50 protein-coding genes, 3 tRNA genes, 2 pseudogenes and 1 riboswitch (2 of these 56 running past the window's edge) are annotated in these 56,618 nt (G+C 66.5%); of the genes and pseudogenes, 14 read left to right on the forward strand and 41 right to left on the reverse strand.

All coding sequences use genetic code 11. The features are described from left to right. The 3 genes in view from ITX31_RS01955 to ITX31_RS01965 are tightly spaced (at most 6 nt apart) and all read left to right on the forward strand, a layout consistent with a single transcriptional unit that may run on beyond the window. On the forward strand, window positions 1-518 hold the 3' portion of the coding sequence (locus ITX31_RS01955) for a LytR/AlgR family response regulator transcription factor (RefSeq protein WP_194781816.1). It extends 232 nt beyond the left edge of the window; only the last 518 of its 750 coding nucleotides appear in the window; the start codon falls outside the window, past its left edge; its stop codon occupies window positions 516-518. Then, window positions 515-892: a hypothetical protein gene (locus ITX31_RS01960; RefSeq protein ID WP_194781817.1), complete on the forward strand. Its 378-nt coding sequence runs from the start codon at window positions 515-517 to the stop codon at window positions 890-892. Before ITX31_RS01955 ends, ITX31_RS01960 begins: the two co-directional genes overlap by 4 nt. Before the next feature lie 6 nt (window positions 893-898). Further along, window positions 899-2,386, forward strand: coding sequence for a cation acetate symporter (locus tag ITX31_RS01965; RefSeq protein ID WP_194781818.1), 1,488 nt, complete (start codon window positions 899-901; stop codon window positions 2,384-2,386). Between the two features lie 92 nt (window positions 2,387-2,478). On the opposite strand, the gene ITX31_RS01970 is transcribed toward ITX31_RS01965, so the two are convergent. The 6 genes from ITX31_RS01970 to rpsB form a co-directional block, all read right to left on the reverse strand. Then, window positions 2,479-3,057 carry a DivIVA domain-containing protein gene (locus ITX31_RS01970; RefSeq protein ID WP_194781819.1) on the reverse strand — a complete coding sequence of 193 codons (579 nt, stop codon included), beginning with the start codon at window positions 3,055-3,057 and terminating at the stop codon, window positions 2,479-2,481. Window positions 3,058-3,168: 111 nt separating this feature from the next. Then, entirely contained in the window at window positions 3,169-4,047 is an 879-nt protein-coding gene (locus tag ITX31_RS01975; protein WP_416354781.1) for a phosphatidate cytidylyltransferase, read from the reverse strand. 77 nt (window positions 4,048-4,124) lie between these two features. After that, on the reverse strand, window positions 4,125-4,682 hold the full coding sequence (frr, locus tag ITX31_RS01980) for a ribosome recycling factor (RefSeq protein WP_194781821.1): 558 nt from the start codon (window positions 4,680-4,682) through the stop codon (window positions 4,125-4,127). Window positions 4,683-4,859: 177 nt separating this feature from the next. Further along, window positions 4,860-5,591, reverse strand: coding sequence for a UMP kinase (gene pyrH, locus ITX31_RS01985; RefSeq protein WP_152228541.1), 732 nt, complete (start codon window positions 5,589-5,591; stop codon window positions 4,860-4,862). A gap of 155 nt (window positions 5,592-5,746) precedes the next feature. Next, window positions 5,747-6,586: a translation elongation factor Ts gene (gene tsf / locus ITX31_RS01990; protein ID WP_194781822.1), complete on the reverse strand. Its 840-nt coding sequence runs from the start codon at window positions 6,584-6,586 to the stop codon at window positions 5,747-5,749. A gap of 145 nt (window positions 6,587-6,731) precedes the next feature. Then, entirely contained in the window at window positions 6,732-7,607 is an 876-nt protein-coding gene (rpsB, locus tag ITX31_RS01995) for a 30S ribosomal protein S2 (protein ID WP_194781823.1), read from the reverse strand. A gap of 486 nt (window positions 7,608-8,093) precedes the next feature. Between rpsB and ITX31_RS02000 the strand changes: the two are divergent. Continuing rightward, a pseudogene (locus tag ITX31_RS02000) lies at window positions 8,094-8,603 on the forward strand (murein hydrolase activator EnvC family protein); the annotation flags it as partial. Between the two features lie 126 nt (window positions 8,604-8,729). Here the strand turns inward: ITX31_RS02000 and ITX31_RS02005 are convergent. The 14 genes and pseudogenes from ITX31_RS02005 to ITX31_RS02070 all read right to left on the reverse strand — a co-directional run bounded on the left by ITX31_RS02005 (window position 8,730) and on the right by ITX31_RS02070 (window position 23,026). After that, window positions 8,730-9,914 carry an acyl-CoA dehydrogenase family protein gene (locus ITX31_RS02005; protein WP_194781824.1) on the reverse strand — a complete coding sequence of 395 codons (1,185 nt, stop codon included), beginning with the start codon at window positions 9,912-9,914 and terminating at the stop codon, window positions 8,730-8,732. Between the two features lie 212 nt (window positions 9,915-10,126). Continuing rightward, window positions 10,127-10,200, reverse strand: a tRNA-Ile gene (locus ITX31_RS02010). Window positions 10,201-10,295: 95 nt separating this feature from the next. Continuing rightward, a complete protein-coding gene (locus tag ITX31_RS02015) occupies window positions 10,296-11,480 on the reverse strand; it encodes a glycosyltransferase (RefSeq protein ID WP_194781825.1) in 1,185 nt (394 codons plus the stop codon). Between the two features lie 45 nt (window positions 11,481-11,525). Continuing rightward, window positions 11,526-12,458 (reverse strand): DMT family transporter, encoded by a 933-nt coding sequence (locus ITX31_RS02020; RefSeq protein ID WP_194781826.1) that lies wholly within the window; start codon window positions 12,456-12,458, stop codon window positions 11,526-11,528. A 24-nt stretch (window positions 12,459-12,482) separates the two neighbouring features. Further along, on the reverse strand, window positions 12,483-13,112 hold the full coding sequence (locus ITX31_RS02025) for a CDP-alcohol phosphatidyltransferase family protein (protein ID WP_323745548.1): 630 nt from the start codon (window positions 13,110-13,112) through the stop codon (window positions 12,483-12,485). Between the two features lie 33 nt (window positions 13,113-13,145). Next, complete coding sequence (locus ITX31_RS02030) at window positions 13,146-13,985, reverse strand: phage holin family protein (protein ID WP_228528907.1); 840 nt, start codon at window positions 13,983-13,985, stop codon at window positions 13,146-13,148. A gap of 64 nt (window positions 13,986-14,049) precedes the next feature. Beyond that, on the reverse strand, window positions 14,050-15,483 hold the full coding sequence (locus ITX31_RS02035; RefSeq protein WP_194781827.1) for a sugar porter family MFS transporter: 1,434 nt from the start codon (window positions 15,481-15,483) through the stop codon (window positions 14,050-14,052). A gap of 126 nt (window positions 15,484-15,609) precedes the next feature. Continuing rightward, a pseudogene (locus ITX31_RS02040) lies at window positions 15,610-16,697 on the reverse strand (NAD(P)-dependent malic enzyme). Window positions 16,698-16,750: 53 nt separating this feature from the next. After that, a tRNA-Asn gene (locus tag ITX31_RS02045) sits at window positions 16,751-16,823 on the reverse strand. Between the two features lie 127 nt (window positions 16,824-16,950). Beyond that, window positions 16,951-17,023 (reverse strand) — tRNA-Asn (locus tag ITX31_RS02050). A gap of 51 nt (window positions 17,024-17,074) precedes the next feature. Next, window positions 17,075-19,027 carry a DNA primase gene (gene dnaG / locus ITX31_RS02055; RefSeq protein WP_194781828.1) on the reverse strand — a complete coding sequence of 651 codons (1,953 nt, stop codon included), beginning with the start codon at window positions 19,025-19,027 and terminating at the stop codon, window positions 17,075-17,077. A 36-nt stretch (window positions 19,028-19,063) separates the two neighbouring features. Beyond that, window positions 19,064-20,347 carry a deoxyguanosinetriphosphate triphosphohydrolase gene (locus ITX31_RS02060; protein ID WP_194781829.1) on the reverse strand — a complete coding sequence of 428 codons (1,284 nt, stop codon included), beginning with the start codon at window positions 20,345-20,347 and terminating at the stop codon, window positions 19,064-19,066. A gap of 6 nt (window positions 20,348-20,353) precedes the next feature. Next, the gene (dusB, locus tag ITX31_RS02065; RefSeq protein ID WP_194781830.1) at window positions 20,354-21,526 is read right to left on the reverse strand and encodes a tRNA dihydrouridine synthase DusB; all 1,173 of its coding nucleotides are present in this window, start codon (window positions 21,524-21,526) and stop codon (window positions 20,354-20,356) included. Window positions 21,527-21,601: 75 nt separating this feature from the next. Further along, window positions 21,602-23,026: a YibE/F family protein gene (locus ITX31_RS02070; RefSeq protein WP_194781831.1), complete on the reverse strand. Its 1,425-nt coding sequence runs from the start codon at window positions 23,024-23,026 to the stop codon at window positions 21,602-21,604. A 150-nt stretch (window positions 23,027-23,176) separates the two neighbouring features. Here ITX31_RS02070 and ITX31_RS02075 point away from each other — a divergent pair, with 150 nt between their 5' ends. The 4 genes from ITX31_RS02075 (at window position 23,177) to ITX31_RS02090 (ending at window position 27,724) form a co-directional block, all read left to right on the forward strand. After that, window positions 23,177-23,854 (forward strand): ATP-binding cassette domain-containing protein, encoded by a 678-nt coding sequence (locus ITX31_RS02075; protein WP_194781832.1) that lies wholly within the window; start codon window positions 23,177-23,179, stop codon window positions 23,852-23,854. Next, the gene (locus tag ITX31_RS02080) at window positions 23,854-25,977 is read left to right on the forward strand and encodes a YhgE/Pip domain-containing protein (protein ID WP_228528908.1); all 2,124 of its coding nucleotides are present in this window, start codon (window positions 23,854-23,856) and stop codon (window positions 25,975-25,977) included. Before ITX31_RS02075 ends, ITX31_RS02080 begins: the two co-directional genes overlap by 1 nt. A 40-nt stretch (window positions 25,978-26,017) precedes the next feature. Next, on the forward strand, window positions 26,018-26,581 hold the full coding sequence (locus ITX31_RS02085) for a TetR/AcrR family transcriptional regulator (RefSeq protein WP_194781833.1): 564 nt from the start codon (window positions 26,018-26,020) through the stop codon (window positions 26,579-26,581). Between the two features lie 180 nt (window positions 26,582-26,761). Next, a complete protein-coding gene (locus ITX31_RS02090; protein ID WP_194781813.1) occupies window positions 26,762-27,724 on the forward strand; it encodes an IS481 family transposase in 963 nt (320 codons plus the stop codon). Between the two features lie 18 nt (window positions 27,725-27,742). Here ITX31_RS02090 and ITX31_RS02095 read toward each other — a convergent pair whose 3' ends face one another. From ITX31_RS02095 to ITX31_RS02105, 3 genes are all read right to left on the reverse strand, one after another. Then, on the reverse strand, window positions 27,743-28,648 hold the full coding sequence (locus ITX31_RS02095; RefSeq protein WP_194781834.1) for a GNAT family N-acetyltransferase: 906 nt from the start codon (window positions 28,646-28,648) through the stop codon (window positions 27,743-27,745). Continuing rightward, window positions 28,648-30,036, reverse strand: a complete 1,389-nt coding sequence (locus tag ITX31_RS02100; RefSeq protein ID WP_194781835.1) for a glycine--tRNA ligase — start codon at window positions 30,034-30,036, stop codon at window positions 28,648-28,650. Before ITX31_RS02100 ends, ITX31_RS02095 begins: the two co-directional genes overlap by 1 nt. A gap of 157 nt (window positions 30,037-30,193) precedes the next feature. Next, entirely contained in the window at window positions 30,194-31,180 is a 987-nt protein-coding gene (locus tag ITX31_RS02105) for a DMT family transporter (RefSeq protein ID WP_194781836.1), read from the reverse strand. A gap of 113 nt (window positions 31,181-31,293) precedes the next feature. Here ITX31_RS02105 and ITX31_RS02110 point away from each other — a divergent pair, with 113 nt between their 5' ends. After that, on the forward strand, window positions 31,294-31,524 hold the full coding sequence (locus ITX31_RS02110; protein WP_194781837.1) for an RNA-binding S4 domain-containing protein: 231 nt from the start codon (window positions 31,294-31,296) through the stop codon (window positions 31,522-31,524). Window positions 31,525-31,537: 13 nt separating this feature from the next. Here ITX31_RS02110 and ITX31_RS02115 read toward each other — a convergent pair whose 3' ends face one another. Further along, window positions 31,538-32,191 (reverse strand): alpha/beta hydrolase, encoded by a 654-nt coding sequence (locus ITX31_RS02115; protein WP_194781838.1) that lies wholly within the window; start codon window positions 32,189-32,191, stop codon window positions 31,538-31,540. A 73-nt stretch (window positions 32,192-32,264) separates the two neighbouring features. Here ITX31_RS02115 and ITX31_RS02120 point away from each other — a divergent pair, with 73 nt between their 5' ends. Next, a complete protein-coding gene (locus tag ITX31_RS02120; RefSeq protein WP_416354770.1) occupies window positions 32,265-33,188 on the forward strand; it encodes an SGNH/GDSL hydrolase family protein in 924 nt (307 codons plus the stop codon). A 22-nt stretch (window positions 33,189-33,210) separates the two neighbouring features. Here ITX31_RS02120 and metX read toward each other — a convergent pair whose 3' ends face one another. After that, on the reverse strand, window positions 33,211-34,347 hold the full coding sequence (gene metX / locus ITX31_RS02125; RefSeq protein WP_194781840.1) for a homoserine O-acetyltransferase MetX: 1,137 nt from the start codon (window positions 34,345-34,347) through the stop codon (window positions 33,211-33,213). Then, a complete protein-coding gene (locus tag ITX31_RS02130; RefSeq protein WP_194781841.1) occupies window positions 34,344-35,660 on the reverse strand; it encodes a bifunctional o-acetylhomoserine/o-acetylserine sulfhydrylase in 1,317 nt (438 codons plus the stop codon). The genes metX and ITX31_RS02130 overlap by 4 nt, the downstream gene beginning before the upstream one ends. A 66-nt stretch (window positions 35,661-35,726) precedes the next feature. Further along, window positions 35,727-35,843: riboswitch (SAM riboswitch) on the reverse strand. A 124-nt stretch (window positions 35,844-35,967) separates the two neighbouring features. On the opposite strand from ITX31_RS02130, the gene ITX31_RS02135 reads away from it, so the two are divergent. After that, entirely contained in the window at window positions 35,968-36,609 is a 642-nt protein-coding gene (locus ITX31_RS02135; protein WP_194781842.1) for a VOC family protein, read from the forward strand. A gap of 142 nt (window positions 36,610-36,751) precedes the next feature. Beyond that, window positions 36,752-37,708, forward strand: a complete 957-nt coding sequence (locus ITX31_RS02140; RefSeq protein ID WP_194781843.1) for a hypothetical protein — start codon at window positions 36,752-36,754, stop codon at window positions 37,706-37,708. Between the two features lie 87 nt (window positions 37,709-37,795). Here the strand turns inward: ITX31_RS02140 and ITX31_RS02145 are convergent, their stop codons facing one another. Both ITX31_RS02145 and ITX31_RS02150 read right to left on the reverse strand, forming a co-directional pair. Continuing rightward, window positions 37,796-39,598 carry a glycoside hydrolase family 2 protein gene (locus tag ITX31_RS02145; RefSeq protein ID WP_194781844.1) on the reverse strand — a complete coding sequence of 601 codons (1,803 nt, stop codon included), beginning with the start codon at window positions 39,596-39,598 and terminating at the stop codon, window positions 37,796-37,798. Window positions 39,599-39,605: 7 nt separating this feature from the next. Beyond that, window positions 39,606-40,385: a CPBP family intramembrane glutamic endopeptidase gene (locus tag ITX31_RS02150; protein ID WP_194781845.1), complete on the reverse strand. Its 780-nt coding sequence runs from the start codon at window positions 40,383-40,385 to the stop codon at window positions 39,606-39,608. 152 nt (window positions 40,386-40,537) lie between these two features. Here ITX31_RS02150 and hutH point away from each other — a divergent pair, with 152 nt between their 5' ends. Then, on the forward strand, window positions 40,538-42,127 hold the full coding sequence (gene hutH / locus ITX31_RS02155) for a histidine ammonia-lyase (protein ID WP_228528909.1): 1,590 nt from the start codon (window positions 40,538-40,540) through the stop codon (window positions 42,125-42,127). Between the two features lie 4 nt (window positions 42,128-42,131). Next, on the forward strand, window positions 42,132-42,428 hold the full coding sequence (locus ITX31_RS02160) for an acylphosphatase (protein ID WP_194781847.1): 297 nt from the start codon (window positions 42,132-42,134) through the stop codon (window positions 42,426-42,428). Between the two features lie 46 nt (window positions 42,429-42,474). Here the strand turns inward: ITX31_RS02160 and ITX31_RS02165 are convergent, their stop codons facing one another. The 13 genes from ITX31_RS02165 to gatB form a co-directional block, all read right to left on the reverse strand. Next, a complete protein-coding gene (locus ITX31_RS02165; protein WP_194781848.1) occupies window positions 42,475-43,368 on the reverse strand; it encodes a MurR/RpiR family transcriptional regulator in 894 nt (297 codons plus the stop codon). Then, entirely contained in the window at window positions 43,368-44,315 is a 948-nt protein-coding gene (murQ, locus tag ITX31_RS02170; RefSeq protein WP_323745549.1) for an N-acetylmuramic acid 6-phosphate etherase, read from the reverse strand. The genes ITX31_RS02165 and murQ overlap by 1 nt, the downstream gene beginning before the upstream one ends. Then, window positions 44,308-45,213, reverse strand: coding sequence for an N-acetylglucosamine kinase (locus tag ITX31_RS02175; protein ID WP_194781850.1), 906 nt, complete (start codon window positions 45,211-45,213; stop codon window positions 44,308-44,310). Before ITX31_RS02175 ends, murQ begins: the two co-directional genes overlap by 8 nt. Continuing rightward, entirely contained in the window at window positions 45,203-46,408 is a 1,206-nt protein-coding gene (locus tag ITX31_RS02180) for an anhydro-N-acetylmuramic acid kinase (protein WP_194781851.1), read from the reverse strand. The genes ITX31_RS02175 and ITX31_RS02180 overlap by 11 nt, the downstream gene beginning before the upstream one ends. Next, window positions 46,405-47,919 (reverse strand): glycoside hydrolase family 3 N-terminal domain-containing protein, encoded by a 1,515-nt coding sequence (locus tag ITX31_RS02185; RefSeq protein WP_194781852.1) that lies wholly within the window; start codon window positions 47,917-47,919, stop codon window positions 46,405-46,407. The genes ITX31_RS02180 and ITX31_RS02185 overlap by 4 nt, the downstream gene beginning before the upstream one ends. Then, the gene (locus ITX31_RS02190) at window positions 47,916-48,758 is read right to left on the reverse strand and encodes a carbohydrate ABC transporter permease (RefSeq protein ID WP_323745550.1); all 843 of its coding nucleotides are present in this window, start codon (window positions 48,756-48,758) and stop codon (window positions 47,916-47,918) included. The genes ITX31_RS02185 and ITX31_RS02190 overlap by 4 nt, the downstream gene beginning before the upstream one ends. Beyond that, the gene (locus ITX31_RS02195) at window positions 48,755-49,729 is read right to left on the reverse strand and encodes a carbohydrate ABC transporter permease (RefSeq protein ID WP_194781853.1); all 975 of its coding nucleotides are present in this window, start codon (window positions 49,727-49,729) and stop codon (window positions 48,755-48,757) included. Before ITX31_RS02195 ends, ITX31_RS02190 begins: the two co-directional genes overlap by 4 nt. Window positions 49,730-49,741: 12 nt before the next feature. Next, window positions 49,742-51,019, reverse strand: coding sequence for a sugar ABC transporter substrate-binding protein (locus ITX31_RS02200; RefSeq protein WP_194781854.1), 1,278 nt, complete (start codon window positions 51,017-51,019; stop codon window positions 49,742-49,744). Between the two features lie 287 nt (window positions 51,020-51,306). After that, window positions 51,307-52,065 (reverse strand): hypothetical protein, encoded by a 759-nt coding sequence (locus tag ITX31_RS02205; RefSeq protein ID WP_194781855.1) that lies wholly within the window; start codon window positions 52,063-52,065, stop codon window positions 51,307-51,309. Window positions 52,066-52,230: 165 nt separating this feature from the next. Beyond that, complete coding sequence (locus ITX31_RS02210; RefSeq protein ID WP_194781856.1) at window positions 52,231-53,307, reverse strand: NAD(P)/FAD-dependent oxidoreductase; 1,077 nt, start codon at window positions 53,305-53,307, stop codon at window positions 52,231-52,233. Further along, entirely contained in the window at window positions 53,300-54,097 is a 798-nt protein-coding gene (locus ITX31_RS02215) for a protein phosphatase 2C domain-containing protein (RefSeq protein ID WP_194781857.1), read from the reverse strand. Before ITX31_RS02215 ends, ITX31_RS02210 begins: the two co-directional genes overlap by 8 nt. A gap of 20 nt (window positions 54,098-54,117) precedes the next feature. After that, entirely contained in the window at window positions 54,118-55,008 is an 891-nt protein-coding gene (locus ITX31_RS02220) for an aminoglycoside phosphotransferase family protein (protein WP_194781858.1), read from the reverse strand. Between the two features lie 126 nt (window positions 55,009-55,134). Then, window positions 55,135-56,618 carry the 3' portion of an Asp-tRNA(Asn)/Glu-tRNA(Gln) amidotransferase subunit GatB gene (gatB, locus tag ITX31_RS02225; RefSeq protein WP_194781859.1) on the reverse strand. 34 nt of this gene lie beyond the right edge of the window, so only the last 1,484 of its 1,518 coding nucleotides appear in the window; the start codon falls outside the window, past its right edge; it ends in the stop codon at window positions 55,135-55,137.

Below are 56,618 nucleotides of genomic sequence, written 5' to 3' on the forward strand. Positions count from 1 at the left end.
AGGAACGCCCGCCCGCAGTCGTCTTCGTGACCGCTGACGAGGACCATGCCCTTGCGGCGTTCGATCTTGCCGCCCTGGATTACCTGCTGAAGCCGGTGCGGCAGGAACGGCTTACCGAATCGATCCGGCGGATCAGCGAAGCCCTTGCCGGCGCCGGAACTGACAATACGGAGACCGGGGACGTGGTCACCGTGGTGCAGGGCGCCACCACGCGCATGATCCGCCGCGAGGACATCCGGTACGTCCAGGCCCAGGGCGACTATGCCCGGCTGCACACCGCGGAGACCAGCTACCTTGTCCGAATCCCGCTGGCGGAGCTTGAAGCACAGTGGGCCGATGCCGGGTTCCTGCGAATCCACCGTTCCTACCTGGTGGCCCGCAGCCAGATAACCCAGGTCCGGCTGAGCGCGGGCCGGGCCAGCATCCGGATTGGCTCCGAGGAGCTGCCGGTCAGCCGCAGGCACCTGCCAACCGTGCGCAGCACGCTGGCTTCCGGACGGGTGCGGCCCACGGTATGAACAGCGAGAACCGCCCGCAGCGGGTCCGGGTCACCGCTCCCCCGCGTCCCGGCGCCGTGCCGAAGGCGTTTCCGGTAGCCCGGGAACTCGATGAACAGTCGGAAGTGGGAGAGGTGTTTCTCTCCTCGCTGATCCGCTCCCAGCTGCGCCTTGCCCTGGTAGTGGCGGGCGGGTTCGGACTCATCCTGCTCGGCGTTCCGCTGCTGCTGGCGTTCTACCCGCACCTCGGCACACTGGAGCTGTTCGGGATTCCCGTGCCCTGGGTCCTGCTGGGTTTCGGTGTCTATCCGCTGGTGATTATCAGCGGGGCGCTCTACGTGCGCAGCGCCAACCGGAACGAGAAACGCTTCCAGGACCTGCTGGATGAGGGGTAGGAAGCCGTGACCTGGGAAGTAAGCCCCGGCGTCGGCTACGCCGCGCTGGCTGCCGTGACCGCAGCAACGCTGCTCATCGGCGCCTACGGACTGCGGATCTCGCGGACCACCGGAGACTTTTACGTCGCGTCCCGCACGGTAAAGCCGTGGTGGAACGCGTCGGCCATTGGCGGGGAGTACCTGTCCGCCGCGAGTTTCCTCGGCGTGGCCGGGCTGGTGCTGGTTTCCGGTGCGGATGCCCTCTGGTTTCCCATCGGCTATACCGCCGGTTACCTGATGCTGCTGCTGTTCGTTGCCGCACCCCTTCGCCGCTCGGGCGCCTACACAGTGCCGGACTTCGCCCGCGCCAGGCTTGATTCCCTCCCGGCACGCCGGGTAACGAGCCTGCTGGTGGTGGCAGTCGGCTGGCTCTACATTGTTCCGCAGCTGCACGGAGCCGCGCTGACCGTCGGCCTGACCACGGGGCTGCCGGGCTGGGCCGGATCTGCCGCCGTCGTCGTCATTGTGTGCCTGAGCGTGCTCAGCGGCGGAATGCGGTCCATTACCTTCGTGCAGGCGTTCCAGTACTGGCTCAAGCTGGTGGCGCTGGCTGTGCCGGTGCTGTTTATTCTCTTCCGCCTGGGCGCCGAGGGCGTGTCCTGGACCAGCGGTGGAGCAGCCTTCGACTTTGGCGGCCAGTCCCCGGGCGCTGATTCCGTTTACCGGAACATCTCGCTGAGCATCGCGCTGCTGTGCGGGACCCTGGGCCTGCCGCACGTACTAGTTCGCTTCTATACGAATCCTGACGGGGTTTCCGCCCGGCGCACCACGCTGATCGTGCTGGGGCTGCTCTCGGTGTTCTACGTCTTCCCCACGCTCTACGGCATCCTGGGCCGTACCTACCTGCCGGCGCTGGCAGCCGAGGGCAACGCGGACGCGACCGTGCTGCTGCTGCCTGCCCAGGTGTTCGACGGCCTGCTTGGTGACCTCCTGGCAGCCTTTGTCACTGCCGGAGCCTTCGCCGCGTTCCTGTCCACCTCCAGCGGCCTCATTGTGTCGCTGGCCGGGGTGATCAGCCAGGAGTTCTTCCGGGGCAGCATCAGCGGATTCCGCGCCGCGACGCTGCTGGCTGCCGCGGTCCCGCTGGGCCTGGCGCTGCTCACCAACACGCAGGCACTGGCCGGAAGCGTGGGAATGGTCTTCGCGTTCACGGCCTCAACACTGTGCCCGTTGCTTCTCCTGGGGATCTGGTGGCGCCGGCTGACGGCTGCCGGTGCGGTGTCCGGGATGCTCGCCGGAGCCCTCCTCTGCGGCGGGGCCATCATCGCCGGAGGCGTGCTGTCAGTCTCCGGCAGCGCCACCCCCGTCTGGCTGGAGCAGCCTGCGGCGTGGACGGTGCCTGCGGCCTTCGCCGTCACGGTGCTGGTCTCGCTGCGTGGCCCGGGGGCCGTTCCGGCCGGGACGGGCCGTTTCCTTGCCCGCCTGCACACCCCCGAACGCGCCATGCGTCCCTGATCTCTTCCCGCCCACACGCCGAGAGGCCAGCTACGGCTCGTTTCAGTGCTGATATGAGCCGTAGCTGGCCTCTCGAAAGGCTTGGGACGGCGTTAGTCGATCGCGGCCATCAGCTCAACTACCCGGTCAAGGAACGCATCAACCTGGGTCTCTTCGTAGCCGGCATCGCCCTTGGCCTCGCGGAAGACCGCACGGCGCACGACGTCGACGCTCAGCGGACGGTCATGCTCGAAGTAGCCCAGCAGCTCGTTGCAGAGCGCATCGACGTCACGCACGTTGTAGCTGTGGGCGCGCTTCCTGGTGGGGCGCCGGAAGCGCTCCCCCGGCTTACGGTGCAGCCGGGCGCGCAGCACGGCCGAGGTGCGGCCAATCTGCAGCAGCCAGGCTTCTTCGCCCTTTTCCTGGATCAGCCGGTCGCGCTCGCGCTGGGCGAAGACGTCTTCAAGCCGGTCCAGGGCGGCGTCGACCGCCTGTGCTTCGTAGCCCCCCTTGGCGGGATCGAAGGCCATGGAACGGACGTGGCGGCTGGTAATGACTTTGGCTCCCGGTGTCTCTGAGTTGTAGTAGTTCCGGGCCCGGGTGAGGAAATCATCCACCTGGCGGACGTTGTAGCCGTACTCCCTGCGGCCCACACGCTCAAAGGGGGCACTGGCCTGCCTCGCATCGTTCATGTTCAGCTAATCCTTAGGTGTCAAGTCTGTTTCCGCCACGGGATGCGGGACCGTCGAAAATATCTTACGTGTTCCCCGCCCGAGACCCGGGCAGGACTCCCCGGAAGGGCGCTACATTGCGCCCGGAACAAGCAGTACGGAGAGCAGGAACACCACCGGTGAGGCAAAGACCACGGAGTCCAGCCGGTCCATTGCCCCGCCGTGGCCGGGGAGCAGGTTGGACATGTCCTTGACGCCAAGTTCACGCTTGACCATGGACTCGGAGAAGTCCCCCGCCGTTGCCGCAGCGACGGTAGCTACCGCCAGCACCAGGCCGAACCACCACGGCTGGTCCAGGAACAGGACGGCGGCGAGGACACCCACCACGGTTGCCCCGGCAACGGAGCCGCCGAAACCCTCCCACGATTTCTTGGGGCTGATCTTCGGTGCCATGGGATGCTTTCCGAAAATCGCGCCCACCAGGTAGCCGAAGGTGTCATTGGCAACCACCAGCAGCAGCAGCACTGCCACCCGGGTCTGCCCTTCGGGCTCCCTCAGCAGCAGGAGCGCGAAGCTCAGCAGGAACGGAATCCACAGGATCACGAACACGCCGGCAAGGATGCTGCGCAGGGCGTCCTGCGCCGTGTCGATGGTCCGCCACAGCAAGACCGCAATGCCCGTTCCGGCAAGGGCCATCGCCAGCGCCTCCGTGCCGCCGAAGTAGGCGGCCAGCGGCACTGCTACGGAGCCGACCAGCACCGGAACATGCGGAACCTTGATCCCGCGTATTTCCAATGCGCGGGACACTTCCCAGACGCCGACGGCGGAGAACGCCGCGGCGATCACGGCGATTGCCACCGGGGAAAACAGCAGGCCCACCAGCAGCCCGCCAAGCAGGACGACGCCGACGGCGATGGCCGCGGGCAGGTTGCGTCCGGCTTTGGACGGCTTGCGCTGCTTTGTGGTTCGGGCAGCCGCAGTGCGGGCCCTACGGCCACCGGGAACACTCATGTCCGTGCCCTTCGCTGCCGGGTCTGCCTCAGGAGACGGGGAACCGCCAGCCTGGGTTGAAGGCTGGGATCGGTTCATCAGACCTCTAGCAGCTCGGCTTCTTTGCGCTTGAGCAGCTCATCAATGGATTCAGTGTGAGCCTTGGTCAGTGCGTCCAGGTCCTTTTCGGCACGGTTGCCGTCGTCTTCGCCGATTTCCCCGTCCTTGACGAGCCGGTCCAGGGAATCCTTGGCCTTGCGGCGGATGTTGCGCACCGAAACCTTGGCGTCTTCGCCCTTGCCGCGCACGATCTTCACGTACTCCTTGCGGCGGTCCTGCGTCAGTTCGGGCATGACGACCCGGATGACCTTGCCGTCATTGGACGGGTTGGCACCTACCTCGGAGTCGCTCAGTGCCCTCTCGATGGCGCGCAGGGCGGTGACGTCGTAAGGCGTGATCAGCAGGGTGCGCGCGTCCGGGGTGGCGAAGGACGCCAGCTGCTGCAGCTGCGTCGGGGAACCGTAGTAGTCCACCAGGACTCTGGAGAAGAGTGCGGGGTTGGCACGGCCGGTGCGGATGGTCGAGAAGTCCTCCTTGGCAACCTCCACAGCCTTGTCCATCTTGTCGGCTGCCTCTTTCAAGGTCTCTTCGATCACGGTGTCTCCTCGTTGGAAGGGAATTGCCAGTGCCGGACAGTACCGTGCAGTGGCTTTAGGGACGGGCTATATTGGGGCGGAATTGGACTCTTCTACCATCCTAACCCGCGCGGCTCCCGCGCCGGCACCTGCGGCAATGCTGCCGCGGGTGCCGGCGGGTGAGCTGCGGCGGGAGGCTTAGTTCGAGACGACGGTGCCAATCTTCTCGCCGCGGATGGCACGGGTCACGTTGCCTTCGCCCTCCATGCCGAACACGACCATGGAGAGGTCATTGTCCTTGCACATGGTCATGGCGGTCTGGTCCATGACCCTGATGTCCTGCCGGAGGGCGTCGTCGTACGTCAGGGTCTCAAGGCGCTGGGCGCTGGGGTCCTTGTTCGGGTCGGCAGTGTAGACGCCGTCCACGCCGGACTTGGCCATCAGCACCTCGTCTGCGTGGACTTCGAGTGCACGCTGGGCGGCCACGGTGTCCGTGGAGAAGTAGGGCAGGCCGGCGCCGGCACCGAAGATGACAACCCTTCCCTTTTCAAGGTGGCGGATCGCCCGCCGCGGAATGTACGCCTCCGCGACCTGGCCCATGGTGATGGCGCTCTGGACGCGGGTTTCAACGCCTGCCTGCTCCAGGAAGTCCTGCAGCGCCAGGCAGTTCATGACCGTACCCAGCATGCCCATGTAATCAGCGCGGGAGCGGTCCATACCGCTCTGGGACAGCTCGGCACCGCGGAAGAAATTGCCGCCGCCCACCACGATCGCGGTCTCCACCTCGCCAACCGTTGCGGCGATCTGCTTGGCCACGGAGCGGACGGTTTCCGGATCCACACCCAGCTTCCCTCCGCCGAACACCTCGCCGGAGAGCTTGAGCAGCACGCGGCGGCGCGGAGTGTCGGTTTCTTTCAGGGCGTGGTCCATGATGCCTCCCGGGGCAGTGCTGGTGAATAAACGTGTCAGCTGGTTCAAGGGTAGTAAGGGGATTTGGACAGGCAAAAGGGGTGGCCACCTTTCGGTGGCCACCCCCTCTATGCCATCATTTCGCGTTCGCTGTGCGTCCGCGCCGTCTCGGTGCCTTAGGCTCCGACGCGGAACCGTGCGAAGGCGGTCGGCTGAACGCCGGCTTCCTTCAGGACGGTGGCAACAGTCTTCTTGGCGTCCTTGGCGAACGGCTGGTCAAGCAGCACGATCTCCTTGAAGAATCCGGTCAGGCGGCCTTCGACGATCTTCGGCAGTGCAGCTTCCGGCTTGCCTTCGGCGCGCGCTGACTCGTCAGCGATGCGGCGCTCGTTCTCAACCAGGTCCGACGGAACTTCGTCGCGGGTCAGGTAGGTCGGAGCATAAGCAGCGGTGTGCACGGCGATGTCGTGTGCTGCGGTAAAGGCTGCGTCGCCTTCGCCGTCAACGGCGAACAGAACGCCAACCTGTGCAGGCAGGTCCTTGGAGGTCTTGTGCAGGTAGGCGTCGACGGTCTTGCCTTCGACACGTGCCACCCGGCGGACAACAACCTTCTCGCCCAGGATCGCGCCTTCTTCGACGACAACCTCGGACAGCGGCTTTCCGTCAACCTCGTAGGCCAGGAGGGTCTCAGCGTCAGCGGCGCCGGACTCCACGGCTGCGGCCAGGACGCGGTCTGCGAGTTCGATGAACTTGGCGGACTTGGCAACAAAGTCAGTCTCGCAGTTAAGTTCAATCATCACGCCGACGGTGCCGTCGATGACCTTGGCAGCAACCAGGCCCTCGGCGGTGGAACGGCCTTCGCGCTTGGTTGCGCCCTTCAGGCCCTTGATGCGGATGAGCTCCATGGCCTTGTCGGCGTCGCCGTTGGCCTCATCGAGAGCCTTCTTCACATCCATCATGCCGGCGCCGGTGCGCTCGCGCAGGGCCTTGATATCAGCAGCGGTGTAGTTCGCCATTTGGACTCCAGTCCTCCCGTAATAAAAGTATTGGTGCAGTTCCGCCAGTGCGGCGGGCCGGGTTTCCGGCCCGCCGCACAGGCGAAGGTTCCGCGACGGCAGCTGCTATTGCTATAACGCAGCGGCCGTCACAGTGGAAATCGAATTACTTTGCTTCTTCAGCGGGAGCTTCGGCGGCGGGAGCCTCCGTAGCAGCCTCAGCGGCCGGAGCCTCTTCAGCGGTTTCAGCAGCCGGAGCCTCTTCAGCTGCCGGAGCCGCTGCGCCTTCGAGCAGTTCGCGCTCCCACTCAGCCAGCGGCTCAGCCGGGGCTTCGGTGTTGCCGGACTTGTTGTGGCGGGCGATGAGGCCCTCGGCAACGGCGTCGGCGATGACGCGGGTCAGCAGGTTGACGGAGCGGATGGCGTCGTCGTTGCCCGGGATCGGGAAGTCGACGTCGTCCGGGTCGCAGTTGCTGTCAAGGATGGCAACAACGGGGATGTTCAGCTTCTTGGCCTCGTCAACTGCGAGGTGTTCCTTCTGGGTGTCCACGATCCAAACCACAGACGGAGCCTTGGTCAGGTTGCGGATGCCGCCCAGGTTGGATTCCAGCTTGGTCAGCTCACGCTTGAGGAGCAGGAGCTCCTTCTTGGTGTGGCCGGAGGAAGCCACGTCGTCGAAGTTGATCTCTTCAAGTTCCTTCATGCGCTGGATAGGCTTTGCAACGGTCTGGAAGTTGGTCAGCATGCCGCCGAGCCAGCGCTGGTTGACGTAGGGCTGGCCAACTCGGGTGGCCTGCTCTGCGATTGCTTCCTGCGCCTGCTTCTTGGTGCCGACGAACAGCACGGTTCCGCCGTGGGCAACGGTGGCCTTGACGAACTCGTATGCACGGTCGATGTAGGACAGCGACTGCTGCAGGTCAATGATGTAGATGCCGTTGCGCTCGGTGAAGATGAAGCGCTTCATCTTCGGGTTCCAACGGCGGGTCTGGTGACCAAAGTGGACGCCGCTGTCGAGCAGCTGGCGCATGGTAACGACGGGCATGTCGTCACTCCTTCCGGCAGCAGCGCGGCGCTGTGCGCACGCTGTAGGCTGCCAATTGACGGTTATCATCAGCACCCGGCGGGTGCCGCTCCTGGTGCCCATCAGCTGCCTGCCTCGAGGAGGCCGGCGGCATGCGTCCCTATCCCGGTGTACACCGGACCGCAGGAACGCACCCAGTTTTCCCTTGCGGAAAGCGTGGATAGTTGGGGCACGCGTAGTCAGCCTGCAGTGCGCACATTCCGTCCTGCTTTCCGGGGCGGCCCTCCGGAGCGCCAGTGGCGGCAGAAGGGACTTTTCCCGGTTGGGCAGGGAGGATCAGCGCGCAGCAAACTGCTTCGTCAAGTGTACTACAGCGTCGGAGCACTTCTGCCCGCCGCCAAGCGTCCCCTCCTGCACAGCCGCGGATCATGCCGGCGACTGAGGATCCCCTCCCCTGCTTCGGCTACGGCCGCGCCGCACCAGCCTCCGCTGGACTTGACTCGGCCCATGACTTGTCCCGCTCCGGCCAGCACGCCGATCCCTCGCCTGCCTGCGGCCGCGCGCCTCAGCGGCACAGCGCAGGTAAAACCCCGGCGGCTCACACCGGGCGCGGGTGCGGCGTCAATACTAATCCTGGTGCTGGCCTGCCTCCTGACCGCCGGACCCGGCCGGGCGGAGCCGGCACCAGCCGGGCCGGGGTGGCGCTGGCCCCTTGAACCTGAGCCGCACGTTCTGCGGACGTTTGACAAACCCGCGCAGCGCTGGCTGCCCGGCCACCGCGGAGTGGACCTTGCTGCCGCGCCGGGGGACGCAGTGCTGGCTCCCGCCGGTGGTACGGTCCGCTTTTCAGGGCGCGTAGTGGACCGCGGGGTCGTGACTGTGGACCACGGCGGCGGCTTGCTCAGCAGCTTCGAACCCGTGACGGGCGACCTCTCCCCCGGCGACCCGGTCCTGCCGGGCCAGCGGCTTGGCGAGGTTGAGCAGCGCGGCGGTCCCGGCCCGGAAACCGGTCAGCCGCACTGCCCCGGCAGTTGCCTGCATTGGGGAGTGCGGCTGGACGGGGACTACGTGGATCCGCTGGCCTTCATCGTGGACCGGCGCCCGAGCGTACTGCTCCCTCTCGGCATCGGCCCTCCGGAAGGCTTAGACGAAAGCGGCAATTCCAGTGATGGCCCGGCCGGTCACCAGGGTATTGATCTCGTAGGTTCCCTCGTAGGAGTAAATCGCCTCGGCGTCTGCGAAAACCTTGGCCATGCCGTAGTCGGTGACAATTCCGTTGCCGCCCAGGATGCTGCGTCCCAGCGCGACCGATTCGCGCATCCGGGCGGTGGTGAAGGCCTTCGCCAGGGCTGACTGCTCGTCCTTTGCGCGGCCTTCGTCCTCGAGCTGCGCCAGCCGGACCATCATGCCCATCGAGCTGACGGTGTTTCCGAGGATCTGCACCAGCTGTTCCTGCACCAGCTGGAAGGATGCCAGCGGCTTGCCGAACTGCCGGCGTTCGACGGCGTACCGGCGGGCGACGTCGAACGCTGCCATCTGCTGGCCCACAGCCTGCCATGCGACAGCCAGGCGCGTGACCTTCAGGACCTTGTTGGTGTCCCGGAAGCTGTTGGCACCCTTGAGGTGGTAGTCGTCGCTGACCACAACGTTGTCCAGCACAATGTCCGCGTTCTGCACGGTGCGCAGGGCGATCTTGTTCTCGATCTTGGTGGCCGTGTAACCCTGGCTCTTAGTGTCCACGAGGAACCCCTTGACCTGGTTATCCGCTTCGTCGCGGGCGTAGATGACAACCCAGTCGGAGAAGGTGGCGTTGCCGATCCAGCGCTTGGCGCCGTTCAGGATCCAGTTGTCCCCCTCGCGGCGGGCGGTGGTGCGGGTTCCGCCGGCCACGTCGGAACCGCCGAGCGGTTCGGTCAGGCCAAAGGCACCAATCTTCTTCAGGGAGTAAATGTCCGGCAGCCAGGCTTCCTTCTGCTCATCGGAGGCCAGCGCTTCAATAGATCCGGTGAACAGGCCGTCATGCACGCCCATGAAGGTTGCAAAGGAAGTGTCGGCGCGGGTGAATTCAGCGTGGCAGAGGCCGGCGAAAAGGTTGGAGTAGCCCTGCCGGTAGACCGGGGACACTACATCCAGCTCGGCGAGCTTGGGAATCATGTGGGTGGGGAAGGTTCCGGCGTTCCACCAGTCATTGGCGTACGGCTTCACCTCGGCCGTCAGCCAGGACCGGATCTCGTGAAGGCGGTCGCGCTCCTTGTCGCTGAGCAGGTCTTCGAATGCGTAGAAGTCGCCGTCCGCGTAGGGGAGGTTGTCGACGTCGCTAGTTGCCATGGAATGTCCTTCGCTGATCCAGTTCGATCCGGGCCGAGAAGCCGGCTGCCCCTTATGTTACCCGCGAGTAACATCGGGCACAATCCCTTCACGAACCGGTTTTCCCGACCTGGAGGCCCGCTCCCGCGGGAAACAAAAACACCCCGGTCCGAAGACCGGGGTGCTGGACGGCGATGCTTCCGCCGGGAATGGCCGGAGGTGCGCCATACGGGTAGGGCTGGTGGGGCTTGAACCCACGACCCACGGATTATGAGTCCGCTGCTCTGACCGGCTGAGCTACAGCCCCGCGTCCTGCCGCAGTTTCCTGCAGGCAGTACGAATATCCTAATCGGGTGCAGCCCCGGAGACCGAATCCAGCAGTCCCCGGTGTCGCGGCGCGCACTAGGCAGGGCTGTCCGCCCGGTAAAGGTCCTCGAACGTGGCAAGCGTGCCCTCGAGGCTGTGCGAGTCAACCATGGTGCGGCTGTACCGGCCCATTTCCAGCCGCTCGTCTTCCGGCAGCTCCAGAATTTCGGTGATCCGGCGGGCCACTTCGGTGCTGTCGCCCGGTTCGAACAGGAACCCGTTCCGGCCCTGTTCCACCAGGTGCGGCAGCGCCATGGCGTTGGCGAGCAGCACCGGCGTGGAGGCGGACATCGCCTCGAGGGTTACCAGCGACTGCAGCTCGGCGGTGCCGGGCATGCAGAAGATGTCCGCGCGCAGGTAGGCCTGGCGCAGTTCCTCGTCACTGACCAGTCCGCGGAAGTCAACGCGGTCCGCAATGCCCAGCCGCTTGGCCAGCGCGACGAGGGCTGGCTTAACCTCTCCGCCGCCGACGATCTCCGCATGCACGTTCAGCTCCAGCGGCGTTTTCGCGACGGCGTTGATCAGCACGTCAACGTGCTTCTCCTCTGCCAGCCGTCCCACGAACAGCACCGTGGGGTGGTCCGGACGGTCAACCGACTCGCCGGCACGGAGTTCATAGGTTGATGCATCGATTCCGTTGGAAAGCGGCAGAACGTCCGGAAGCCGGGCGTACTCCACCATGGCCTTGGCAGCCAGCGGGGTTGGCGTCGTCACGACGGCAGCCCTGCCCATGACCTTGCCCATATCCCGCCAGGAGTTCCTGGCGACGATGCGCTTGAACCACTTGGGGAACGGCAGGAACGGATCCAGGTTTTCCGGCATGAAGTGGTTGGTGGCCACCACTCGGATTCCACGCTTGCGGGCAGCGTAGAGGGTGTACTCCCCCACCATGTAGTGGCACTGGATGTGCACGACGTCCGGTTTCACCTTGTCCAGCAGCGTCGAGATGTGCTTCTTGATTTCCCACGGCAGGCAGATCCGCCAGTATTCGTGGGTCGGCACCCCGTGCGAGCGGAGGCGGTGCACCGTCCAGGGTCCGTCGGTCTCTGAATGCGAGGGCCCGCCCTGCGGGCTGGGAGCCAGCACGTGCACATTGTGCCCCCGTCGGTGCATGCCCTGCGCCAGGCGAAAGCCGAACTGGGCTGCGCCGTTGAGGTGCGGCGGATAGGTGTCGCAGGCGATCAGGATGGTCAGCGGCTTGCCTGCCGGTTCCTCGGTCACGTAAGAAGTCCTCTATTGGTGTTGTGGCGGTGGGGCCGCACGGTATCAGGGCTTGCGGGTGGCTCCGGCCCGGGTGGACGCGGGCTTCTGCCGCCGCTTGTGCTTCTCCCGGCGCTTGATGACGTCCGGATGGTAGCGGGACAGAGCGACCACCCCAACAATAGCAATCACGGCGCAGACGCCCATGGCGACGCCCAGCACGGCGGGGACATCCGGCCGAAGTTCATTGAGCACGCCAATTCCGATGGCGATGCCCACCATCGGGTCGATCACGGTCAGTCCCGCAATGACCAGGTCCGGCGGGCCGCTGGAATAGGCGCTCTGCACGAACCAGGCGCCCAGACCGCCGGCGACGGCGATGCCCGCGATGGTGTACCAGGGCACATTCAGCAGGAAGCGGCCGTTGGGGTCCAGCAGGTCTGCAGCGATGGTCTTCGTCAGCACAGCGACGAAGCCAAATAGGATGCCGGCGCCAAGGATGTGGGCTATTGCTCCCAGCCGTTTGCCGAACAGGAGGTTCAGCAGGCCAAAGAAGGCCACGACCACGGCGAGGATCAGCACGATCACGATTTCCTGATGGGGTTCAACTACCTGCTCGGTCCGGGTTGCCCCCACGGCAAGAAGCACGAAAAGCATGCTGCCGACGACGCAGGCGACGATGGACACGACCGTCACCCGGTTCAGGCGCAGCCCCTGGTCCCGGGAATTGACGATGGTGGTGATAACCAGTGCCAGGGAACCAATGGGCTGGACCACCGTCAGCGGTGCCATCGCGAGTGCCGCAACGTTCAGGGCAGTACCCGTGCCCAGCAGGAGCAAACCGAAAAGCCAGCGCGGGTTGCGCAGCAGGCGCCCAAGTCCGGCGGAACTGAGGCTTAGTCCGCCGGTGTCAGCACTCACCGCACTGCCTTGGCGCTGGGCGCCGAAGGCGAGGAAGACTGCGCTGGCAAGGGCACAGGCGATCGCGACGGCGGTCATCGTGGAAGCGCTCCGGATCCGGGCCTAGGAACCATGGGCGCCGCCCGCAGTTCCGAGCTGCCGACGGTGCTTGCGCCAGGAGGCCCTCAGGTAGCCGGCACAGGCGACAACATGCCCAACGCATCCGAGGACCAGTACGGTGTTCCCGGCAATGGCCAGCCACTCATATTCGAAACCGGGAACTTCGTGGAGCAGCAGCATCGGTGCACCCACCAGCAGCAGCGCCGTGCGGATCTTGCCGATGTTGCTCACCGGCAGGTTGGGACTGCCGCGGAACAGAAGGAGGGAATTGATGATCAGGATGACGTCCGGGATGACAATCGCCCAGATAAACCAGCCCGGCGCTATGTGGTCAACGACGAACATCGTTGCCACGATGATCAGGGCCAGCCGGTCCGCCACGGGATCCAGCCACTTGCCGGTGACCGAAACCTGGTCCAGCCGGCGGGCAAGGTAACCGTCCACCCAGTCCGTGGAGCCCACAAGAACCAGGGTGACGAACGCTGCCCCGTAGTTGTCCCTCAGGATCAGCCAGACGAACAGCGGCACACCGAGGAACCGCAGGACGGTGATCAGGTTGGGAATCGTCCAGAAGGTATCAAGGACCCGCTCGCCCCGGCCCGGCCGTGCCCCGGCACCGATGAGCCTGATCACTATCGAACTCCTTCTGCCTTCCTTTTCAAAACGCTATTTTCGCAGGAGCCTGCGCAGCAGGATCCCCATGGCCAGCAGGGAAGCGCCCAGAACCGCGAGGGGCTGCCTGCGTTCGCGGAACATGGCACCGACCTCGTCTGCCAGGCCCTCCTCCTGGTGGGCGCCAGAACCTGCGGTGCCGTTTCGGCGTCCTGCTGCACGGCGCGCCTTGAGGTCCGCCATCTGCTTCCTGACGTCTGCCTTCTCGCCCAGTCCGTCGCGGACGGCGGCAATGTGTTCACGGCGCTGGCGCAGCCGGATCCGCAGTTCCTCGGGGGTCGGCTTCTGCACGGCGTCCTCGGGCTTCTCCTGCTTGCCGTCTTCGGGCTTCTGTTCCTTGGGCTTCTTCGGCGCATCCAGGGTGGCGGGGTCGAAGCTGCGTCCTTCCTTGAGGACGCCGAGGTCATAGCGGATTCCCCGGAGGGCATCCTCAGGGACCAGCGGCATGGTCTTCTTGAACCGGTTGACGCCCACCAGTGCGGCAATCGCGGCAATCACCAGGAACAGTGCGGCGACCAGGAGAGCAGCCAACCAGGCCGGCATGACGGTCGCGAGTCCGAGAATGGCGGCGGCGATCAGGGCTACCCCGAGCGCGGCCAGGAAGAGAAGCGCGACGACGACGAAGGCGGCAGCAACGCCGGCCTTGATGCCTTTCTGCTTCATCTCCGCCATGGCCAGGGACAGCTCGTCGCTGACCTGGCGGGGCAGCAGCCGCGCCATCACCTTGGTCAGACCAGCGAGGGAGGAGCTCCCGTTAGCCCGCTGGGTCCTGGTGCTTGCGGAGCTGTTCATCGGCTCTGCCCCCGTCTGCTCGTTACTGTTAGCCGTTGCCATTACCCAAAATTACCATTCTCCTCAGGTTTCACTAGCCGATGTCTGGGCGCCCCAGCACCATGAGTCACACTTTGTCCCGGTTCTCCTCCAACTCACGCCCGGAGAGTTCGGGAAGCCTGGTTTTGACGAACCAGAAGGAGACCACGGCGAAGATCGTGAAGATGGCGTACATGATCCACAGCCCGAAGTTCTCGCTCACCCAAGGGAAGGAGAGCGTGACGATGAAGTTGAAGATCCAGTTCACCATGGTGCTCAGTCCCAGGGCGAGCGAACGGATGTTGTTGGGGAAGATCTCCCCCAGGGTCACCCACATGACCGGGCCCCAGGTCGCGGCAAAGAACACGACGAACAGGTTGGCGCCGATCAGCGCGACGGCTCCCCAGGGCTGCGGCAGCACTACCTCACCACTGCTGCTGTCTGCCTGGAAGAAGGACACGGTAGCTGCCAGCAGGCCGATGAACATGCCGATAGAGCCGGTCATGAGCAGCTTGCGGCGGCCAATCCGGTCCACGAAGGCAATGGCGACGATGGTCATCAGCACGTTGACGACGGAGGTGATAACCGACGTCGTAAAGGAGTCCGATTCGCTGAAGCCAACGGACTGCCACAGCGTTGTGGAGTAGTAGAAAATCGCGTTAATGCCCACCAGCTGCTGAAGTGCTGCGATGGACATGCCGATCCACAGGATGGGCTTCAGCCCCAGCATGGTGCCACGAAGGTCCGCGTACGTGGCCCGTTCCTCGTTTTCGAAGCTGTCCCGGATTTCGCGGATCTTCCGGTCAGTGTCGCTGACCCCGGTGATGTCCCGGAGCACCCGCGCAGCTTCCTCGTCCCGGTTTTTCCGCACCAGGTACTGCGGAGACTCGGGGATCGTCAGCGCGAGGACTCCGTACACGATGGCCGGGACCACACCAACCAGGAGCATCCACCGCCAGGCTGCCATACCCCACCACAGCTCGTTGAACGCGCTGCCGGCGGTGTTCGCGAGCCAGGCGTCGGAGAGCAGGGCGGCGAAAATGCCCAGGGTGATGGCCAGCTGCTGCACCGATCCGAGCGCTCCGCGCCACTTCGCGGGAGCCACCTCGGCAATGTATCCGGGGGCAATGACCGACGCCGTGCCGATGGCCAGGCCGCCGATCAGGCGCCAGAGCATCAGGTCCCAGACGCTGAACGCCCAGGCGGAGCCGATGGAATTGACGGCGAAGAGGATGGCCGCCGTCACCATGACAGTCTTGCGGCCCAGCCGGTCCGCAAGCTGTCCGGCAAACCATGCACCAACCGCGCAGCCCAGCAGCGTGATGGCGACAGTGAAGCCCAGGACACCTGCGCTGAGCGAGAATTCGCCGCCGATCGCGTCGACGGCTCCGTTGATCACGGCTGTGTCAAAGCCGAACAGCAGTCCGCCTACTGCGGCGGCTACGGTTACTGCAATGACTTTTGCCGGATGTGCAACGTGTCCGGCGTTTCCCTGGCTAGGGCCTGTCTGGCTGGCACCCATCGGTTCCTCGGCTTTCCTAGTGCTGGGAAATAACCAATAAAGCCTACTCCAACACTAAGCATCCTTTGGATCACTGGGAACTGCAGCAGCACTATTCCGCCCCAGCGCCCACTGCAGGCGGCGGGTTTAGCCTGCCGCGTCCGCTACCGCCGCGGCCACTGCCGGCGCCACCCGCGGATCCAGGGGGCTGGGAACGATGTGGGCGGCTGACAACTCGTCGCCTGCCAGCCCTGCGATGGCAGCCGCCGCGGCCACCTTCATTGCGGGTAGTGATCCGCTGGGCGCCGCTGTCCAGGGCTCCGCGGAAGATGCCCGGGAACGCAAGGACGTTGTTGATCTGGTTCTGAAAATCGCTGCGGCCGGTTGCGTCGACGGCGGCGTACCGGGCCGCAACGTCCGGGTGCACCTCGGGACCGGGTTTGGAAAGGGCAAAGATGATGGCGTCCGGCGCCATGGTTGCCAGGAAGTCTTCCGGCATGGTTCCCGATGAGACCCCGATGAAGGTGTCGGCTCCGGCCATCGCCTCTCCGGAGGAGAGGATCCCGCGCGAATCCAGGACAACGACGTCGTTCACTCCGGCTTCCAGCAGGATCCTCGCGCAGGCGACGCCGGCAGCTCCTGCTCCGGAGATCACCACGCGCATGCCGGTCAGTTCGCGTTTGGTGAGGCGGGCCGCGTTGGTCAGCGCTGCCAGCACCACGACCGCTGTTCCGTGCTGGTCGTCCTCGATGAGGCGGCTCTCCAGCTCGAAGCAGCGGGGCGCGGAAATGTCCTCCAGATTCACCGCGCCGAAACTGGGGCGAAGGCGGACCAGGGTCTCGATGTTCTCATCAACATCCGTGGTCTCCAGGACCAGCGGAATCGAGTTCAGGCCGGCAAACGTTTTGAACAGCGCCGCTTTGCCCTCCATGACCGTCAGGGAAGCGGATGCACCGATGTCCCCCAGGCCGGGTACGGCAGTACCGTCCCTGACCACTGCCACCAGCCGGGAGACCCAGGTATGGGTGGCACCCAGCTGCGGATCCCGCCGCGATTCCGCGGCTTACCTGGGCGACTCCGGGGGTGCAGGCAATTGAAAGGGCATGCTTTGAATCCAGCGGCTGCGTGGTTTCAACCGAAAGCTTGCCGCCTTCGTGGAACGCGAAAATTTCCTGCTCGGTAATGGGTGCAGGTACTGGCCTTGGCTGCGACCGGAGCGTCTGCGCCGGGCGGATACGGCTTGGAAGCAGCAAGGGCCCGTGACGGTGTCACGGGCCCTTGCCGGTTGCTCCCCCGACTGGACTCGAACCAGTAACCCTTCGATTAACAGTCGAATGCTCTGCCAATTGAGCTACGGGGGAAAGCGGCGACATTCAGTCTACACCGGCCCGGCAGCTGTCACCGACTGCCCGGCCTGTTTCCCGCTGCCTGGGCCGGAAGCGAGAAGAAGGCTCCTGACCTGTTTGTGTACAGGTCAGGAGCCAATTGCTCCCCCGACTGGACTCGAACCAGTAACCCTTCGATTAACAGTCGAATGCTCTGCCAATTGAGCTACGGGGGAAAGCGCGACTATTACTTTACAGACGAAAAGCCAAGAAACGAAATCCGTGTCTCACTGCATCTCGCGCAGGGCCCGGCGCTGCATTTCAAGCTCCATGAGCTCCCGGTTGAGCTGCTGGAACAGGGCTGGGTCGGCGCCGGGATCCAGGCGCTGCAGCTGCCCCAGCTTCTCCGCCTTCAAGTGCGTCACCTGAAGCTCGAAGAGCCGGTTGAGGATGTCCCGGCAGTACATCGCCAGCGCATCAGCGTCACGGGCAGGGATAGGCGTGACGGCCAGTTCGCTGACGAACCCGCGCAGCGCATCCGGTAGTTCCTGGCGGACCTGTTCCACCCATGCCGCGGCAGACGGTGGAACCTCCCCAGCAGCCCGCACGGCGTTGTGGACAGCCACGTAGGCCGGAACGGTGAACCGCGCTGCCTTGAAACGCTCCCACTGGCCGGCGTCCAGGAGTCCGGGCTGCTGGAGTACGACCTCCAGGGCCTGGCGTTCCATTCGTGCCGCGGGGTCGTTGGGATCCGGGCGGACGAAGGACGGGGCCTCGGGCGCGGCTTCCTGCACGGGGTACGGGCCGGCCTGCGGCGGCGTGTGCTGGCCCTGCTGCCCGGGGTGGCTGTGGGTGCCCTGCTGGCCCTTCGAGTGCTGCGCGACGTTCGGGTCCCTGGCTTCGCGCTGGCGCTTCGCCGCGGCATTGACCGCACGCAGGACGTCGTCCACCTCGCTGCCCAGCCAGCCGGCAAGTTCCCGGGCGTAGGCAGGGCGCATCGCCGAATCACGGATTTCGGCCACCACGGGGGCGGCTGCCCGGAGGGCGGAGATGCGGCCCTCCACGGTGTTCAGGTCGAACTTGGCCAGGGTGGAGCGGATCGCGAATTCGAACAGGGGCCGGCGGGACCGGACGAGTTCCGCCACTGCTGCGTCGCCCTTCTGCTGCCGGATGTCGCACGGGTCCATCCCGTGGGGGTCGGCGGCGACGAAGGTCTGCGCGTTAAAGCGCTGGTCCTCCTCGAACGCCCGGAGCGCCGCCTTCTGGCCGGCGGCGTCGCCGTCGAACGTAAAGATGACCTCTCCCCCGGTGCCGTCATCGGACAGCAGCCGGCGGGCAATCTTGATGTGGTCGGTGCCGAAGGCGGTGCCGCACGTCGCGACGGCGGTGGTGATGCCCGCGAGGTGGCAGGCCATGACGTCCGTGTAGCCCTCCACGACCACCAGCTGGCGGTCCTTGGCAATTGAACGCTTGGCCAGGTCAATCCCGTAGAGAACCTGGGACTTCTTGTAGAGCGGGGTTTCCGGGGTGTTCAGGTATTTGGGGCCCTGATCGTCCTCGTACAGCTTGCGGGCTCCGAACCCGATGGTTGCGCCGGTCAGGTCGCGGATCGGCCAGATGAGCCGGCCGCGGAACCGGTCGTAGAAGCGGGAGGCATCCTGTCCGGTGGAGAACATGCCGGTCTGGGACAGTTCCTCCCGGGTGAAGCCCCGGCCGGTGAGGTGCTTGAGCAGCGAATCCCAGCCCTGCGGGGCGTAGCCGACGCCGAAGTGCTCAGCGGCGGCGGGGTCGAAGCCGCGTTCAGCGAGAAAGCTGCGGGCCGCGGCGGCTCCCGGGGTGAGCAGCTGCTCGCGGAAGAACTCGGCGGCTACCTTGTGCGCGTCCAGCAGGCGCTGTCGCTTGCCCACGTCTTCACGGCGCGGGCCGGTGCCGCCGTCTTCATAGTGGAGTTCGTAGCCCAGCCGGGAGGCGAGCTTCTCGACGGTCTCGGAGAACGTGCCGTGGTCCATTTTCTGCACGAAGGAGATCACGTCGCCGCTCTCGCCGCAGCCGAAGCAGTGGTAGGTGCCTACCTGGGGACGCACATGGAAGGACGGCGAACGTTCGTCGTGGAAGGGGCACAGCCCCTTGAAGGAACCAATGCCGGCGGACTTGAGCGTGACATACCCGTCCACTACCGCCTTGATGTCCGTGCGGGAACGTACTTCATCAATGTCTTCGCGCTTAATCAGGCCGGCCATGGTTCTACCTTATTCCCCGGCACCAAACCCGGGTTGCTACCAAAGGGCCGGAACCGGGCCTACCAGGCGTTCGTGCAGGGCCAGCGCGGACCCGTCGGTCAGCGAGGCCACCTGGTCGATGACCAGTCGGAGCCGGGCGCCGTCGTCGGCCGCTTCCCGCCAGTCAGCAGCGAACATTGGCTCGAGGTGCCGGTCGCCGGTGGCGGAGAGCTGGGCAACCAGGTTGGTGAGGACCTCGCGCTGGCGTTCATACAGCGGCTGCCGCTGGTCCGTGGTCATCACGAAGGTGGTGGCCAAACCCTTCATCACGGCAATTTCAAGCTGCGTCGCTTCGGGAACAACCATTTCGGCGTTGTACCGGGTCAGCGGGTCCGGCCCGTAGATCTCCCGGGTAGCATCCATGGCGCTGGAGCAGAAGCGGCCGATCAGCTGGCTGGTCATGTCCTTCAGCGCCGCCATGGAGCGGCGGCTGCCGTCGGCTTCACGGACCCAGACGCCTTCGGCCTCCAGCCGGGCGAGGGCTGCGTCCACGGCGGCGGGATCCGCAGTGGGCACGTACCACTGCTGGGTGTAGCCGACCACGCGGGCGCGCTGGTCGGGGTTGTCCAGCCACTTCAGCTGCACATGTCCGGCGACGATTGCGTCTTCGACGTCGTGCACGGAGTAGGAAATGTCGTCCGCCAGGTCCATGACCTGCGCCTCCAGGCAGGAGCGGCCGGCAGGGGCGCCGTCCCGCAGCCAGGTGAAGACCGGGAGGTCGTCCTCATAGACGCCGAACTTGGTGGTGCGGTGCCCGTTGACCAGCGGGGCGTCGACGGCGGACCACGGGTACTTGCAGGCCGCGTCCAGGCTCGCGCGGGTGAGGTTCAGGCCGGCCGGGGACCCGTCCGGGGCGATGATCTTCGGTTCCAGCCGGGTGAGCAGCCGCAGGGTCTGCGCGTTGCCCTCGAAGCCGCCGATCGCGTGGGCGATGTCATTCAGCGCGGTTTCGCCGTTGTGCCCGAACGGCGGGTGCCCCAGGTCATGGGACAGGCAGGCGGCGTCGACGACGTCGGGATCGCAGCCAAGCGCGTTGCCGAGCTCGCGTCCCACCTGGGCCACTTCCAGGCTGTGGGTAAGCCGGGTGCGGACAAAGTCGTCGGTGTCCGGTGCCACCACCTGCGTCTTGGCGCCCAGCCGGCGCAGGGCCGAGGAATGCAGTACCCGGGCACGGTCGCGGCCGAACTGGGTCCGGTGCGTGCTTTTTGCCGGTTCGGTGACCCAGCGCGACTGGTCGACGTCGGTGTAGCCGGCGGTCCGGAAAACCTGCGGAAGGGTCATGAGTTCTTAGCCACCTGATACATCGAGTTCGGCTGCCGCAATGATGGCTTTCTGGGCGGGGTTCAGTTCCCGCCCGTCCAGCCACCCTTCCGGCAGGGCTGTCTTCTTGGGTGTGCCTGCCCGGCCGCGGGGGCCCTCGGCATCGGCGCCGGGGTACGGGGCGGTGGGATCGAGCTCCGCCAGGAGAGAGCGGAGAACCTCAAGGGAGGGTACGGTCGCCAGCTTGGCCCGCAGCTCTCCCCCCACCACGTAGCCCTTGAAATACCAGGCCATGTGTTTGCGGATGTCCCGCAGGGCAATGACCTCGTCCCCGAAGGTTTCAACCAGCAGCTCGGCGTGCCGGTAGACGCTGTCCGCCACTTCCTTCAGTCCGGGGCGATGGCGGTCTCCGCGGCCTTCGAAGGCGGCCTGCAGGTCAGCGAAGAGCCACGGGCGGCCCTGGCAGCCGCGGCCAATGACGACGCCGTCGACGCCGGTCTGCTCGACCATGGCGATGGCGTCTTCTGCGGACCAGATGTCTCCGTTGCCGAGCACCGGTACGTCCGGCAGTGACTCGCGGAGCTCGGCGATGGCGTTCCAGTCGGCCTTGCCGGAATAGAACTGGGAAGCGGTGCGTCCGTGCAGCGTTACGGCGGCTACCCCGGCGTCGCGGGCGATCCTGCCTGCCTCACGGAACGTGAGGTGGTCTTCGTCGATGCCCTTGCGCATCTTGATGGTCAGCGGGATGTCTCCCTTGGAGGCTTCCCGGACGGCGGTCTGGACGATCGCCGTGAACAGGTCCAGCTTCCAGGGCAGGGCCGAGCCGCCGCCCTTGCGGGTCACCTTGGGAACCGGGCAGCCAAAGTTGAGGTCGATATGGTCCGCCCGGTCTTCCTCCACAAGCATCCGGATGGCAGCGCCTACGGTCACGGGGTCCACGCCGTAGAGCTGGACGGAGCGGACGGACTCGTCGTCGTCGTGCTGGATGATGCGCAGCGACTCCGGCGAGCGTTCCACGAGCGCCCGGGAGGTCACCATCTCGGTGACGTACAGTCCGCCGCCGTACTCACGGCACAGCCGGCGGAACGCCTTGTTGGTAATGCCTGCCATGGGAGCCAGGATCACCGGCGTATCAATGGTCAGCTTGCCGAGCTGCAGCGGCGGCAGTTCAAGCCTGGTCTTAGTGGTTGCAACGCTCACCTTCCTATTCTCGCAAGCGGGTGCAAATCCTGCGCGGGTTTGTGTGGCGGGTGTCGCTGCCGGGGCATTTCCGGCTTACTCCGGAGCCTGCTCTTCCGCCGGGCCACCGGACGGGGAGCGCCTCGCCCGGGCGCCGCGCCGCGTGCCGGGCTCCTCCGAACCGGCAGGCCCGCCGCCCGCAGACGCACCGGGACCGGCCGGCACGCCAGCGGGCTCACGTTCAGCTTCGGCAGCACCCGCGCCGGTGTCCGGCGAACCGTCTGTGGCATTTCCCCGCGCCCCGGACAGGCCCACTGCCTTCACCACCAGGACGGCGACGGCGGTGGTCACCGGGATGGCAAGGACCAGCCCGATGGATCCAACGAGTGTGCGCACCACCTCCTCGGCCAGTTCACCGCTGGTCAGGGTCTGCAGCAGGGTGCGGTCGTACAGGGAGACCAGGATCAGGACCGGCAGGGCCGCACCGGCGTAGGCGAAGGCGATGGTGTAGACGGTGGAGGCAATGTGGTCCCGTCCCACCCGCATGGCTCCGGTGAACAGGCGCCGGGCGGATGCCCCGGGGGCCAGCTCATACATTTCCCACACGGCGGAGGACTGCGTAATGGTCACGTCGTTCAGCACGCCCAGTCCGGAAATGATGAGCCCGCAGAGGATGATGCCGGAGATCGAGAGCTCGTCCGAGGCGTTGATGAGGGCATAGGCGTTCTCATTGTCGACGCCAATCAGGTGGGCGGCGTCCGTTGCCCATGCTGCCAGCCCGGCGGTGATCCCAAGCCCGAACAGGGTGCCGAGCAGCGCCGTCGAGGTCCGCGCCGAGAAGCCGTGGGCGAAGTAGAGCACTCCGATCATGATCACGCTGGATCCCACCAGGCCCAGCAGCAGCGGCGGCTTGCCTTCCACCAGTCCCGGCAGGATGAATCCGGCCAGCACAGCATAGGCGCCGCCCAGCCCGATCAGGGCGCGCGCTCCGCGCCAGCGGGCAACGGCGATGACTACTCCCGCATACAGCACGGCGAGCGCCGCGATGGGAACGCTGCGCACGAAGTCCATGAAGATGTACGGCGGCGCCCCGCTGTCCACCATCACGTTCTCCAGGTTGAGGTAGCGGATGGTGTCTCCGGCCTCGATGGCATTGGTCTTGGCGACCTCCGGGGGCACTTCCACGGGAACGGCCGAACCGCCCGAGGAGGGCAGCACATGCGCCACCTGGCACTGGGGTGCCTGCACGCCGGCCTGGGTGAGCGTGACGGAGGACGGACAGTCCTCTATGCCCACGCGCTGGACGGATCCGGTGTCGATGGTGACGCCCTCGGCGGTGGCGTAGGGGTCCGCAATGGTGATCTCCCCCGGCTCCCCGCTGGGCCACAGCGCAATCATTCCGGCGACAGCCAGCAGGCCGAGCGGAACGAGGATCGCGGTGAGCAGCCGGTTGGCCCTTCGCCGCGCGGAGAGCGCCGTGCGGGTGGGTGTTCCGGCGTCGTGCAGATGGCTGTGTCCCATGCAGGTCCTCACTGGGTTGGGCTGACCGGATGCCCGGTGCGGGCGTGCACCCCCATTCTCCCCATGCCGCGGGCTGATTTACGAATTCGCGCCCCGGCGGGTCTATACTGACTGGTCAGTACAAAAAGTCGATCTCGCGAAAGGTACGTCGTGCAACCGGTCATCACCGCGGAGGAACTCAAACTCTCCGCAGCCAGGGGCAGGGTCTACGGCCCGCTTAGCTTCACTGTCACAGATCCGCTCAGTGTCCTGTGCGGCCCCGCCGGCAGCGGCCGAACGAGCCTGCTGCTCACCCTGGCCGGGCGCATGAAGCCGGACAGCGGGAGCCTCGAGGTGCTCGGCCTGCAGCTTCCCCGGCAGGCACGGCAGGCCCAGCGGCAAACTGGCATCGCCGGGTTCAGGGACATCGACGAGCTGGAGCCCGGAGTCACAGCCGGCGCGGCCGTGCGCGAGCGCCTGGCCTGGCTGGCACCGTGGTGGCGCTTCGTTCCCAGGGTCTCGGACCGTCAGATGGCACGGATCTGCGGGCAGGTCTTCGGACAGCTCGAGGTGCCTCCCGCAGGAACCGTGATCTGGGACCTCGGCGAGGCGGAACAGTTCCTGCTGCGCATTTCGCTGGCCATGCTCGCCCGCCCGTCAGTCCTGTTCGTGGACGACATCGAACAGCTGCAGAGCAGCCGGGCGCGCGCCGTGGTGGAGGAACGCCTGGCTGCGCTCGCTGCGGCCGGCACCGCCGTCGTCGTCGGAACGGCTTCGCTGCCAACCCAACCGTGGAGCGGAGCGGACGTTCAGCCCTCCGCCGTGCTGATCGCCGAGGAGGCGCACTGATGTTTGCCATGTTTTCCCCCGGCACCGAACTGAGCCGGTTCAAGCGGGGCACCCTGCCCAAGATCGCCGTCGTTGTGATGCTTTTCATTCCGCTGATCTACGGTGCGCTGTACCTGTGGGCCTTCGACTCCCCCGACAAGCACCTGGACGGGCTGTCCGTTGCGCTGGTCAACGAGGACGAGGGAACTGTCCGAGACGGTGAACCCCTCAACGCCGGGGATGAACTCGAGCACAAACTGCTCGACGGCGCCGACTTGGACTGGCATGCCACGGACGCAGCGGATGCGGCCGGCGGCGTCTCGGACGGCACCTACTACCTGTCCCTGACCATCCCCCGGGACTTCTCCGCGAGCGCCGTGTCCGTGGGCACGGAGCACCCGTCATCCGCCACACTGAAGGTCGACTACAACGACTCCAACAACTTCCTGGCCGGCGTCCTGGGCAAACAGGCAATGGCCCAGGTCCAGGCGGCCGTCTCCTCCCAGCTGGGTAACCAGGTCGCCTCGAGCCTGCTGGTGGGCCTGAACGACGCCGGGGCCGGCCTTCGGGACGCTGCGGACGGCGCGGGGGAACTCACCGAGGGAATCGACTCGGCAGTATCAGGTGCAGGGCAGCTCACCGCCGGACTGGGCAGCCTGGCCGACGGAAGCTTGACCCTGCAGGACGGCGCCTTCCGCCTCTCCGCGGGCGCGCAGGCACTGGCCTCAGGACTCACCGACCTCGCTGCCGGAACTTCCGCCCTGTCCGCGGGCAGCGGCGACCTGGCAGGCGGGGCGCAGTCCCTCTCCGATGGAACGGCACAGCTTTCCACCGGCGCGGCCGGCGTTGCCTCCGGAGCGCAGACGCTGCAGGAGAATCTGTCCGTCCTGTCCGGCAAGCTCAGCAGCGCGGTTCCACAGTCCGGCGAGCTGAACGCGGGGGCGTCGCAGGTCTCCTCCGGGCTGGACTCCGTTGTGGCGGGAATTGCGGCCCAGGATCCAAACAGCCCGCTCCTCGAACAGCTGAAACCGCTGGCCGAAGGAGCACGCCAGGTTGCCTCAGGTACGCAGACGCTGCAGACCGGCGTTGGCGAGGCGGCCGACGGCGCCGGCCGGCTCGCGGCCGGAAGCACGGACCTGTCCGCCGGCGCGGCCCAGGTGAGCGCCGGGGCGCAGTCTGCTGCGGACGGCGCGGCTGCCCTCTCCTCCGGTGCAGGCGACCTTGCAGCCGGAGCATCGCAGGTGGATGCCGGAGCCCAGGATGCGGCCCGGGGCGCAGCTGAGCTAAATTCCGGCGCGGCCACCCTCAGCGGCGGCACCAGCGACCTGGCTGCCGGGGCCGGGGAACTGCTCGACGGCGGCACTGCGCTGTCCGAAGGCGCCGGCCGGCTCTCGGCGGGCAGCCACAGCCTCGCCGATGCCCTGGCCGCGGGCGGACAGGCCCTTCCCCAGGATTCGGCCGAGTCGATAGATGCCAAGGCAGCCGTTGCCGCGGATCCCGTGGAGCTCGACGCCGGTTTCGCCACCCAGGCGGACAGCTTCGGCGAAGGGTTCGCGCCCTTCTTCCTCGCGCTGGCAACCTTCGTGGGCGCATTGATCACCTGGCTGCTGCTCCGTGCCCTGCCCACCCGGGCACTGGCAGCGGGTATCTCCGGCTTCCGGGCCGCCGCCACCGGTCTCATCCCCGCGCTGGCCATCGGCCTGGGCCAGGTGCTGATCATGATGGCCGTACTGGTATGGGGACTGGACATTCATCCCGCCTACCTCCTGGGCACGGGAGCGTTCCTCTACCTGACCACGGTGGCCTTCCTGGCCCTGCAGCAGATGCTGATCATCGTGCTGGGAACCGCTGCCGGCCGGGTGGCCTCCCTGGTGCTGCTGATGCTGCAGCTCAGCTCCTCCGGCGGCACCTATCCGGTGGAAACCACGCCGGGCTTCTTCCAGGCGCTGCATCCGTTCATGCCGGCGACCTATGTAGTGAACGGGCTGCGGGCCCTGATCACCGGAGGCGTTGACGCGCGGATGTGGACCGCCGTCGCCGTCCTGGGAATCCTCACCGCGGTCTGCGTGGCCGTGAGCGCCCTCAGCGCCGGCCGGCAGCGCATGTGGACCATCAAGCGGCTGCACCCTGAGCTGCACCTCTAAGATCAGAGGAAACCACCGGAGAAACAAAAGGACTCATTGAATGCCACGGGTATCAGGCACCAAGCGGTCGATCCTGGGCGCCGCTTTGGAGCTGGCGTCATTGAACGGGATCACCGGCACCACCATGGAGGACGTCGCAGTGCGCGCCGGAGTGGCCAAGGGCAGCGTCTATTACAACTTCTCCTCCAAGGACAAGCTCTTTGAACAGCTGCTCCTGGACGGAATCGGGACGCTGGCCGAGACCCTGCGGCAGGCACGGGACGGAAAAACGGGCGGGCAGGCGCTGGCTTCCATGGTCGGTGCGATGCTGGAACTCATTTCCGGGAACCAGCCCCTGGCCAAGCTGATCGCCGCGGAGATTTTCCGCACGGACCGGTCCTGGCAGACCCACCTGCAGACCGTCCGGCGGGAGGCGCTGGCGGAAATCGTGGCGGTGATCCGGGAAACCCATCCGGAGCGCCCGGATGCGGAGCTCATGGCCGGCACTATTTTCGGCGCCGTCCTGGTGGGCGGCATCGAATGGCTTGCCTTCTCCCCCGAACGCAGCGTGGAGGAAGTATCCGAGTCAGTGCTCTTCACCCTTTCCGGCCGGCTCACCGCCTGAGGCGTCTCTCTTCGCACCGAGATAGCAGAAAGTGCACGTATCAGGCCTGATACGTGCACTTTCTGCTATCTCGAGCGGTGGGCCTAGCTGTACTGAGACACCACGTTAGTTACACGTGAATAGGGTGAAGACCTCTTAGGTTTGGTGGTTACCACACACAGCCGAACCCAAGAGGTCTTCATGTCCCACGGTAATGCCCGTCTGGCTCCGGCCGGAAGAATGATCCTGGTCCAGCGCGTCGCTTCCGGGCGGCCGGTAGCCCATGTCGCGAAGGAAATGGGTATCTCCCGGCCCACCGCTTACCGGTGGGTCAACCGGTACCGGGAAGAAGGCCCGCCCGGTTTGGAAGACCGTTCTTCGAAGCCCAAAACGTGCCCGCACGCGACCAGCCCGGAGAAAACCGCCGAGGTCCTAACAACCCGTACCGAGCACCGCACCGGGCCGGCCGATATCGCATCCCGCACCGGGGTAGGCGTCCGCACGGTGTCCCGGATCCTTCTTCGTTCCGGTGTCCCCAAGCTCTGGGAGCTGGATCCGCTGACCGGTATCCGCATCCGTGCCGCCCGGGCAACGGAGCGCCGGTATGAACGCGACGCTCCCGGGGACATGGTCCATATCGATGTGAAGAAACTCGGCCGGATCCCGGACGGGGGCGGCTGGCGGGCAGACCCGAATCAGTCCGCTCGCAACCACAGCACCGGCCACACGAGAGTCGGTTTCGACTACGTCCACGTCGCCGTGGACGATCACTCAAGGCTCGCGTTCGTGGAAGTCCACCCCGATGAGAAGGGTCCGACCTGCGCCGGGTTCCTGCAGCGGGCTGCCGCGTTCATGGCCGCGCACGGAGCGCCGGTGAAACGAGTCATGACGGATAACGCGTTCGCTTACCGGCTCTCCAATGACTTCCAGGCGGTGCTGTCCACGTTGGGTGCCAAGCACATCCTGATCAAGCCCCGCCATCCTTGGCAGAACGGCAAAGCCGAACGCTTCAACCGGACCCTGCAGGAAGGCTGGGCCTACCGGCAGGTCTTCGACTCCAACCAAGCCCGCACCGATGCCCTGCAACCGTGGCTAGACTTCTACAACCACCAACGCCCACACGGCAGCCTCGGAGGCAAAGCACCCATCACCAGGTGTAACTAACGTGCTGTCTCAGTACACCTAGCTGCTGAGGATCAGTGTCTCCGGGCCGTCCCGGCGGGCAGCGCCGGCGGCCAGCAGGCGGTCCAGCACCTTGGCCAGGGCTGTCATCGAGTCATCGACTTCCAGCTGCACCGGGTACTGGTAGGCCAGCATGGCCAGCAGCGATTCAACCGCGGCTTCCGCCTCGGTCTCCTCCAGCGAGGTGTCCCAGCCCAGCAGCACATCCGCGGGGGCGTCGGTGCGCTCGGAGGTGTAGCTCACCGCAAACGCGGCGATCTTCCCGCCTTCATGCTTCGGCTTGTCCCTGAGCACCACGGCACCGGACGCGCCGGTGGCCTCGTGCAGCAGCATCTGCTGGGCCCGGCCGATTCCCATGTCCGCCCGGTCCCAGTTGTGGACAGCGTTATAGAAGTCGGCGACGGCGCGGGTCAGCTCAACCGACCCGGTGGCTGCTTCCTCCAGCTGTGGTCCGTGGTCCTCGAAGACGGGGAGCTTAAGCTTGCCCGGTTCAACGATCACCGACCGCGAGCGCTGGATCGGCTCCAGCCCGGCGGCGGCGGCGAACGCCGCGCCTGCGGAGCCCGGAGCAACCTTGGCGCGGAGCCTGGTAACGCCCGACGGCGCGTTCTCGGCTTCCTTGCGCAGCATGCCCAGCAGGGTGGAACCGAGGCCGGCACGCCGGTTATCCCGCGCCACCTCGATGTAAACCCATAGCCGGTCCGGGTGCAGGCTGGTCTCGTAGACCACCCCGGCGGCCACCGGCACGCCGTCGTCCTCCGCCACGATGCAGCGGCTCCACGGCTCGTTCGCCGAAGGCCGCAGGACGGAGCGGAAGTGCGCGGCTTCCCCGGTCTCGGGGTCGCCCCAGAGCTGGATCAGGGCGAGGTCGTCATCCTCGCGCCATTCGCGGAAAGTGATCGCCATTACGCGCCGATCAGCCGTTCGGCCAGGTAGCCCTGGACCTTGTCCAGGCTCACGCGTTCCTGGGCCATGGTGTCCCGCTCGCGGACGGTGACGGCCAGGTCATCGAGCGTGTCGAAGTCCACCGTGATGCAGAACGGGGTGCCGATCTCGTCCTGGCGGCGGTAGCGGCGGCCAATGGCGCCGGCGTCATCGAAGTCGATGTTCCAGTTCCGGCGCAGCTGGGCGGCCAGCTCCTTGGCCTTCGGGGACAGGTCCTCGTTGCGGCTCAGCGGCAGCACTGCGGCCTTGACCGGAGCCAGGCGCGGATCCAGGCGCAGCACGGTGCGCTTGTCCACGCCGCCCTTCGCGTTGGGGGCCTCGTCCTCGGTGTAGGCGTCCACCAGGAACGCCATGAAGGAACGGGTCAGGCCGGCAGCGGGCTCGATCACGTACGGGGTGAACCGCTCGTTGGTGGCCTGGTTGAAGTAGCTCAGGTCCGTGCCGGAGTGCTTGGAGTGCGTGCCCAGGTCAAAGTCGGTGCGGTTGGCGATGCCTTCGAGCTCACCCCACTCCGACCCCTGGAAACCGAAGCGGTATTCGATGTCCGTGGTGCCCTTGGAGTAGTGGCTGAGCTTCTCCAGCGGGTGCTCGAACAGGCGCAGGTTCTCCGGGTCGATGCCCAGGTCCGTGTACCAGTTCTTCCGGGTCTCGATCCAGTACTTGTGCCACTCCTCGTCCGTGCCGGGCTCGACGAAGAATTCCATCTCCATCTGCTCGAACTCGCGGGTGCGGAAGATGAAGTTGCCCGGGGTGATCTCGTTGCGGAAGCTCTTGCCGATCTGGCCGATGCCGAACGGCGGCTTCTTGCGGGAAGTGGTGAGCACGTTGTTGAAGTTCACGAAGATGCCCTGGGCGGTTTCCGGGCGCAGGTAGTGCATGCCCTCTTCACTGGCCACCGGGCCCAGGAAGGTCTTGAGCAGGCCGGAGAATTCCTGCGGCTCGGTCCACTGGCCCTTGGTGCCGCAGTTGGCGCAGGCAATGTCCGCCAGGCCGTTTTCCGGCGCGCGGCCCTTCTTCTCTTCGTATTCCTCTTCGAGGTGGTCCGCACGGTAGCGCTTGTGGCAGCTCAGGCACTCCACCAGCGGGTCGGAGAAGACCTCCACGTGGCCGGAGGCTTCCCACACGGCACGCGGGAGGATGACGGCGGAATCCAGGCCGACGACGTCGTCCCGTCCGCGGACCATCGACTGCCACCACTGCTTCTTGATGTTTTCCTTCAGCTCGACGCCGAGGGGCCCGTAGTCCCAGGCGGAACGCGAACCACCGTAGATCTCACCCGACTGGAAGACGAAGCCCCTGCGCTTGGCCAGGGAGATGATCGGATCCAGTTTGGATTTGGTCGAAGCCATGTGAATGGTACCGCCGTTCTTTCTGCTCACGCAGGCCGCTGGGTGCGGTCCGCTTTTGATCCCGTTCCGCCTCGCTTCCCGGCGCGGAAGTGCGCAGGTGCGGGCCGGAGGGCAAAACCTATAGATACCAGCTTAAGGTCACGGCGGCGAAAGCCGGCTATCCGCGGCGCCGCCGCGTCCAGGGGCGGAATCCGGGCATGTTCCAGGGCAGCGTGGCCACCACGATCGCCACCAGGGTCAGGGCGGTGCCCAGGACCGTTGCGGCGACGACGACGGAGCCCGGGGCGGGGAGGAAGAGATCCAGCAGGAGGGACCCGACCAGCTGTCCGCCGATCAGGCCGAGGCTGGTGAGCAGGACGCCGAGGGTCTTCACCAGCATGGCGCTGATGCCAATGAAGATGCAGCCCATCACACCGCCCAGGTAGTACCACCAGGTGTCCGGCAGCGGATTGCCGAATCCGGAGACCGCTACCTTGACCAGCCACACCGCCAGCAGGGCGGTGAAGCCGGAGACGAAGTTCATCAGGGTTGCCGTGATGGGCGTGCCGTAGTGCATCCCGGTGGTGCCGTTCATGGCCTGCTGGAAGCTCATGGCCATGCCGGCGCTCAGCGGCAGGAGCACGGTCAGCAGCCAGTCGACGCCTCCGCCGCTGCCGGTGAGCTTGGGGCTCACGGCCCAGGCGACGGCGGCGATGGTCAGCACTGCGCCCACTACCCGCATGATGGTGAGGGTTTTCCTGCCGCCGGGTCCGATGCCCATGCGGTCCACCACCAGCCCGGTCAGCGTTTGCCCGGCCACCGTGGCGACAGTAAATACAGCAACCCCCAGTACTGCGATGGTCAGGGTCTGCGTAAGCACGAACCAGGCGCCGATCACGCCGGCCAGGATGTAGATCCGCGGAAAGCGCCTCTCCCGGAGGGCCGGAAGGATCTGCCGGACTCCGGCCCTGCCGCGCGGCAGCAAGGCGGTGACGAGGATCATCACGGCCAGCCCCACGCCGAAGCTCACCAGCGCGGCGGCGAGCGAATCGTCCAGGGCAACGCCCAGGGCACCGTTAATGCGGGACTGGGCGGGAATCGCCACCCCGGAGGCTAGGGCAAGGGGAAGACCGACGGAGGCGGGGATGCGGGCAGGCTGTGGCACCGTTTCACATTACTCCCGCTTCGGTGCCCTGCCCGTCCCCGCCCCGTTTCCCGCAGCCCGCGGCAGCCGGTCCCGTACCGGCGTCGTGCGATTTCTCCGGCAGAATAGGATCCATGAGCTCAACCGATCCCCAGGACCTGCCCATCCGCGACGACATGATCCGCCTTGGCCAGGCACTGAAACTCGCCAGTCTTGCCGAAGACGGCATCGAGGCCAGGGAGCTGGTGGAGAACGGCCTGGTGAAGGTCAACGGAGACATCGAGGAGCGCCGCGGACGGCAGCTGCACGCCGGAGACACCGTCGAAGTGAACGGCCAGGCCGTGCGGATCGTCTCCGGCGGGTAGTTTCTGCCGGCCCCTACCGGGAGCCGAGGACCGTGTGGGTGAGGAACTCCCGCACGTGTCCCAGTTCCTGCATGTTGATGCTGTGCCCCATGCCGGCGTAGAGCACCTTGGTCATCTTGGTATGGCCGTTCAGCCAGGCATGGGTGTATTCGATCCGCTCCGCGTCGATGACCGGGTCAGCCTGGTCCCGCCCCCAGAAGAACGGCACCTTGAGCGCCGCCAGCTCCTCGTCGTGGAAGAACCCGTTTCCTTCGGCCGGGACGACAAACCCGGAAAGCCCGACGACGGCGGCAAACTCCTCCGGCCGGTGGCGCATCAGCGTGCTGGCCACGGCCATTCCCATGGAGAAGCCGAGCAGGCTCACGATGGAGTGCTCTTCCCTGATTCCGTCCAGCCAGTCCGAGACGTCCTGGACTGCTGAGACCACCCGGTCCACCGAGTACTCCGGTTCGTGCATCAGCGGGAACCAGGAGTAGCCCGGCCCCAGTGCCCGGGGTGCGCGGACGGAGGCGATGGTGAACTCCTGCGGCAGGTACTGCGCCAGCCCCATGAGGTCTTCCTCGTTGGCCAGGTAGCCGTGGAAGAGGACCAGCAGCGGCGTTCCGGCGCGCTCTTCCTCCGGCTTGGAGAACAGCACAACAGGGTTCCAGGGAGAGTTGTTCGTCATGAATTCCATTCTGGCATGCGGCTCTTCCAACCTACGGTCGCGTAGCCAGGGCCCCAGGCGCAATCATGGTTCGGTGACCGAAAATGCCCAGCCTTCCTCCGCACCCACCGAACCGCAGAACCACTCCGAGCCGCCGGTGCAGCCTGACCAGCAGCAGGGACGCCCGGACCATCCCTTCAACCGCTACGTGGCGCTGGGCGACTCCTTCACGGAGGGAATCGGCGACCCGAGCCCGGAAAGCCCGGGCGGCCACCGCGGCTGGGCCGACCGGCTGGCAGAGGAACTCGCCGCCGGGCATGATGACTTCGCCTACGCGAACCTGGCCATCCGCGGACGCCTGCTGAACCAGATCGTTGCCGAGCAGGTCCAGCCTGCCATAGACCTGAAGCCGGACCTGGTGACCATCTGCGCCGGCGGCAACGACGTCATCCGCCCTGGCGGGGACCCTGACCGTCTTGCCGAAATCATGGACGGCACCATCGCGCGGCTGCGGGAAACCGGCGCCACGGTTGTGCTGTTCACCGGACCGGACATTGGAGCGACCCCGGTGCTGGGAAGCGTCCGCGGCCGGGTGGCCATCTACAACGAGAACCTGCGCACCGTGGCCATGCGGCACGACGCCGTCATCGCGGACATGTGGGCGCTGCGGGAGCTGAGCAACCAGCAGATGTGGGCACCGGACCGGCTGCACTTCTCACCGATGGGGCACCAGACCATCGCGGCCATGGTGCTGGAGACGCTCGGCGTCCCGCACACCCTCGAACCGGCGCGGGTGAAGGAACTGCCGGCCAAGAACTGGCGGACGGCACGCTCCGAGGACCTGTTCTGGGCCCGCGAGTACCTGATGCCGTGGGTGATGCGGCGGGTCCGCCGGCGCTCCTCCGGGGACGGGATCTCACCGAAGCGGCCGGACGCAGGCCCGTTCTTCGGACAGCGGATGCCGCAGGGTTCCTCCGAGGCTGCCGGCGCGGGGGCCGCGCCGGCCGGCCAGGGCTAGGTTTCTCCGAAGGCCCGGACGCCTAGCCGAAGAAGTCCTTCCGCAGCACGTCCTGGAGCTGGAGAACGTCGGTGAGGAACCCGTCGTGCCCAATGGGCGCGCTGATCAGGTGCACCCGGTTCTCGCCGGGAAGCGCGGCCGCCAGTTCATGGGACTGCTCCGGGAAGTACAGGCGGTCCGAGTCCACCGCGGCCACAAGGAACTCGGCCCGGGCAACGGCGAGCGCATCGCCCAGGCTGCCCCGGCCCCGGGTGACGTCGTGGCTCATCAGCGCCTCGGTGAGGATGATGTAGCTGTTGGCGTCGAACCTGCCGGCGAGCTTTGTCCCCTGGTGGTCCAGGTAGCTCTCCACCTGGTAACGGCCGCGCCCTGCCGGCAGCGCGGCACCGAGCGGGTCTTCCCCCGGCTGGGGTGCCCGGCCAAACCGGTACTGCAGTTCAGCCTCGGACCGGTAGGTAATGTGCGCGATCCTCCGCGCCAGGCCCAGTCCGGCCAGCGGAGCGCGGCCGTTGTAGTAGTCGCCTCCGTTGTAGTCCGGGTCCAGGCGGATGGCCGCCACCTGCGCCTGGGCAAAGGCGATCTGCTCACCGGTGCTTGCCGCCGTCGCCGCTATCACCGCGCACCGGGCCACCCGTTCAGGTTCCGTTACGGCCCATTCGAGTGCCCGTGCACCGCCCAGGGATCCGCCCAGCACCGTGTGCCAGCGGCGGATGCCCAGCTGGTCCGCCAGGCGCGCTTCGGCGTGCACGGAGTCCCGGATGGTCACGAACGGGAAGCGTGATCCCCAGGGCAGTCCGTCCGGATCCGCCGACGCCGGTCCGGTGGAGCCGTAGCAGCCGCCGACCATATTGATGGAGACAACAAAGAACCGGTTGGTGTCGATGGTCCGTCCCGGGCCAACCAGCCCGTCCCACCAGCCGGGCTCATCGGTGCTGCCCTGCGCTACGTGGGTGCTCCCCGTCAGCGCGTGCGGAATCAGGACGGCGTTGGAGGCGTCGCTGTTCAGCTCCCCCCACGTCTCGTAGCCCAGCACTACGTTGGGGAGGACGCTGCCGGTTTCGAGTTTCAGGTCACCGATCAGGGCGTACTGCAGCACCCCGTCAAGAACGCGGACGGGGTGCTGCGGTGCAGGCGGGTAGGTGGTCACGCTGTACTTCATGCTCCCTTTGCGGCGCGGAAACCGGCATCAAGGTCCGCGATGATGTCATCGATGTGCTCCAGCCCCACGGACAGGCGCACCAGTCCCGGGCTTACGCCGGCCGCCGCCTGGGCCTCAGCCCCGAGCTGGCTGTGGGTCGTCGACGCCGGGTGGATGACCAGGGAGCGGACGTCGCCGACGTTGGCCACGTGCGAGTGCAGCTCGAGCCCGTCGACGAAGCGCTTGCCGGCTTCCACGCCGCCTTCGATCTCAAAGGACACGATCGCTCCGGTTCCGCGTGGTCCGTACTTGCGTCCCCTCTCGTACCACGGGCTCGACTCAAGCCCTGCGTACGCAACCGAAATGACGTCGTCGTGCGCTTCAAGCCACCGCGCGACGGCGACGGCGTTCCCGACATGCCGCTCCACGCGCAGGCTGAGCGTTTCCAGTCCCTGGGCGAGGAGGAAAGCGTTGAACGGGGACAGCGCCGAGCCGAGGTCGCGCAGCAGCTGGACCCGGGCTTTGAGGATGTAGGCCAGGTTGGCGCCGAGGGCTCCGCCCGCACCGAGGTCCCGGGCGTAGACGAGCCCGTTGTAGCTCTCATCAGGAGTGTTGAAGCCGGGAAACTTCGCCGGGTCCGCCCCGAAGTCGAAGTTGCCGGAGTCCACGATCACGCCGGCGATCACGGTGCCGTGCCCGCCCAGGTACTTGGTTGCCGAGTGCACCACGATGTCTGCACCCCATTCGATGGGCCGGATCAGGTACGGAGTGGACAGGGTGTTGTCCACGATCAGGGGAATGCCTGCCTCATGGGCGACGGCGGAGATCCCCTCGATATCCAGGACGTCCTGGCGCGGGTTTGAAACTACTTCCCCGAAGAAGGCCTTGGTGTTGGGGCGGACCGCTTCGCGCCACTGGTCGAGGTTGTCCGGGTCGGCCACGAAACTGACGTCGATGCCGAACTTCTTGAGCGTGTGCTTGAAGAGGTTGTAGGTGCCGCCGTACAGGCTGGGGCTGGCCACGATGTGGTCCCCGGCCTGGGCAAGGTTGAGGATCGCGTACGTCTCAGCTGCCTGGCCGGAGGCGAGCAGCAGCGCTCCGAGACCGCCCTCCAGGGAGGCAATGCGGTTCTCCACGGCTTCCTGGGTGGGGTTGCCGATCCGCGTGTAGATCGGTTCAAGCTCCGCCAGTGCGAACCGGTTGGCTGCCGCTTCGGCGCTGGGAAAAACGAAGGACGAGGTTTGGTAGATGGGCAGTGCGCGGGCGCCGGTAACGGCGTCGGGCTCCTGACCTGCATGGATCTGGCGTGTTTCGAAGGACCAGTTGGCAGACATTGTGCTCCCTTTTGTAACCAGGGGCCCCACAGGGTCTGAGCCGGAATACACCGGAGCGACACGTGTGGCCCGCGCTTGCCGGTACGCCTGTTTGCGTACGGCCAGGTCTTCACCCGGGGCACCCCACCGCGGTTGGAGGGTTGCCGGCCAGCAAGCCGGGGCTATCTGCTGGCACTCATGACCTGTACCTATAGAACCAACGCTCCGGCCGTTGCGCAACCCATATGACGCAGCATGAAAGTGCTTCGTTACGCCGCTTAGGCTGGCCTTAGTCGAGACACAGGTCACAACATGCCAAGATGTTCGCATGCGCCTGGATCACGTCTCTTACGCCTGCGAATCCGACGGCCTGCTGGCCACGACGGAACGCATTGCTGCTGCCCTGGGAACCGGCTTCGTCAAAGGCGGAGTCCATCCCCGTTTTGGTACCCGCAACATGATCCTCCCGCTGGCCAACCACCAGTATGTTGAGGTTGTTGAAGTGCTGAACCACCCTGCCTCGGACAAGGCTCCCTTTGGGCAGGCTGTCCGTGCCCGCTCCGAAGCCGGCGGCGGCTGGATGGGCTGGTGTGTTGCCGTTGAGGACCTTGCTCCCTTCGAAGAACGCCTTGGCCGCTCCTCCGTGCCCGGCAACCGCAAGTTCCCCGACGGGCAGGAACTTACCTGGCGGCAGATCGGCATCAACGGCCTGATCGCCGACCCGCAGGTTCCCTACATGCTCCGCTGGGACGAGGACAAGGCGGACCTCCACCCCTCCCGCGCACTGGACGGCACCGTCTCGCTGCAGTCCCTCACCATCGCCGGGTCCGCCGCGCGTGTAACCGAGTGGCTGGGCATGCCCGTTGAAGAGCCGCTCGAGTCAGTGGACGTCACCTGGGTCTCCCCCAAGGGCACCCCTGGCATCATGTCCGTCACCTTTGCCACCGAGAATGGTCTCGTCGAGATCTAGTTCAGCCTCCGGTGCGCGGAAACGCTCCGGTTTGTGACGATCGCTCCGGTCCGAGGGTGACGGTTTGTCCCAAACCGGAGCGTTTTCCACATATCTGCCCCTGTTCGACGCTGCGTTGCCGCTGCGACCCCAGTATCGGGGCATGGAACCAGAGCTGATCCTGGCCGCCGACGCCGACGTATACGGTGGCGGGCGCCATTCCCTCGCTGCGCGTTGCCGCAAGGGCCGCATCGTGCGGCTACGGGCGGGGGTCTACGTGGATGCTGAAAGCTGGCATGCGCTGGCGCCCTGGGAACGCGAGCGGCTCAGGATCCGCGCAGCTGTGGCACAGGGCAGCCTGCCGCGGGTCCCGGTGCAGGAATCCGCGGCCATCATGTGGGGATTGCCCGTCCTTAGCCTTCCTCCGGAAGTGCTCATCCTCGCCGATGGCCCTTCCCATGGCCGACGCCGTGCCGGGATCCGGTGGACAGTCCGCAATCTGCTTGAACCCCTTGCCTCCGCGTCCGGACTGACTGTCACCTCGCGCGCCCAGACAGTCCTGGATATGGCTGCCTATCTGGAGTTCGAGGCAGCAGTGCCGGCTATGGACAAGGTGCTGCGGAGCGAGCCTCCCACTGGGCTGCCGGGCATCAGCAAGGAACACCTGCTGCGGCTGGCAGAAAACCTTCCGAACAGGACCAGGCTGACCCGGGCCGTCCACGTGATTGGTTTCGCCGATGCGCGCTCCGAGTCGGCTGGGGAGTCCTATTCCCGGGCGGTCATGCGCAGGCGGGGTTTTCCGCCGCCTGAACTGCAGCGTGAATTCATCACGGCTGAAGGACGCTTCCGAACGGATTTTTTCTGGCCGGAGCGGAACCTGGTTGGAGAGTTCGACGGGGCACTGAAATACGGCGGGGACAAGTCTGTGGCGGGGCCGCAATGGGACATCCTCCTAAAGGAAAAGCGGCGCGAAGATGCCATCCGGGCAACCGGTGTGGGGTTTGTGCGCTGGTCCTGGGCCGATATCTCAAGACCCGCACACCATCCGGGCTCCTTGGTACGGCGGCTCCTTCAGGCTGGGCTGCCGCTTCAAGAACCGTCCCGTCGGCGCCGGGACTGAGTTCCGCTCCGGTTTGTGCAGATCGCTCCGCCGCGCTGCGGAGCGATCTCCCAAAACGGAGCGGAAACCGGCAGCAGATTCGTCGGGCTACCCCGCGAAGGCCCGCTCCAGCTCCGCATTTAGGCCACGGACGACGGCGGGATCCATCTTGAGCACCCGGCGGTCGTAAGTGAGCAGGCCCTTGACCTCGTCCTCGACGTCGGTGAGCTGGGTGTAAACGGTGGCAGCCAGGCCTTCCCTCAGGGCCGGCTCGATCTGGCCGCGGTGCAGGGCCGTGTACGCCTTTTCCAGCTCTGCCTGGCTGTGCAGGGTTTTGCCGTACCCAAAGACCTTGCTGTTCCAGGTGTGTCCCTCCACGGGAAGGCTGAACCCGCCGTACTCGGAGAGGACGATGGCCCTCGGGTCCCGCTGCCACCGCCTGCGGATCCGGAACGGAACAGCGTAGACGTGCAGGCTCTTCGCGTCGCCGGCACCCTGGTCGTGCCAGCCGCTTGCATGGTCGATGCTGCGCGTTGAGTCCAGGGCCCGGAGCTCAGCGGCAACATCCGCGGCGTCGAACTGTCCCCAGCCCTCATTGAACGGCACCCACACCGCGATGCTGGGAACACTGCGCAGCAGCCCAACGGTCTCCCGCAGCTCCCGCCGGAATGCGTCCCGCCCGGAGGCGTCGCTGCGGCCGAACTTCGCGTAGCGGCGGTCGCTCCTGCTCCCCCGGCCCGGCAGCGGCACGGGTTCAGGCGCCCGCCCCTCCCCGATTCCGCCGTTCACCATGTCCTGCCAGACCAGCATGCCCAGGCGGTCGCAGTGGTGGTACCAGCGCAGCGGCTCGATCTTGATGTGCTTGCGCAGCATCGTGAAGCCCAGGTCCCTGGCCGTCTGGATGTCGAACACCATCGCCTCATCCGACGGCGGCGTGTACAGCCCGTCCGGCCAGTAGCCCTGATCCAGCAGGCCGGAGTGCAGGTATGGTTTGCCGTTGAGCAGCAGGCGCCTGTGTCCGGCAGAATCCGTGCCGGTGCCGAACGTCCGCAGCCCAAAGTAGGACCGGACCTCGTCCTCGCCCAGCCGCACCCGGACGTCGTAGAGGAACGGATCCTCGGGTCTCCACAGCCGCGGTTCGGGCAGGGCCAGCCGGAACGGCTCCCCGGGCATGAAAGCGGCCGCGGCCACTTCCGTCCCGCCGGCAAAGACCGCCGCCTGGCCGGGCAGGTCCGGCAGGTCCCGCCCCGCCGCCGGGTCCATCCCAGCCCCGGCACCGTCAAGGAACACCGTGATTTCGACGCCGTCGAGCGAGTCCAGCGGTGTCAGCACCACATCGCGGATCCAGGTTTCCGGGACCCGTTCCAGCCACACCGTCTGCCAGATGCCGGACTGCGCGGTGTACCAGATCCCCCCGCGCTCCAGCTTTTGCTTGCCGCGCGACGCCCCGTTCGAATCGCTCCCGTCCAGCACGCGGACCATCAGTTCCTGTTCCGCCGAACCGCCTTCCAGCAGCTCGGTGACGTCAAGGACGAACGGGAGGTAACCGCCGTCGTGCGTTCCTGCCTCCCGCCCGTTGACCATCACGGTGCAGTGCTGGTCCACGGCCCCAAAGTGCAGCAGGATGCGGCCTCCCGCACGCTCCGGCACTGCGAACGGGCGCCGGTACCAGAGCGCCTGGTCCGGCTGCAGCTGGCGTTCGACGCCGGAGAGCGGTGCCTCGGGCGAGAACGGCACCAGGATCCGGCCGTCCCAGGACTGCGGCGGATCCGCCCGGGCCGCGGGGGTGATGGCGTAGTCCCAGTATCCGTTGAGGTTCAGCCAGTTTCCGCGCACCAGCTGGGGACGCGGATATTCGGGCAGGACGTTCTGCGGATTCAGGGCTTCGCCCCAGGGTGTCAGCAATGCCATGAAGGCGTCAGTCTCCAATTCCAATAGCGGATCCGAACAGGGCGAACCCCACGAACCCGGCGATGTCCACCAGGGCGTGGGCGATGACCAGCGGCATCACGCGCTTCGTCTTGTAGTAGGCATACCCGAACAGCAGCCCCATCAAGAAGTTGCCGATTCCCGGGCCGATCCCCTGGTACAGGTGGTAGCTGGCCCGGATGAGGGCGCTGGTGAGGATCATGGCCGGCGCCGACCAGCCCAGGGCACGCAGCCGGGTGAAGAGGTAGCCCACTACGATCACCTCTTCCAGGACGGCGTGCCGCATCGCCGAAAGCACCAGGACCGGCAGGGTCCACCAGTACATGTCCAGGGCCGCCGGAACGATCGCGGTGGTAATGCCCACCGCCCGGCCCGCGGCGTAGACACCGAACGTTCCCGCCCCGATCACAGCGGCAAGCCCCAACCCCAGACCGAAGTCCGGCACCGGCCGGGAGAACGTGAAGCCGATCCGCCGGAACGCTGACCGGCCCGGCTCGGTGAGCAGGAAGAGGACCAGCGCCACCGGAACCAGCGAGAAGAAAATGCCCAGCAGCTGGTACACCAGGTCGAAGACCGCCCGGTCATCCAGGACCGGGTTAAGCGTGGTTGTTTGGCCCTGCAGCGGTCCCTGCGTCATCTTGTCCAGCAGCCGTACGACGGCGTACACACCCGACTGGCCCAGGGACAGTCCCAGCACAATCAGGATTTCGGCCCTGAGCCTGCGCCGCGTCCAGGCGTCGGGTACGGCGTCGGCAGGGGCGGAAGGCATGTGCCTATTGTGCCTGATCGGTTTCCCGGCCGCTGGTCACGCACTTGCGGTTCACGACCAAGTGCATTTCACTGGTTGAAATGCCAGTACCACCGTGCGGCATTTCCTCGTTCGACGGAGAGCGTCGACGGTACACAGACAAGGATGACGTCTTGGTTCTTTCTTCCCGGGGTTCAGCTTCGAAGACGGTCCTTGGCGTGGAGGTTGGAACGGGTCCGCTGGATTCCGCAGCGGTTGTTGCCGTGGCCCGCATGGACGCTCCGGTTGCCCTGAGCGCAGAGTCGCTCGCCGCGATGGCAGCCTCCCGGGCTGTCATCGAATCGCTGGCCGCCGATTCAAAACCGCACTATGGAGTCTCCACCGGCTTCGGTGCCCTGGCGACCAAGCAGATACCGCCCACCCAGCGAACCGTTCTGCAGCGCTCGCTGGTGCGCAGCCACGCGGCGTCGTCCGGCCAGGAAGTGGACCGCGAGGTGATCCGGGCCCTGATGCTCAAGCGGCTCTCCACCCTCGCCACCGGCCGCACCGGCGTGCGTCCCGCAGTCGCCTCGGCCTACGCTGCGCTGCTTAATGCCGGCATCACCCCGGTGGTCGGCGAATACGGCTCGCTCGGCTGCTCAGGCGACCTGGCGCCGCTGTCCCACTGCGCGCTCGCCCTGATGGGCGAGGGCAGGGTGCGCGACGCCGCTGGCCGGGAAATGGACGCGTCGGCGGCACTGGCGGCGGCCGGCCTGGAGCCCCTTGAGCTGCAGGAAAAAGAGGGACTGGCGCTGATCAACGGGACGGACGGGATGCTTGGCATGCTCACCCTCGCCATCGCTGACCTGCACCGGCTGCTGACCACGGCGGACGTCGCCGCTGCGATGAGCGTTGAGGGCCTGCTGGGCACGGATGCCGTATTCGCCGCGGACCTGCAGGCCCTGCGTCCGCAGCCGGGCCAGGCCGAGTCGGCGGAGAATATCCGTGCCGTCCTTCGCGGATCGGTTCTGGTGGAGGAGCAGAAGACCGGCGAGTTCACCCGCGTGCAGGACGCGTACTCGCTGCGCTGCGCACCGCAGGTCCACGGCGCTGCCCGGTCCACCCTGGCCCACGCCGAGCATGTCGCGGCCTGCGAGCTGGCCTCCGCGGTGGACAATCCCGTGGTGACTCCCGACGGCCGGGTGGAGTCCAACGGCAACTTCCACGGAGCACCGGTAGGGTACGTCCTGGATTTTCTGGCCATCGCCGTCGCGGATGTCGCATCCATGAGCGAGCGCCGCACGGACCGGTTCCTGGACCGCAACCGAAGCCATGGCCTCAACGCGTTCCTTGCCGAAGACCCGGGCGTGGACTCCGGCCACATGATCGCCCAGTACACCCAGGCCGGAATCGTCTCTGAGCTCAAGCGCCTAGCCGTGCCCGCGTCGGTGGATTCAATCCCCTCATCCGCCATGCAGGAAGACCATGTGTCCATGGGCTGGGCTGCCGGGCTGAAGCTGCGCAAGGCCCTGGACGGGCTGACCCGGGTGCTGGCCGTTGAGATACTCACCTCGGCGCGAGCCCTGGATATGCGCGACGGCGGTGTCCACGCGTCCCGAAGCGCACCTGCCATCACCGCAGTGCGGACAGCCCTTCGCGCTGCCGTTCCCGGACCTGGACCTGACCGCTGCCTGGCTCCGGAAATCGAGGCCTGCAGGCTTGCTGTGGCGGACGGTTCCCTGCTCGCGGCAGCTGGTTCGGCACTGCAGGGTCCGTTATCCTGAAGCCATGACGGTCCAGGACCCCAGCCCTCCCCGACGCCGCCTGACGGCACGGATTACCGGTCAGGTCCAGGCAGTTGGTTTTCGGTACCGTACGCTGCAGCAGGCCACCCGCCTCGGCCTCACCGGGGTGGTGTCAAATCACTGGGACGGGTCGGTCCGGCTCATTGCCGAAGGCGCCCAGGACCAGGTGGAGCAGCTGCTGCGGTGGCTGCAGTCACCGGCAGCACCCGGCAGCGTAGACGGCGTGGAGGCCGTTCAGAGCGAGGCCACCGGCGAATTCCCGGACTTCCGGACCGCCTAAGCGGGCCCATCGGAGAGATGCGGCTTGAGGGGGCGTTTTTGCAGCGTTAACTGGCGCTGCGGCCGCGCCGTGAGACTTCCTGGTCTGCGCGGTGCCGGATGACTGCCTCCCGGGTTCGGCTGAGCGAATCGTTCATGGTGTCGAACAGACTCTGCGCCAGGCGCACGAACAGTACATCGGTCACGGCAAGCTGGGCCGTACGGCTGGCCGTTGCCCCGGAGCGGAAAGCATGTTCACGGACATGTGTCGTGAGGAGGATGTCGCACAGTTCCGCCAGCGGCGAGCCTGCGTCGTTGGTGAGTCCCACCGTGGTTGCCCCGGTGTGCCGGGCTTCCTTCAGAAGTCCCAGGATCTCCGGGGTTACACCGGAGTGCGAGATGCCAATGAACACTCCCCCCGGGCGCAGCAGGGCAGTGGAGGAAAGGGCCAGGTGCACGTCGGCGTGGTGTGAGCTGCGGCGGCCAATGCGCTGCAGCTTCATGTTCAGGTCATGTGCGGTGAGACCGGATGAGCCGAAGCCTGCGACCACCACATCGGGCGCCTCGGCCAGCGCGTCGCGGGCCCGGTCTACGGCTGCAAGGTCCAGTTCGCGCAGGGTGTGCTCGATCGCCTGGGTTTCCTGGAAGAGCACTTTCGCGGCGACGTCCGCCACGGTGTCCGCGGGATCGATGTCGCCGGTGGAGATGTTCGAACGGTCGAGGTCCGCCTGGTCACGGCTGGTGGTTCCCACCAGGTCGAACCGGAACTCGCGGTATCCTGAGTAGCCAAGCCCCTGGCAGAAGCGGGCCACCGTTGCCGCGGACGTGCCGCAGAGCTCCGCCATACGGGTGATCGGATTGTCCACCACGATGCGCGGGTCTGCCAGGATGGCGCTGGCAACTTTCGCTTCAGCCGCGCTGAAGCGGTCCAGTGATCCCTGGATCCTGGTCAGGGCGCGCATCAGGCCGCCCTCGCCTCGGCAATGGCCGGGCGCAGGAATCCACCGTTTGCCTCCAGGGCTGCGACGGCGGCATGTGCCGGGATGCCTGCCTCAAGTGAAAGGATCGCTGCCTTGACCCACCCGCCGCTGGACCGGAGTGCCGCTGCGGCTGCCTCGGGCCCGGCGCCCGTGGCCAGCATGACGGTGCGCTCGCTGCGGGCACGCAGCTTCTCGTTCGTAGCCCGAAGATCAACCATGAGGTTACGGTAGACCTTGCCCGCCCGGATCATGGCGCCTGTGCTCAGGGTGTTCAGCACGAGTTTCTGCGCCGACCCCGCTTTGAGCCGCGTCGATCCGGTAAGCAGTTCGGGCCCCACCTCCGTTTCAATGCCCACGTGCGCCGCCGCGGCGATAGCCGAGTTCGGGTTACAGGCATGTGCAACCGTGAAGGCGCCCCGCTCCCGTGCACGCTGCAGGGCGCCGACCACGTAGGGCGTCCGTCCGGAAGCAGAGATACCTACCAGGGCGTCGTCCGGGCCCACATCCAAGGCATCGACGTCGCGTGCACCGGCGCTCGAATCGTCCTCCGCGTTTTCGACCGCTGTATGGATTGCGCCGGGCCCGCCGGCGATCCGGCCGACAATTACGTCTTCCCCGATCCCGAAGGTGGGCGGCGCCTCGCTCGCGTCCAGGATCCCCAGGCGTCCGGCAGTGCCGGCTCCGATGTAGATCAGACGCCCGCCGCGGGCCATGCCCGCAACAATGCCGTTCAGCGCCGCCGTGATCCGGTCCGCCTGAGCAGCTACCGCGTCGGCTACCGCACGCTCGCTTTCGATCATGGCGTGCACGAACTCGGTGTCGGTCAGCAGGTCCAGGTCCGGATAGCGTTCACCGACCATTTCGGTGGGCAGGGTGCCTAGGAATTCACGCAGGTGCGCCCGTTCCCCGGGCTGTGTCTGGTCATCCACGGATAATCCTCTCTTCGTACCCGAGATCGGTCCGCGCGGTGATGAGCGCGGCACCGTCAAGGGCGTTCCCCAGCGGGGCGATGATGGTGATGCCGGCATTGGCAAACGCCTTGGCCAATTCGGCCGAAAAATATGGATGCGAGGTCACGCCGCCCCACACGGCCAGCTCGGCGGCGCCGGAGGCACGGGCGGTTCCGGTGAGCGCGCTGCAGGCCCGGCGCACGACGTCGCGGGCCACCGGATCGCCGTCGGCCGCAGCCTCGAGCACATCGGGTGTGAAAAGTCCCAGCCGGCGGGCGGGATTTCCTCCGGCTGCCACCCACGCCGGAAGGGCCGTCAGGTCCCCGGCCAGGACCGCAGCCCTGGCCGTCAGCGCGGTGTGCGGTCCGCGGCCGTCGAAGGCACGCAAGGCGGCTGCAAGCCCTTCCTGCCCGATCCAGCGGCCGCTGCCTTCGTCTCCGAGCCACGGCCCCCACCCGTCAAACTGGGCGGTGGCACCGTCCTCGGCGACAGCGTAGGCTATGGCACCTGTTCCAATGACGAGGATGACTCCAGGGCCGCCGGCGAAGGTACCGGCGTGTGCCGCGAGAGCGTCGTTGATAAGGGCAACCGGGGCACCTGTGAACTCACGGACTTCGCTGGCCAGCTGCCGTGCGGCACCGCGGTCCGCTTCCACGCCCGCAGCGCCGATCCCTACTCCTGCCAGGGCTGCCAGCCGTTCAGGGGGAAACCGGTCATACACGTTGCGGATCGCCTGCACTGACAGTGCCGGCGCATCTGCTATCCCGGGGGCACCCGGGCCGCTGTGCTCCGCGATAGTCCCTTCTGCGTCAAAGAGCCGCATACGGCAGGAGGTCTTGCCCAGGTCCACGGCCAGTCGGCTCGGTTTAGTTCCCAAGCTGCCCTCCGGTATCGAGGGAAGCCCGCAGGCTCAGCCGGCGGATGCCCTGCAGCGGCACCGGCAGGGTGATTCCACGGGGGCCGGGAGTGATAGTTCCGGCGATCCGCGAGACCCCTTCCACAAGGGTGGAGGGGATGCCGTGCCACGAACAGAACCCAAGGAAGGCGAACAGCAGCGACTCCTTGAACCTGGGATCGATTCCCACCTCCTCGCTGCTTTGCAGCGCCACCCCGGTCCGGGCGAGCACTGCGTCAAGCTCGCGCATCAGCGCGGGGTTGTGGACACCGCCCCCGGAGGCAACCAGGGTGTGAACGGATGGTGCGGCGCGGTGCAGCGCGTCCGCCACGGTGACTGCCGTGAATCTGGCCAGGGTCGCGAGCTGGTCCGGCAGCCCAAGACGCACCCCCGCAGTTTCTTCGGCGGATGCCAGGCAAGCCAGGGTGAAGGTCTCGCGGCCCGTGCTTTTGGGCGCGGGCCGGCCTAGATAGGGATGCTCCAGCAGGGCGGCCAGAACACCGTCATGCACCGCGCCCCGGGCAGCCAGCTCCCCGTCACGGTCGAATCCAAGCCGCCCGCCGGTCTCCCGCGCAACGCTCGCATCCAGGAGGACGTTCGCGGGGCCGGTATCGAAGGCCAGGGCGGTGCCGTCGCTGCACAGGATCTGAAGGTTTGCGATGCCGCCAAGGTTCAGGGTTGCTGTATGGGACGCCGGCCCAAAGAAGGCTGCATCGAAGAGGCCCATGAGCGGTGCGCCCTGCCCTCCTGCGGCAATATCGGCGGCCCGAAGATTCGCGAGCACGGGGCAGCCCGCTGCCTCGGCTATCCACGCAGGTTCCCCCAGCTGGAGGGTGGCCAGGGCGCGGCCGTCCTGGACCCAGTGGAAGACGGTCTGGCCGTGGGAGACAACCAGATCAGGTATGACACCGCATTCGGCTGCCGCGGCGCTGGCCGCCGCCGCGAACCCCTGGCCGATTGCGGTGGTGAGGGCAGTGTGGGCTCCGGCGTCGAGGGCGGCCCCGTCCGCGTAGGACAGAATCCGGGACCGCAGCTCCGGATCCCAGTCCAGCGTGCGGGTCAGCAGCGGCACCATGGCGAGCTCAGGCGTAAGCGGGTCACCGCTGGCCTCGGCCTGGACCAGGGCAACGTCGATCCCGTCCGCGCTGGTACCGGACTGCAAAGACAGGATAATCACGCGGACGCCTCCCCGTAGACCAGCCCGGCAACGATGCCGGCGCTCAGTGCGGAACTGGCCCGAGCATCAATCCGGTCCAGGCGGTTGGCGAACCCGGGTTCCGGCGCCACTCCAACGTTGACGACGACGGCGTCCGGGCGCAGTGCCGCAATCTCCTCGAGAGCGTCCCGCTGGGGCCCGGGTACGCCGATCCGGTCTACCAGGACAATCACGTCTGCGTCCGGTTCAAGGCCCCGGAGGTTATCCGCCCAGGCCTGCGGCGCCGTCACGGGCAGCAGGGCAAGAACCGCTCGGCGTGACGCGAAGGCCCGCCGGAAGGCATCCGATTCCGCCGCGACGGCCAGGGTGGCCCGCGCCCGCAGGTCCACCAGCGCCAGCCGCCCCGCCGAACGTGCCACGGTGCCGCTGACATCGATTCCCGGGGCGGCTCCGGCGGCCCAGTCCGGCTCCGCGGTCTCTGTCATCGCCAGGTCCCGGGATGGTTCAAGATCAGCCGCCAGCGTCCTTACCCGGGCTGCGGCCTGCTCCAGCTGCTCAAGGAAGAGCTCTCCCGAGGCCACCGCCGCGAGCAGCGCGTTCCGGACCACGAGGTAGTCCTGGCAGTCGGCGCCCGCTTCATCCGTGTTGCCTGGGTTGGTCCGCGGGTTGCCGATGCACAGCAGGTCCGCACCGGCCCGGATCGCGGCGACAGCTCCGGCACCCATGCCGATGCCTTCGCGGATAGCTGCCATATCCAGTGCATCGGTGACAATGACGCCGCTGAACCCGATGGCACGCAGCTTGCCAAGGATTACGGGGTTAAGTGTGGCCGGGGCATCACCCCAGCCCGGCACCCGGATATGGGCGGTCATGACCGCGCGGACGCCTGCGCTTACGGCGGCACGGAACGGTTCGAAGTGGATCTCTTCAATCTCGCCGGTCGCCAAACGCAGTTCGGGCAGCGCCAGATGCGAGTCCGTGTGCGTGTCACCGTGGCCCGGAAAATGCTTGGCGCAGGCCGCTACCGCGCCGGACGCCTGGATGCCGCGGACTGCGGCGGCGACGTGGGCAGCAACACCACGGGGCTCTGCCCCGAAGGACCGCACACCGATCACAGGGTTGGCGGGGTTGGTGTTGACGTCCGCCACCGGCCCCAGAACCAGGTTGATCCCGGCAGCGGCGGCCCGCACCGCAAGGGCGGCACCTACCGAGGTGCTCAGGCCCATGTCCCCCGCCTGTCCCAGCTGTGCAGGGCCAGGCAGGGTGGAGCCGTGTTCGGCCTCGAGGCGGGTCACCGTCCCGCCCTCTTCATCGGCGGCAATGATCGCACTGGGCCGGCGGGAGCGGATGGCTGCCGAAAGCCGCGCGGTGTCCGGGGAGATGTTCTGGCCGAAGTACACAACTCCGGCCAGGCCGTCGTCGAGGGCCTCAGCAAGCCACTGCGGAAGATCGGTGCCGAAGAAACCGGGCAGGATCACACCGTTGACGGCTTCCAGGATTCTCCGGTCCGGGACCTGCGTCGGGGCGCTCATCCCTTGACCGCCCCTGCTACGAGACCTGACGAGAGCCGGCCCTGCACCACGATGAAGAAGATCATGACCGGGAGGGTGATCAGCGTGGATGCGGCCATGACGCTGCCCCAGTCGTTTGAGTTCTCCCCGAAGAACTGCTTGAGGCCAATGGCCACCGTATAGTTCTCGCTGGCGCCGCCGAGCAGGGTCATGGCGAAGATGAATTCGTTCCACGCCGTGATGAAGCTGAAGACACTGGTAGCGACCAGGCCGGGCATCACCAGCGGCAGCATGACCGAGCGGAACATCCGCCACCAGCTCGCCCCGTCCAGGAACGCCGCTTCCTCGAGTTCCACCGGAACGGCAGCCACGAAGCCGCGCAGCATCCAGATGCCGAAGGGAAGCGAGATGGTGATGTAGACGATGATGAGTCCCAGCAGGGTGTTGAGCAGCTGCAGGTCACGCACCTGGACGAACAGCGGGATTACCAGGGCTTCCAGCGGGACCATCTGCACTACCAGGATCATGAGCAGGACCGCCGTGCGGAACTTGAATCGAAAGCGGGCTACGGCGACGGATGCGAGCAGGGACAGGACGGCGCTGCACAGAACCACTGCTGCCGCGACCATCAGCGAGTTGCGCAGGAAGCGGGCGAAGCCGCCGTCGCTCAGGACGAAAGTGAAGTTCTCCAGCGAAAGTTTGGAGGGGAGCAGTCCCTGGGAGCCGCTCGCCGCGTTGGCATCGAAGGCGCTGGACATCATCCAGTAGACCGGAAAGAGAGTAAAGACCAGCAGCGCGGCTACCAGCACGGCCAGGATCGAATTGCGGCGGACACGCGCGCCGGTGGACCGAGCGCTCACAGCTCTTCCTCTTTCATCAGGACGCGGATGTACACGATGGTTACGGCCAGCAGCACCAGGGTCAGCAATACGGCTATCGCGGAGCCGAACCCGTACCGGTTCTGGCCGAACGATTCAACATAGGACCAGACGCCCAGGTTGAGCACGCTGCGGTTGGTGCCCGAGCCGCCCGGCATGAGGTAGACCTGCCCAAAGACCTTGAAGTCCCAGATGGTGGACAGGATGATCACCACGGTGAAGACCTGGCGGAGCGAGGGAAAAGTAATCTGGAAAAACCGGCGGAACGCGCCGGCTCCGTCCATGGCGGCGGCCTCCAGCATCTCCTTGGAGACGCCAAGCAGGCCGGCCAGCACCGTGATGGCAACAAACGGGAAACCGTGGTGCACCACGTTGATCAGCACGATCAGATAGAACGTCCAGCGGTTCGTGAACCAGTTGAAGGGCTCGTCCATCAGCCCCGCGCCCATGAGCAGCTGGTTGACGATGCCGTTGTCCGCGTCGAAGATCCACACCCAGACGTAGGTTCCCGTCACGGCGGGCATGGCCCAGGCAACCATGATGGCGCTGCCCACAACCGTGCGCCAGAACTTGCCGAGGTTGCTCATCAGCAGGGCCACCAGGGTTCCCAGCACGACTGTGCAGAACACGGCAGCGACGGCGAAGGCCACGGTATTGGGCAGCACAACCGTCCACAGCTGCCGGTCGCTGAGTGCCTCGCTGTAGTTCCCGGCACCTATGAAATTCGTATCCCCGCTGACAATCTGGCGAAGCCCGTAATCCTGGAAGGAAAACATCAGCACGCGGATGAGCGGCCAGAGGAGCAGTGCTGCCAGGACTATCAGCGCCGGTGCAAGCAGGAGCCACGGCCGCGATGCTGCGGCGGCGGCGCGCTTGCGGCGGCGTGGGCCTCCGGCTCCCGCCGGAGAGCTGGTGCTCCCGGAGGCAGCCGGAGACTTTACCGTGGTGGTCATGGGTGCGTCTGCCTACTTCTCGTTGAGGATGCTGGTCATCTCACTGGCCGCGTCCGCAGTAGCCTGCTCCACTGTCTTTTCTCCGGAGAGGATCGACTGGATCATGGTGTTGGTGGTTTTCTTGGCCTGGACTGCACCAAAGCGCGGGGTGACCGGCAGGTATGCCCCTGCATCTACCATCTGGTCGGCGAAGGCCTGCGTGATCTCATCGGCGTCAGCAACCGTAGCTTCCAGGGCCGAGGTTTCTCCCGGGAAGTAGCCGCTCTGCGTTGCCCACTCGGCAGCGAAGTCACCCGTGGTCATGAGGTCAATGAACTCCCATGCCAGGTCCTTGTTCTCGCTGGACTCAAACATGGACAGATGCGAACCGCCGAGCATCGAGGGGCTGTACCCGCCCTCCGGGCCGGGAATGGCGAAGGATCCGATCTTCCCCTCAAGTTCCGGGTTCTTCTCGAGGATGGCGGAAGGGGTCCAGGAACCCATCATTGCCATGCCAACCTTGCCCTGCGCAAAGTTGTCCAGGATGTCGGTTTCCTTCCACGTGGTGGCACCGGTGGTGGAGGCACCGTCCTTCAATGCCAAATCCGTGTAGAACTGGATTCCGTCGCGGGCTTCCTTGCTGTCCAGTCCGGAGGTCCAGGTGTCTCCCGACTGGGTTGCCACCTCTCCCCCGTTGCCCCAAACCCAGGGATAGGTGAGGTTTTCCGCGTCGCCGGCCACCGGGAACGGGATGATTTCCGGGTTGCTTTCCTTCAGGGCCAGGGCTGCATCCCGGAACTCGTCCCAGGAGGTGGGCACCGCGATGCCGGCAGCATCAAAAAGGTCGGTCCGGTACACCATGGAGCGCACTCCCGCGTACCAGGGCATGCCGTAGAGCGTGTCATCCAGCTTGCCGGGCTCCAGCAGCCCCTCGACGAGCTTGCCGTCCAGTCCCGCTTCACTGACATAGTCACCGATCGGCGCAAGGGCGCCGGATTCGGCGAATTCGGCAGTCCAGGTGCTGCCCGTCTCAGCGACGTCCGGGGTGGTGCCGCCCGCAATAGCCGTTACAAAGCGGTCGTGTGCGTCCGCCCACTGCACCATCTCCACATTCAGGGTGGCGCCGGTGCGCTCGGTGAAGGCCTCCCCTGCGCGTTCGAAAAAGTCCTCGGACTCAGCGTTGGTGCCCTGCATGATCCAGACGTTGAGCGTTTCACCGTCCCCGCTGCTGCCGCTGCTGCCTGCTGAACAAGCACTCAAACCGAGTGCGGCCGTCGCCAGGATGGCGAGTGGCAAGTGACGCTTCTTCATTGAAGTCTCCTCATACGTGGCGAATGCCCGGAACGGGTCTGAAAGAAGTATTCACGCAACTGCAATGTTGCGCAAGTAACTTTCATAAACTTTCCAAGTCCGGACATGAAGAACGCCGGCAGACTGTGGGGTTGGTTGGGGGGAACAACCCTAGTCTGCCGGCGCCGGATAGTTCACTACGCTATCCATTCATCACTCGCACCCTTATGAGGTACTAACTACGTTAGGACGGCGGTCTGAAAAGCTCCTGTCAGCAAGCTGGCAACTTCCTGAGAGTGGCCGGAAACCTACGCTGCGCGCTTCATGTCCTGGACTGCCGGAGGCGGGCCCTGGGCCTCGCCGCCGGCCCGGCTGCCCGGCCGAACGGCGGATGGAACCGGTTTCCCGGCAGCCGGACCCGAAGCCAGTTTGCCGGCCTCGGCCGGACGCGGTTTGCTGCTTTTCTTCTTTTTCGCCGAAGCTTTCTTGTTCACCACGGACTTTCCGGCGGACGGATTCTTCCCGGCCGCACCCTTCCCGGCGGCCGGAGCCGCAGCAGGCGTGCCGGCGGCAGCCTCGGACAACGCGGCGGCGGGAGCTGCCGCGGCGCCCTCCTTGCGGCCCAGCAGTTCGCGGGAAGATGCTGCCTCAGCTCCAGGTTCGCGGAAGACCGGGGCGGCGGCAGCAACCTGCCGGGAGTCCGCGGACCACGCAGATACCGCCGGACGGGCTCCCGGACGCGCCGGCGTCAGAGCGGCACGGATTTCTTCGGCAGCAAACCGGGTCGCATCAATGAACGCAGCCGCGGCCGCGTCTTCGGGTGCATGCTCAGCACGGCGGACTGCCGAGCGCTTCAGCAGCCGGTAAGCAGCGGATGCCACCACCACGATGGCCACACCCGTTCCATACATCATGGCCAGGGACAGGGCCAGGGAAGTCGTCCCGCCGGAGAAGGAGCCGTACCCCGCCACCGCCAGGACAAGCCACACCAGGCTCACTGCGGTAATGACGGAACGGGCTTTGACGTAGAAGGGGCGCTGCTGCACGCCCGCTAGCTGCGGCGGCATGATTTCTGGCACTGACGAGACCTCTCAAAAGCACAAACAGCAGGACTGGAAATAGGAAATTGGCCGGAGCCGGCCTGCCCTTCAACTGTAGGTTTCTCCGGCACTCTGATTGACCATTCCCGCGCCGTTTCTGCGATTCGTTACCCGTCTGGAATGAGAGATTGGTCACAGCCCCGCACGGGCGGGGGAAAGCGCCTCGGAAACGTTCAGGAACGGCCGCTCACCAAGCAGCTGGGCGGCGGCGAGTTCGGCTATTCCGGAAGAGGTCTGGAACCCGTAACCGCCCTGCCCCGCCAGCCAGAAAAAGCCGGGAACGGCGTCGTCGAACCCCACCACCGGCACTCCATCAGCAGCCTGCGTGCGCAGCCCCGTCCAAGCACGGCCAACGCGTCCCAGCTCCAGGCGGGCCAGCGTGTTGACCAGCGCCACCAGGCCTGCCACGTCCTCGGGCCGGTGCCGTGCGTCCTCCGGCGGGCTGGGTACCGCTTCGGACGGGGAGATCAGAACACCCTCAAGGTCCGGCCGGTAATAGAAGTTGTCCAGCGCGCCTGCAACCATGGGCCCGTCCGCAGCGGGCGGATTGCCGGCCTCCACGATTGCGGCGGTTCGCCGGTAGGGCTGGAGTCCGCGGGGCCGGGCCCCGAACATGCCTGCCAGTGAATCGGCCCAGGCGCCGCCCGCGTTGACGACTACGGCTGCGCTGAAAGTCTCACCGCCTGCGGAGACCAGCCACTCCCCCTCGCTGCGGCTGGCGGCATCCACCCGGCGGCCGGTGAGGATACGGCCTCCGCCGGCCTCGATCCGGGCCCGGTGCCAGTCCATCAGGATGTCCGTATTGCAGGAGACGGACGTTGTATCCAGCCCTGCGGCTTCGAAGCTGCCTGCTGCCAGTTCCGGGGCGAGGCCCATCGCCTCGGCCACCGTGATTGGATGCATGTGGCCGCTCGCACGGTCCCGGACATCCTCCTCGCGGCCCACGAGCATGAAGGACCGGGGACGCAGGATCGGTTCAGGCAGGCTGGCCTCCAGCTCCCGGATCAGGGCAAGGGTGCGAACCGTGAGGTCCTGGACTGCCGGCGGGCCGTAGCTGGGAATGAGCTGCCGTGCGGAGCGGGAGGAGGTGTGGTAGCCGAGTAAGTTCTCGGCTTCCAGGAGCACGACGCCGGTCGCCCGGACCAGGCGCGAGGCGAGGGACAGCCCCGCGATGCCGCCGCCAATGATGAGCACGGGAATCTCAGGCATCGGGCACCACCGTCAGGATCGTCGCGTCGTCCGCCTTTTCGCCGATGGCTTCCTGCCGGCGGCGAAGCTCCAGCAGCAGCTGCTGCGCTCCCACGGGCGTCGACGCGGCCCGGAGGAAACCACTGGGACTGTCCACCAGCCCGAGGTCCACCGCACGCCACGCCCCGTCCGAGGCCAGCACCACGCGCTTCACGGCCGGCAGACGGACCAGGTGGGCGTGCTGCACCGCTTCCGGTTCCCTCCGGGCCACCCAGAGGCGTCCCGGCGTGTTGCGCAGTTCCCGGTCCCGGCGAAGCAGCTCCCGAGCCTGGTCAGGATCTGCGGGGTGTTCGCGGTGGACACGAAGGTCCGCAGGTTCGCTGGTTACATGCACAACCGACCCGTCCTCCAGCTCCACTGCCGCATGGCAGTCAGCCAATACCATCACGTCCACGCCGCCGGCCGTGAGCTGCGCCAGGGCCAGCGCCGCACTGGGGAACCGGGTGTGTTCGCTTCCGGCCCGTTCCTGGGCCACCCGGTCCACTCGGCGAAGTGCCTCAGCCAGCACGCCGCCTGCTTCGGAACCGGCATCCGGGCCGGGCTTCGCATCGGCGCTCTCGGCGAGCAGCAGGTCCAGTGTCCGGGCGTACCAGGACGGATTGGACGCGCCGGGCAGATCCAGTTCCGGCAGCAGGGACGTGGCCCCGTCAATCACCCAGGCGCTGGCGTCCGCATAACCGCAGCTGTCCTCGCTGACGTGCCCGTCCCCTTCGGTCTGTACACGGACGGAGTGACTCCAAGAAGTGGGCATAGCCCATTCTGGCACGCGCCCTAGAACCAGGAGAGGTCGTCCGTCAGGATCTCCATGAGTGTCTCCGAACCCACCAGGTAGAGCCCGGGGTGGCGCTGCGCTCCGGCGAGCAGGTTTGAGGCCATGCACAGCGCCCAGCCTCGGGCCCGCAGCCAGACGGCCGGATCCGCGTCGTACCGCGCGCCCAGTGCTGTCCGGAAAGCGTGCCGCCCGGCCGGATTGAAAACGAGCCAGGCTGCCGCGAGGTCCGCGGCGGGGTCTCCGGCGGTAAGGTCGCCGAAATCGATGACTGCCTGAAGGGTTCCGCTGCCCGCAATGAGGTTGGCGGGGTGCAGGTCCCCGTGCAGCCACACCGGCTCCGAGTTCCAGCCCGGCAGTTCCAGCGCCTCCGCCCAGAGTTCGGCAACCCGGGCCGCATGCGGCACCATTCCCGAGTGGAGCCGTTCCTGCACGGCGTGGTCCCGGGACGCCAGCGGACCGCCCACCGCGGGGTTGCGGGGATAGTCCGGAGGGGCTGGTTGATGGAAGGCGCTCAGGAACCCTGCCAGCGGAGCGGCCAGGGGAACGTTTCGGTCCCTCGGCTGCAGCGACACATCCAGTCCGTCGTACCAGGCACTGATGCTCCAGGGATACGGGTAAGGCTCCTGGGGAACCCCGCAGTAGAGGGGCGCCGAGGTTGCCGTAGCCAGCCCGTCGGTCAGCGTTGGCAGCCACTGCTGTTCCTTGGCCATCAACACGGCCGCGTCATCCTGCCGGGGAAGGCGGACGGCATACTCGCTGCCGACCCGGAACACGTGATTCACCCAGCCGTCGCCCACCGAAGCAATTGCCTGATCCGCTAGCTGCGGCTGCTGGGTCTGCAGCAGGCCGCGGACCAGTTCGGCATCCACCCTGAGCTGGGACGTTGGCATGCCAGCACCCTACCGTGCCGCCGGACACTGCGGCAGGGCGCGTAACGCCCAACGGCCCCGGAACCGGCGCATCGGGTCAGCTGACCGTCAGCACCGGTTCCGGGGCCGCTGGGGTTAGGCGCGCAGCTAGGCGGAAACGCCCAGGCGTTCCAGGATCAGCTCCCGGACGCGGCCGGCGTCGGCCTGTCCGCGGGTTGCCTTCATGACGCCGCCGACGATCGCGCCGACGGCCTGGATCTTGCCGCCGCGGATCTTCTCCGCAACGTCCGGTGCTGCTGCGAGGGCGGCGTCGATGGCTTCGAGCAGGGCGCCGTCGTCGGAAACCACGGCCAAGCCGCGCTTTTCGATGACTTCCTCCGGGGTGCCTTCGCCGGCCAGGACGCCGTCCAGGACCTGGCGGGCCAGCTTGTCATTGATCTTGCCGGCCTGGACCAGCCGGTCCAGCTCAACGATCAGTTCCGGAGTGACGCCGGTGTCCACCGGATCCACTTCGGCTTCCTTGGCCCGGCGGGCAACCTCGCCCATCCACCACTTGCGGGCCACCTGGGCAGAGGCACCGGCTGCGATGGTCTCCTCGATGGCCTCCATAACGTCGGCGTTGACGACGTCGCGGAACTCGGCGTCGGAGTAGCCCCACTCTGCCTTGAGCCGCTTGCGGCGCTCGGCCGGCGGTTCGGGCAGGCGGGAGCGCAGCTCTTCGATCCACTCCGGCGTAGTGACCACGGGCAGCAGGTCCGGTTCCGGGAAGTACCGGTAGTCATCGGCGTCGGACTTCGGCCGTCCCGAGGTGGTGGAACGGGTGTCCTCGTGCCAGTGGCGCGTTTCCTGGACGATCTTCTCACCGGATTCAAGCACGGCGGCGTGCCGCTGGATCTCAAAGCGGACGGCGCGTTCGACGGCGCGCAGCGAGTTGACGTTCTTGGTTTCCGAGCGGGTGCCGAACTTTTCCTGGCCGTGCGGGCGCAGGGAAACGTTCGCGTCGCAGCGGACGTTGCCGCGCTCCATCTTCGCGTCGGAGACACCGAGGTTCTTCACGATTTCCCGGATGGCTGCCACGTAGGCCTTGGCAAGTTCAGGCGCGCGGGAACCGGCACCCTCAATCGGCTTGGTGACGATTTCAACCAGCGGAACACCGGCACGGTTGTAGTCCACCAGGGAGAAGTCCGCGCCCTGGATACGCCCTGCGGCACCGCCCATGTGGGTGAGCTTTCCGGCGTCCTCTTCCATGTGCGCGCGTTCGATTTCGACGCGGAACACGGTGCCGTCTTCAAGCTCGACGTCCAGCCAGCCGTCGTACGCGATGGGGTCTTCGTACTGGGAGGTTTGGAAGTTCTTGGGGGTGTCCGGGTAGAAGTACTGCTTCCGGGCGAAGGTGCAGGATTCGGCGATCCTGCAGTTCAGCGCCAGGCCAATCAGGATTGAGTACTCCACGGCGGTCTTGTTCACCACCGGCAGCACGCCCGGCAGGCCTAGGTCCACGGGCGTGACGTTGGTGTTGGGCTCGTCCCCGAACACGTTCGGCGCATCGGAGAACATCTTGGTCTTGGTGTTGAGCTCTACGTGGACCTCGAACCCGAGCACCGGGTCGTACTTCTCCATGGCGGTCTCGA

Origin of the sequence: Arthrobacter gandavensis (assembly GCF_015355785.1) — a bacterium.
Classification (GTDB): Bacteria; Actinomycetota; Actinomycetes; order Actinomycetales; family Micrococcaceae; genus Arthrobacter_B; species Arthrobacter_B gandavensis_A.

Bases quoted from the DNA above. Each gene is read 5' to 3' on its own strand.
- ITX31_RS02185 (WP_194781852.1), bottom strand. From the start codon at position 47,919: ATGAGCGCCCCGACGCAGGTCCCGGACCGGAGAATCCTGGAAGCCGTC.
- rpsB (WP_194781823.1), bottom strand. From the start codon at position 7,607: ATGCCCGTCGTTACCATGCGCCAGCTGCTCGACAGCGGCGTCCACTTT.
- ITX31_RS02005 (WP_194781824.1), bottom strand. From the start codon at position 9,914: ATGGCAACTAGCGACGTCGACAACCTCCCCTACGCGGACGGCGACTTC.
- ITX31_RS02210 (WP_194781856.1), bottom strand. From the start codon at position 53,307: ATGCCTGAGATTCCCGTGCTCATCATTGGCGGCGGCATCGCGGGGCTG.
- ITX31_RS02130 (WP_194781841.1), bottom strand. From the start codon at position 35,660: ATGTCTGCCAACTGGTCCTTCGAAACACGCCAGATCCATGCAGGTCAG.
- ITX31_RS02220 (WP_194781858.1), bottom strand. From the start codon at position 55,008: ATGCCAACGTCCCAGCTCAGGGTGGATGCCGAACTGGTCCGCGGCCTG.
- ITX31_RS02110 (WP_194781837.1), top strand. From the start codon at position 31,294: ATGAGCTCAACCGATCCCCAGGACCTGCCCATCCGCGACGACATGATC.
- dnaG (WP_194781828.1), bottom strand. From the start codon at position 19,027: ATGGCCGGCCTGATTAAGCGCGAAGACATTGATGAAGTACGTTCCCGC.
- ITX31_RS02135 (WP_194781842.1), top strand. From the start codon at position 35,968: ATGCGCCTGGATCACGTCTCTTACGCCTGCGAATCCGACGGCCTGCTG.
- ITX31_RS02080 (WP_228528908.1), top strand. From the start codon at position 23,854: ATGTTTGCCATGTTTTCCCCCGGCACCGAACTGAGCCGGTTCAAGCGG.
- ITX31_RS02100 (WP_194781835.1), bottom strand. From the start codon at position 30,036: ATGGCTTCGACCAAATCCAAACTGGATCCGATCATCTCCCTGGCCAAG.
- ITX31_RS02195 (WP_194781853.1), bottom strand. From the start codon at position 49,729: ATGACCACCACGGTAAAGTCTCCGGCTGCCTCCGGGAGCACCAGCTCT.
- ITX31_RS02115 (WP_194781838.1), bottom strand. From the start codon at position 32,191: ATGACGAACAACTCTCCCTGGAACCCTGTTGTGCTGTTCTCCAAGCCG.
- metX (WP_194781840.1), bottom strand. From the start codon at position 34,347: ATGAAGTACAGCGTGACCACCTACCCGCCTGCACCGCAGCACCCCGTC.
- ITX31_RS02205 (WP_194781855.1), bottom strand. From the start codon at position 52,065: ATGCCGCCGCAGCTAGCGGGCGTGCAGCAGCGCCCCTTCTACGTCAAA.
- ITX31_RS02145 (WP_194781844.1), bottom strand. From the start codon at position 39,598: ATGGCATTGCTGACACCCTGGGGCGAAGCCCTGAATCCGCAGAACGTC.
- ITX31_RS02095 (WP_194781834.1), bottom strand. From the start codon at position 28,648: ATGGCGATCACTTTCCGCGAATGGCGCGAGGATGACGACCTCGCCCTG.
- ITX31_RS01975 (WP_416354781.1), bottom strand. From the start codon at position 4,047: ATGAGTGTTCCCGGTGGCCGTAGGGCCCGCACTGCGGCTGCCCGAACC.
- ITX31_RS02060 (WP_194781829.1), bottom strand. From the start codon at position 20,347: ATGACCCTTCCGCAGGTTTTCCGGACCGCCGGCTACACCGACGTCGAC.
- ITX31_RS01960 (WP_194781817.1), top strand. From the start codon at position 515: ATGAACAGCGAGAACCGCCCGCAGCGGGTCCGGGTCACCGCTCCCCCG.
- tsf (WP_194781822.1), bottom strand. From the start codon at position 6,586: ATGGCGAACTACACCGCTGCTGATATCAAGGCCCTGCGCGAGCGCACC.
- ITX31_RS02035 (WP_194781827.1), bottom strand. From the start codon at position 15,483: ATGGGTGCCAGCCAGACAGGCCCTAGCCAGGGAAACGCCGGACACGTT.
- ITX31_RS02070 (WP_194781831.1), bottom strand. From the start codon at position 23,026: ATGGGACACAGCCATCTGCACGACGCCGGAACACCCACCCGCACGGCG.
- pyrH (WP_152228541.1), bottom strand. From the start codon at position 5,591: ATGGACCACGCCCTGAAAGAAACCGACACTCCGCGCCGCCGCGTGCTG.
- ITX31_RS02215 (WP_194781857.1), bottom strand. From the start codon at position 54,097: ATGCCCACTTCTTGGAGTCACTCCGTCCGTGTACAGACCGAAGGGGAC.
- ITX31_RS02085 (WP_194781833.1), top strand. From the start codon at position 26,018: ATGCCACGGGTATCAGGCACCAAGCGGTCGATCCTGGGCGCCGCTTTG.
- ITX31_RS02090 (WP_194781813.1), top strand. From the start codon at position 26,762: ATGTCCCACGGTAATGCCCGTCTGGCTCCGGCCGGAAGAATGATCCTG.
- ITX31_RS02030 (WP_228528907.1), bottom strand. From the start codon at position 13,985: ATGGCAACGGCTAACAGTAACGAGCAGACGGGGGCAGAGCCGATGAAC.
- ITX31_RS01970 (WP_194781819.1), bottom strand. From the start codon at position 3,057: ATGAACGATGCGAGGCAGGCCAGTGCCCCCTTTGAGCGTGTGGGCCGC.
- ITX31_RS02020 (WP_194781826.1), bottom strand. From the start codon at position 12,458: ATGACCGCCGTCGCGATCGCCTGTGCCCTTGCCAGCGCAGTCTTCCTC.
- ITX31_RS02165 (WP_194781848.1), bottom strand. From the start codon at position 43,368: ATGCGCGCCCTGACCAGGATCCAGGGATCACTGGACCGCTTCAGCGCG.
- ITX31_RS02140 (WP_194781843.1), top strand. From the start codon at position 36,752: ATGGAACCAGAGCTGATCCTGGCCGCCGACGCCGACGTATACGGTGGC.
- ITX31_RS02150 (WP_194781845.1), bottom strand. From the start codon at position 40,385: ATGCCTTCCGCCCCTGCCGACGCCGTACCCGACGCCTGGACGCGGCGC.
- ITX31_RS02200 (WP_194781854.1), bottom strand. From the start codon at position 51,019: ATGAAGAAGCGTCACTTGCCACTCGCCATCCTGGCGACGGCCGCACTC.
- ITX31_RS02160 (WP_194781847.1), top strand. From the start codon at position 42,132: ATGACGGTCCAGGACCCCAGCCCTCCCCGACGCCGCCTGACGGCACGG.